General features: G+C 62.7%; 50 protein-coding genes (2 of these 50 cut by a window edge). 19 read left to right on the top strand and 31 right to left on the bottom strand.

The genetic code is table 11. From position 1 onward, the window contains the following. From KTJ89_RS09940 to KTJ89_RS09930, 3 genes are all read right to left on the bottom strand, one after another. Positions 1-1,084, bottom strand: partial view of a sodium/glutamate symporter gene (locus KTJ89_RS09940; protein WP_181272542.1) — the 5' portion only. The gene continues 269 nt to the left of window position 1, outside the view; 1,084 of the gene's 1,353 nt are visible here — the first part of the coding sequence; it begins with the start codon at positions 1,082-1,084; its stop codon lies beyond the left edge, outside the window. Positions 1,085-1,136: 52 nt separating this feature from the next. Next, positions 1,137-2,033 (bottom strand): LysR family transcriptional regulator, encoded by an 897-nt coding sequence (locus KTJ89_RS09935; protein WP_181272543.1) that lies wholly within the window; start codon positions 2,031-2,033, stop codon positions 1,137-1,139. Positions 2,034-2,218: 185 nt separating this feature from the next. Next, positions 2,219-2,980: a CueP family metal-binding protein gene (locus KTJ89_RS09930; protein WP_229664260.1), complete on the bottom strand. Its 762-nt coding sequence runs from the start codon at positions 2,978-2,980 to the stop codon at positions 2,219-2,221. An 18-nt stretch (positions 2,981-2,998) separates the two neighbouring features. Between KTJ89_RS09930 and KTJ89_RS09925 the strand changes: the two genes are divergently transcribed. Beyond that, the gene (locus KTJ89_RS09925; protein WP_259357589.1) at positions 2,999-3,643 is read left to right on the top strand and encodes a YdhK family protein; all 645 of its coding nucleotides are present in this window, start codon (positions 2,999-3,001) and stop codon (positions 3,641-3,643) included. A 9-nt stretch (positions 3,644-3,652) separates the two neighbouring features. Here the strand turns inward: KTJ89_RS09925 and KTJ89_RS09920 are convergent, their stop codons facing one another. Further along, entirely contained in the window at positions 3,653-4,537 is an 885-nt protein-coding gene (locus KTJ89_RS09920) for a DUF3626 domain-containing protein (RefSeq protein ID WP_259357588.1), read from the bottom strand. Beyond that, the gene (gene galE, locus KTJ89_RS09915; RefSeq protein ID WP_259357587.1) at positions 4,534-5,529 is read right to left on the bottom strand and encodes a UDP-glucose 4-epimerase GalE; all 996 of its coding nucleotides are present in this window, start codon (positions 5,527-5,529) and stop codon (positions 4,534-4,536) included. Before galE ends, KTJ89_RS09920 begins: the two co-directional genes overlap by 4 nt. Positions 5,530-5,682: 153 nt before the next feature. Between galE and KTJ89_RS09910 the strand changes: the two genes are divergently transcribed. Then, a complete protein-coding gene (locus KTJ89_RS09910; RefSeq protein ID WP_259357586.1) occupies positions 5,683-6,738 on the top strand; it encodes a hypothetical protein in 1,056 nt (351 codons plus the stop codon). An 88-nt stretch (positions 6,739-6,826) separates the two neighbouring features. Then, positions 6,827-7,351, top strand: a complete 525-nt coding sequence (locus tag KTJ89_RS09905; RefSeq protein ID WP_101543431.1) for a Dps family protein — start codon at positions 6,827-6,829, stop codon at positions 7,349-7,351. Positions 7,352-7,446: 95 nt separating this feature from the next. Here KTJ89_RS09905 and lhgD read toward each other — a convergent pair whose 3' ends face one another. Then, on the bottom strand, positions 7,447-8,658 hold the full coding sequence (lhgD, locus tag KTJ89_RS09900; protein WP_259357585.1) for an L-2-hydroxyglutarate dehydrogenase: 1,212 nt from the start codon (positions 8,656-8,658) through the stop codon (positions 7,447-7,449). Between the two features lie 477 nt (positions 8,659-9,135). On the opposite strand from lhgD, the gene KTJ89_RS09895 reads away from it, so the two are divergent. Continuing rightward, positions 9,136-12,786, top strand: a complete 3,651-nt coding sequence (locus KTJ89_RS09895; RefSeq protein ID WP_259357584.1) for a choice-of-anchor G family protein — start codon at positions 9,136-9,138, stop codon at positions 12,784-12,786. A gap of 181 nt (positions 12,787-12,967) precedes the next feature. On the opposite strand, the gene KTJ89_RS09890 is transcribed toward KTJ89_RS09895, so the two are convergent. After that, on the bottom strand, positions 12,968-14,497 hold the full coding sequence (locus tag KTJ89_RS09890) for a deoxyguanosinetriphosphate triphosphohydrolase family protein (RefSeq protein ID WP_259357583.1): 1,530 nt from the start codon (positions 14,495-14,497) through the stop codon (positions 12,968-12,970). 165 nt (positions 14,498-14,662) lie between these two features. On the opposite strand from KTJ89_RS09890, the gene KTJ89_RS09885 reads away from it, so the two are divergent. After that, a complete protein-coding gene (locus KTJ89_RS09885) occupies positions 14,663-14,851 on the top strand; it encodes a hypothetical protein (RefSeq protein ID WP_139468354.1) in 189 nt (62 codons plus the stop codon). Positions 14,852-14,910: 59 nt separating this feature from the next. Here KTJ89_RS09885 and KTJ89_RS09880 read toward each other — a convergent pair whose 3' ends face one another. Both KTJ89_RS09880 and KTJ89_RS09875 read right to left on the bottom strand, forming a co-directional pair. Next, a complete protein-coding gene (locus KTJ89_RS09880; protein WP_259357582.1) occupies positions 14,911-16,713 on the bottom strand; it encodes a thiamine pyrophosphate-requiring protein in 1,803 nt (600 codons plus the stop codon). A 212-nt stretch (positions 16,714-16,925) separates the two neighbouring features. Further along, complete coding sequence (locus tag KTJ89_RS09875; RefSeq protein ID WP_259357581.1) at positions 16,926-17,615, bottom strand: aminoacyl-tRNA hydrolase; 690 nt, start codon at positions 17,613-17,615, stop codon at positions 16,926-16,928. 170 nt (positions 17,616-17,785) lie between these two features. Here KTJ89_RS09875 and KTJ89_RS09870 point away from each other — a divergent pair, with 170 nt between their 5' ends. After that, complete coding sequence (locus KTJ89_RS09870; protein ID WP_259357580.1) at positions 17,786-18,859, top strand: alpha/beta hydrolase fold domain-containing protein; 1,074 nt, start codon at positions 17,786-17,788, stop codon at positions 18,857-18,859. Here KTJ89_RS09870 and KTJ89_RS09865 read toward each other — a convergent pair. Both KTJ89_RS09865 and KTJ89_RS09860 read right to left on the bottom strand, forming a co-directional pair. After that, a complete protein-coding gene (locus tag KTJ89_RS09865; protein ID WP_259357579.1) occupies positions 18,820-19,704 on the bottom strand; it encodes a YihY/virulence factor BrkB family protein in 885 nt (294 codons plus the stop codon). The genes KTJ89_RS09870 and KTJ89_RS09865 overlap by 40 nt on opposite strands. A gap of 26 nt (positions 19,705-19,730) precedes the next feature. Continuing rightward, positions 19,731-20,816 (bottom strand): AI-2E family transporter, encoded by a 1,086-nt coding sequence (locus KTJ89_RS09860; protein WP_259357578.1) that lies wholly within the window; start codon positions 20,814-20,816, stop codon positions 19,731-19,733. A 141-nt stretch (positions 20,817-20,957) separates the two neighbouring features. On the opposite strand from KTJ89_RS09860, the gene KTJ89_RS09855 reads away from it, so the two are divergent. Further along, on the top strand, positions 20,958-22,097 hold the full coding sequence (locus KTJ89_RS09855) for a phosphatase PAP2 family protein (protein WP_259357577.1): 1,140 nt from the start codon (positions 20,958-20,960) through the stop codon (positions 22,095-22,097). On the opposite strand, the gene KTJ89_RS09850 is transcribed toward KTJ89_RS09855, so the two are convergent. The 5 genes from KTJ89_RS09850 to KTJ89_RS09830 form a co-directional block, all read right to left on the bottom strand. Continuing rightward, positions 21,979-23,088, bottom strand: coding sequence for an LLM class flavin-dependent oxidoreductase (locus KTJ89_RS09850; RefSeq protein WP_259357576.1), 1,110 nt, complete (start codon positions 23,086-23,088; stop codon positions 21,979-21,981). The genes KTJ89_RS09855 and KTJ89_RS09850 overlap by 119 nt on opposite strands. A gap of 2 nt (positions 23,089-23,090) precedes the next feature. Next, positions 23,091-24,461 carry an LLM class flavin-dependent oxidoreductase gene (locus KTJ89_RS09845; RefSeq protein WP_259357575.1) on the bottom strand — a complete coding sequence of 457 codons (1,371 nt, stop codon included), beginning with the start codon at positions 24,459-24,461 and terminating at the stop codon, positions 23,091-23,093. A gap of 89 nt (positions 24,462-24,550) precedes the next feature. Next, on the bottom strand, positions 24,551-25,324 hold the full coding sequence (locus tag KTJ89_RS09840) for an ABC transporter ATP-binding protein (protein ID WP_259357574.1): 774 nt from the start codon (positions 25,322-25,324) through the stop codon (positions 24,551-24,553). Then, complete coding sequence (locus KTJ89_RS09835; RefSeq protein WP_259357573.1) at positions 25,300-26,163, bottom strand: ABC transporter permease; 864 nt, start codon at positions 26,161-26,163, stop codon at positions 25,300-25,302. Before KTJ89_RS09835 ends, KTJ89_RS09840 begins: the two co-directional genes overlap by 25 nt. After that, positions 26,160-27,287 carry an ABC transporter substrate-binding protein gene (locus KTJ89_RS09830; RefSeq protein WP_259357572.1) on the bottom strand — a complete coding sequence of 376 codons (1,128 nt, stop codon included), beginning with the start codon at positions 27,285-27,287 and terminating at the stop codon, positions 26,160-26,162. Before KTJ89_RS09830 ends, KTJ89_RS09835 begins: the two co-directional genes overlap by 4 nt. Positions 27,288-27,703: 416 nt before the next feature. Here KTJ89_RS09830 and KTJ89_RS09825 point away from each other — a divergent pair, with 416 nt between their 5' ends. The 4 genes from KTJ89_RS09825 (at position 27,704) to KTJ89_RS09810 (ending at position 32,558) form a co-directional block, all read left to right on the top strand. Next, positions 27,704-29,530 (top strand): DEAD/DEAH box helicase, encoded by a 1,827-nt coding sequence (locus tag KTJ89_RS09825; protein WP_259357571.1) that lies wholly within the window; start codon positions 27,704-27,706, stop codon positions 29,528-29,530. A 105-nt stretch (positions 29,531-29,635) separates the two neighbouring features. Then, positions 29,636-30,214 (top strand): MarR family winged helix-turn-helix transcriptional regulator, encoded by a 579-nt coding sequence (locus tag KTJ89_RS09820; protein ID WP_172170662.1) that lies wholly within the window; start codon positions 29,636-29,638, stop codon positions 30,212-30,214. Between the two features lie 44 nt (positions 30,215-30,258). Continuing rightward, a complete protein-coding gene (locus KTJ89_RS09815) occupies positions 30,259-31,695 on the top strand; it encodes a cryptochrome/photolyase family protein (RefSeq protein WP_259357570.1) in 1,437 nt (478 codons plus the stop codon). Next, positions 31,692-32,558, top strand: a complete 867-nt coding sequence (locus KTJ89_RS09810; protein ID WP_259357569.1) for a Rossmann-fold NAD(P)-binding domain-containing protein — start codon at positions 31,692-31,694, stop codon at positions 32,556-32,558. The genes KTJ89_RS09815 and KTJ89_RS09810 overlap by 4 nt, the downstream gene beginning before the upstream one ends. Positions 32,559-32,581: 23 nt before the next feature. Here the strand turns inward: KTJ89_RS09810 and KTJ89_RS09805 are convergent, their stop codons facing one another. Next, on the bottom strand, positions 32,582-34,132 hold the full coding sequence (locus KTJ89_RS09805) for an SDR family oxidoreductase (RefSeq protein ID WP_172170658.1): 1,551 nt from the start codon (positions 34,130-34,132) through the stop codon (positions 32,582-32,584). 98 nt (positions 34,133-34,230) lie between these two features. Next, complete coding sequence (locus KTJ89_RS09800; protein WP_172170656.1) at positions 34,231-35,268, bottom strand: baeRF2 domain-containing protein; 1,038 nt, start codon at positions 35,266-35,268, stop codon at positions 34,231-34,233. A gap of 281 nt (positions 35,269-35,549) precedes the next feature. Between KTJ89_RS09800 and KTJ89_RS09795 the strand changes: the two genes are divergently transcribed. From KTJ89_RS09795 to KTJ89_RS09785, 3 genes are all read left to right on the top strand, one after another. Beyond that, a complete protein-coding gene (locus KTJ89_RS09795; RefSeq protein WP_172170654.1) occupies positions 35,550-36,014 on the top strand; it encodes a DUF4383 domain-containing protein in 465 nt (154 codons plus the stop codon). Between the two features lie 412 nt (positions 36,015-36,426). Beyond that, entirely contained in the window at positions 36,427-36,774 is a 348-nt protein-coding gene (locus tag KTJ89_RS09790; protein ID WP_259357568.1) for a hypothetical protein, read from the top strand. Beyond that, positions 36,774-37,208: a DUF6098 family protein gene (locus tag KTJ89_RS09785; RefSeq protein ID WP_259357567.1), complete on the top strand. Its 435-nt coding sequence runs from the start codon at positions 36,774-36,776 to the stop codon at positions 37,206-37,208. Before KTJ89_RS09790 ends, KTJ89_RS09785 begins: the two co-directional genes overlap by 1 nt. 65 nt (positions 37,209-37,273) lie before the next feature. Here the strand turns inward: KTJ89_RS09785 and KTJ89_RS09780 are convergent, their stop codons facing one another. Beyond that, a complete protein-coding gene (locus tag KTJ89_RS09780; protein ID WP_259357566.1) occupies positions 37,274-37,585 on the bottom strand; it encodes a hypothetical protein in 312 nt (103 codons plus the stop codon). Between the two features lie 144 nt (positions 37,586-37,729). Between KTJ89_RS09780 and KTJ89_RS09775 the strand changes: the two genes are divergently transcribed. Both KTJ89_RS09775 and KTJ89_RS09770 read left to right on the top strand, forming a co-directional pair. Then, complete coding sequence (locus KTJ89_RS09775) at positions 37,730-38,476, top strand: GAF and ANTAR domain-containing protein (RefSeq protein WP_259357565.1); 747 nt, start codon at positions 37,730-37,732, stop codon at positions 38,474-38,476. A gap of 103 nt (positions 38,477-38,579) precedes the next feature. Further along, complete coding sequence (locus KTJ89_RS09770; RefSeq protein WP_259357564.1) at positions 38,580-38,810, top strand: hypothetical protein; 231 nt, start codon at positions 38,580-38,582, stop codon at positions 38,808-38,810. A 12-nt stretch (positions 38,811-38,822) separates the two neighbouring features. Here KTJ89_RS09770 and KTJ89_RS09765 read toward each other — a convergent pair whose 3' ends face one another. Then, complete coding sequence (locus KTJ89_RS09765) at positions 38,823-39,824, bottom strand: ABC transporter substrate-binding protein (RefSeq protein WP_259357563.1); 1,002 nt, start codon at positions 39,822-39,824, stop codon at positions 38,823-38,825. Between the two features lie 221 nt (positions 39,825-40,045). On the opposite strand from KTJ89_RS09765, the gene KTJ89_RS09760 reads away from it, so the two are divergent. Further along, positions 40,046-40,702 (top strand): helix-turn-helix domain-containing protein, encoded by a 657-nt coding sequence (locus KTJ89_RS09760; RefSeq protein ID WP_259357562.1) that lies wholly within the window; start codon positions 40,046-40,048, stop codon positions 40,700-40,702. A 55-nt stretch (positions 40,703-40,757) separates the two neighbouring features. On the opposite strand, the gene KTJ89_RS09755 is transcribed toward KTJ89_RS09760, so the two are convergent. From KTJ89_RS09755 to KTJ89_RS09735, 5 genes are read right to left on the bottom strand one after another with little or no spacing between them, the layout of a single operon-like run. Next, on the bottom strand, positions 40,758-42,557 hold the full coding sequence (locus KTJ89_RS09755; RefSeq protein ID WP_259357561.1) for an ABC transporter ATP-binding protein: 1,800 nt from the start codon (positions 42,555-42,557) through the stop codon (positions 40,758-40,760). Then, complete coding sequence (locus KTJ89_RS09750) at positions 42,557-43,474, bottom strand: ABC transporter permease (protein WP_219922484.1); 918 nt, start codon at positions 43,472-43,474, stop codon at positions 42,557-42,559. The genes KTJ89_RS09755 and KTJ89_RS09750 overlap by 1 nt, the downstream gene beginning before the upstream one ends. Then, positions 43,471-44,424, bottom strand: a complete 954-nt coding sequence (locus tag KTJ89_RS09745; RefSeq protein ID WP_259357560.1) for an ABC transporter permease — start codon at positions 44,422-44,424, stop codon at positions 43,471-43,473. Before KTJ89_RS09745 ends, KTJ89_RS09750 begins: the two co-directional genes overlap by 4 nt. Before the next feature lies 1 nt (position 44,425). Beyond that, positions 44,426-45,973 (bottom strand): ABC transporter substrate-binding protein, encoded by a 1,548-nt coding sequence (locus tag KTJ89_RS09740; protein WP_259357559.1) that lies wholly within the window; start codon positions 45,971-45,973, stop codon positions 44,426-44,428. A gap of 11 nt (positions 45,974-45,984) precedes the next feature. Beyond that, positions 45,985-47,028, bottom strand: coding sequence for a TetR/AcrR family transcriptional regulator (locus KTJ89_RS09735; RefSeq protein ID WP_259357558.1), 1,044 nt, complete (start codon positions 47,026-47,028; stop codon positions 45,985-45,987). A 129-nt stretch (positions 47,029-47,157) separates the two neighbouring features. Here KTJ89_RS09735 and KTJ89_RS09730 point away from each other — a divergent pair, with 129 nt between their 5' ends. Beyond that, complete coding sequence (locus KTJ89_RS09730) at positions 47,158-49,056, top strand: glycosyltransferase family 2 protein (protein WP_259357557.1); 1,899 nt, start codon at positions 47,158-47,160, stop codon at positions 49,054-49,056. Positions 49,057-49,136: 80 nt separating this feature from the next. On the opposite strand, the gene KTJ89_RS09725 is transcribed toward KTJ89_RS09730, so the two are convergent. The 5 genes from KTJ89_RS09725 to KTJ89_RS09705 form a co-directional block, all read right to left on the bottom strand. Then, a complete protein-coding gene (locus KTJ89_RS09725) occupies positions 49,137-50,495 on the bottom strand; it encodes a polysaccharide pyruvyl transferase family protein (RefSeq protein WP_259357556.1) in 1,359 nt (452 codons plus the stop codon). Positions 50,496-50,528: 33 nt separating this feature from the next. Continuing rightward, on the bottom strand, positions 50,529-51,842 hold the full coding sequence (locus tag KTJ89_RS09720) for a polysaccharide pyruvyl transferase family protein (protein WP_259357555.1): 1,314 nt from the start codon (positions 51,840-51,842) through the stop codon (positions 50,529-50,531). A gap of 195 nt (positions 51,843-52,037) precedes the next feature. After that, positions 52,038-53,150: an NAD-dependent epimerase/dehydratase family protein gene (locus KTJ89_RS09715; protein WP_259357554.1), complete on the bottom strand. Its 1,113-nt coding sequence runs from the start codon at positions 53,148-53,150 to the stop codon at positions 52,038-52,040. Next, on the bottom strand, positions 53,140-53,862 hold the full coding sequence (locus KTJ89_RS09710; RefSeq protein WP_259357553.1) for an IspD/TarI family cytidylyltransferase: 723 nt from the start codon (positions 53,860-53,862) through the stop codon (positions 53,140-53,142). Before KTJ89_RS09710 ends, KTJ89_RS09715 begins: the two co-directional genes overlap by 11 nt. Continuing rightward, positions 53,844-55,439, bottom strand: a complete 1,596-nt coding sequence (locus tag KTJ89_RS09705) for a CDP-glycerol glycerophosphotransferase family protein (RefSeq protein WP_259357552.1) — start codon at positions 55,437-55,439, stop codon at positions 53,844-53,846. The genes KTJ89_RS09710 and KTJ89_RS09705 overlap by 19 nt, the downstream gene beginning before the upstream one ends. A 429-nt stretch (positions 55,440-55,868) precedes the next feature. On the opposite strand from KTJ89_RS09705, the gene KTJ89_RS09700 reads away from it, so the two are divergent. Continuing rightward, a complete protein-coding gene (locus KTJ89_RS09700) occupies positions 55,869-57,149 on the top strand; it encodes a CDP-glycerol glycerophosphotransferase family protein (RefSeq protein WP_259357551.1) in 1,281 nt (426 codons plus the stop codon). A 76-nt stretch (positions 57,150-57,225) separates the two neighbouring features. Here KTJ89_RS09700 and KTJ89_RS09695 read toward each other — a convergent pair whose 3' ends face one another. After that, a protein-coding gene (locus KTJ89_RS09695; protein ID WP_259357550.1) for a glycosyltransferase crosses the window boundary here: on the bottom strand, positions 57,226-57,538 show its 3' portion. It continues 1,355 nt past the right edge of the window; the window shows 313 of its 1,668 coding nt (coding positions 1,356-1,668); the start codon falls outside the window, past its right edge — the gene reads right to left on this strand; its stop codon occupies positions 57,226-57,228.

Below are 57,538 nucleotides of genomic sequence, written 5' to 3'. Positions count from 1 at the left end.
AGGTGAAGAGCTGCCGTTCGAACCACCCTTCTTCCATCACTCGCGGGGCGACCCACAGGCCCAGGAACAGGCACAGGGCCAGACCGACGACGAAGAGAATGAGAAGTGAGAGCCATTGGTCGACGACGAAGCTCGGCACTACTGAGGCGATACCGCACACCATGAGGACGTCAGTCGCAGATCCGGAGATGGAACTCTGGGTGTCCTTGTCGATGAACTTCGTCGTCGACGTCGCGGACAGCAGCGCCCGGAGCACGAGGCCGACGAGGAACGCGATTGAGAACAGCGGGAATGCCACAGAAGGGATGAGTTCGCCGAGGATGACGTTGATTCCGTAGGCGCCCGCGGACACCCCGGCGACGATTCCGGCTTGGAACGTCAACGATTCGATGGCACTGCCGGAGAATTTGTGCGTACCGATCGCAGGCTGCTCGACGTTGTCGTCGAGGATTCCGGTCCGCAACTCGGCGGGCACCTTGTCAAGGCCGGAGAACTCACGCGCGTATCCCTTCACCGCACCATACTTCGCCTGGATGATACCGCCGACGACTCCGACGAGCAGACCGACTGTGGCTGCGGTGAATGCGAGGGACTGCACGGCAGGGTCGCCGGAATCGGCGAATACCGTACCGATCGCCGCCGCTGAACCGAAGCCACCGGCCCAGCCGGCGAACAGCAGCAGCCCGACATGATCAGGCGCCCCGAACAGTGGACCGAGGACAAGCAGAACCAGCCCCATGCCGATGGCCGTTTGCGCGGCGTAGATGAGGACACCATAGCTCGCGAAACCCGCGACCGATCGCCCGATCTTGAGGATGTTGAAGTCGCTGGTCATGGCCAGGCAGGCGAAGACCAGGACGATGAGCAGGGAGGTGTATTCGCCGAGCTGGTCCGAAAACGGCAGCCAGCCGAGAACATTGGGACCGAGCACCAGACCGAGCACACCGGCAATGACTCCGGCAGGAATCATCATCGTTTGGATCGCCGAAATCTTAGCTCGCAGAATCGTGCCGATGACGAGCAGGCCGCCGATGAGTCCGGCATCGACGAGCAGCGCTGAGGGGCTGAATTCCGTGGGTTCCATGAGAGCAGTCTCCTGTGAAAGCGGTTCGTGGATGAGAGGGCTGATTAAGAAGTCAGGGCGTAAGGTCGTTTTCTGCCGCCCATCTGCCGAGCACTTCGGTCAGCGGGTCCAGCAGTTTCAACGGGTCTCCAGGTGCGGTGCGAATCGTCAGCGGATAGGTGTGCCGTGCCTCGGCGAGGGAGGCGAACGCGACACCGCTCCACGATTGGACGGCAACCGATTCCGGCACGAGGCTGATGCCCGCCCCGGCGGCGACCAGCCCGAGGATAGCCTGCTCGTTCGACACATGTGCGACCGTGCGCATCGTTCGTCCGTGCTCAATGAAGATGCTGGCGACGAGGTCGAATGCGACGGGAGCAGAGGAACGGTGGAACAACACGACCGGCTCTTCGCTGATCTCGCCGACATGGACTTCGCCGCGGTCGGCCAATCGATGGCCATTTGGAAATGCCACGCACAGCTTCTCCCGGAACGCGATCTTCTCATCGGTCCGGTGACTGCTGAACTCCCTCACCAGGCAGGCATCGATGTCCCCGTTGTCGACGGCCAGCGTGAGGTCGGAGCTGCTGCCGTCGGAGACGACGATTGAGTGGTCGGCGAGGGCTGCGAGCACTCCGGCGATGATGGCTGGGAAGGCCGAGCTGACTCCACCGAGGCGGATCCGCTGGGTTTTCGTCCCGTCCCGCATATCTGCTGCAAGCTGTGGAAGCGAATCGGCACGGCGTCGCAGCTCGAGCACTTCGGGATAGAGCCCGCGAGCCGCGGCAGTGGGGATGACTTCACGCGGCCTCCTCTCGAAGAGTTTCTCGCCCAAGTGCCGCTCCAATGAGGCAACAGACTGGCTGACCGGCGACTGTGCCATGTGTAAGGACTTCGCGGCTTTCGTGAAGCTGCCTTCGGAGTACACAGCGAGGAAACAGCGCAACTGCTTGAGGCTGACTTCGCTCATCGCCGTGCTCCCGGACGACGCGTGACACAAGCAACTGTGGTTGTGTTCATGACAGCCGAGTCTATGAATTCGATCCGATCAAAACAAGATGTAAATCAGATCAATTTACGAGATAGCTAGACGACAATCATCTAGCAACTAGGCCCTCTGCGAAGATGAACTACGCCAGTTTCCCCTTCCAGTTCCTACTTCAACTTGAGGTCGGTCACGCAGGTGGGCCCATCGCTTCTCGTGGAGAAATCGGTCGTACCGGTCTTGCCCTCGGCGTTGACCTCGATGGTACCGGTGATGCCGGACGGCACCCAGAAGCCGACGAACCCGTTATCGAAGGTCGTCGTCGACTCATCCACCACTGCTTCGCCCGTCTCTGAGTCTGTGATCACCACATCGACGTCCTTCTCGCTCAACTCGCCCCGACAGGTCGTGAGGCTGTGGTAGAAGCAGTCGTGCGTCTCATCGACGAAAGGAGCGATGGAGACGTAGCTCTTCCCCTCCGGCAGTGCCATCGTCGCCTCTTGCTGTCCATCGGTGAGAACAAGTTCGTCAGGCTGCACCGAGGCCATGAGGTCGGTGGGCCTCTCGTCGACAGGCAGGCGATCGAGTTGATCGATGACTCCTGTGACGTCCTCGTCGGCCAGATCGAGGTCAGCTAGCAGCGTTTCAGCCGAACCCGACTGCACTGTTGCAGACTCTCCTGATTCTGTGGATGCTTCGCTTCCCGTTCCAGAAGCAGAACACCCGGTCAGGGCAAGAACGAAGGCCGCAGCCCCCAACACGAATTGCGTCGTCTTCATATATATCCCCATGTCACTACGGATGCAGAGCACGTATGCCGTCTTGGCAATCATACCCATAAGGGGTATAGGGTGACCGTGGCGGGTCCACGAGATGGGATGCCCTGAAAGGTTCCCATCTGCCGCCGAGCGAATCCGACGCGACCGTCTCACCGAACCAGGAGACCACTGATGAAGAAGCTCAATCCAGCCGCCCGCCTCACTGCGGTCACCGCCGCACTCGGACTGGCTCTGGCAGGCTGCTCAACTGCGAATGACGAGGGCCGCGGATCGGGCAGAGAAGACCCCCACGGCAGCCACGAGTCCGCCTCGAGCGAAACTGGCGGCTCCGAACACGACGACATGGACCACAGCGAATCCGGACACGGATCAGGTGGGCACGAAGGGCACGCCGCCGATGGCGGCGACCCGCCGAAGGGAATCACGAAGGCCGCCGACCCGAAGTTCGATGTCGGCGACACAGTTGTCCTCTCCGCCGACCACATGCCGGGAATGAAGGGCGCCGAGGCAACAGTCTCCGGCGCCTTCGACACCACGACCTACTCAATCAGCTACACGCCGACCGACGGCGGCGACCCGGTCAAGGATCACAAATGGGTCGTCCACGAAGAGCTCAAGGACCCGGGCAAGGCACCGCTGAAGAAGGGCGACAAGGCCACCGTCAACGCCGATCATATGCCCGGAATGAAGGGTGCCGAGGCGACGATCGACTCAGCGACGGACGAGACCGTCTACATGGTCGATGTCAAGACCGATGAGATGGAGATGACGAACCACAAATGGGTCGTCGAAAGCGAGATGAAACCCGCGAAGTAACGGAGTGGTTCACCAGGTCCGACCAAATCGTGCGAGGCAGTGCCAAAGCTTCTTGCTCTGCTGCCCGTCGAGGTCCCACACCCGTCTGGCACGTGCGACATGAATGGGGAGCAACTGGGTTGAGTTCGCCAGCCTCTCGACGATCCGCTGCGCGAGCTCGACCACATCCTGGCCCCGATATTCCGGGTGCGCCGCAATTTCGGCAACCTCGGCGACATAGCCGGGGTGAGTCTCGACAACGAGGCCGCAGCGGCCGGCTCTCTCCACGACCGCATGATCGGCGAAGCTTGGATCGACCACCAATGCTTCAACATCATCGGGCATCTTCACCCCTCCGTGGATATGGGCCTCGATGTAGTGATCGAGACGGTCGACGATGCCGCATCCCTGGGCAGCAGCCTGGTCGGCAGCCCGCTCGTCACGACGATAGTCGGCAATGAGCCTCATCCGGTCAGCAACCCCGAAGAGCTCCGGCTCAAAGGTGCTGTCCGGGTAAGCGAACGTCGCTCGCGCAAGGACCTCCGGACGGAGACGCAGGTAGGCCGACCCGAACCGCGGTGCCGGCCCAAAGGGGTCGCCGTCGAGGTCAAGTGCCCCATAGACCGGTCGGTGGTGCACCTCCACATTGTCATAGGCTCCACCGAAGATTCTCTGCTCCCAGAGCCACCGGTCGCCGCCGGGGAAGGCCGTCAGACCGCCATTGCTCGTGCCTGTGGCGAACTGGGAAAGATACTGTCCCAGCTCGAGAATCGACTCGAGCACCCCAGCCTCAGAGGCGTCATCACCGGGATGGAAATGCAGTGCCACCCGCGCCCCGACCGGCAGCTCGTGCCCTGGCGCGGAACGTGCTCGGACCCAGTGAAGTGCTGTTGCGGCTGGGTCCGATTGCGTCATCGTTCTTGGTTCGGCAACATCCCCGCGGCCTCGACAGCGCTGCGGACGATCTCCTCAAGACCGAACTCGGCCTTCCAGCTGAGCAGGGCGGAGATCCGGGTGACGTCGGCGACCAGCGCCGACGGGTCACCGGCGCGACGCTCGCCGATTTCGGGGACGATGTCACGGCCGGTCACCTCGGCGATGGTGTCGATGACTTCCTTCACCGAGGCGCCGGTCCCGGTGCCGACGTTGAACACGGTCTCCGTGGTGCCGCCGGCCTTCATGTAGTCGAGGGCGGCGATATGCGCCTCGGCGAGGTCCTTGACGTGAACGTAATCGCGGATGCACGTGCCGTCAGGGGTGTCGTAGTCGTCGCCGAAGATGATCGGCGCCTTACCGTCCTTCAGCCGCTCGAGCACGATCGGGATGAGGTTCATGACGGCGGTGTCGGCGAGTTCGCTCCAGCCGGCACCGGCGACGTTGAAGTAGCGCAGCTTCACGGCGTTGAATGTAGTGCCCCGCATCTGCGAGGCGGTGATCTGGTTGTCGATCATCCACTCGCCGATGAGCTTCGTCTGGCCGTACGGGTTGATGGGGCGGCAGTCGAGATCCTCAGGCACCATGTCGACATCGGGCATGCCGTAGGTCGCGGCCGAGGAGGAGAAGACGAGCGATTCGATGCCGGTCGCCTCGACGGCGGCGAGGATGTTCGTCAGTGCCCCGATGTTCTGCCGGTAGTACATGACCGGCTCCTCGACGGATTCGCCGACCTGCTTCTTCGCCGCGAAGTGGATGATCGAGTCGACGCCGTGTTCCTTGATCGCGGACACCAGGCGCTCCTCGGCATCGGCCGCAGCCAGATCGAGATCGACCACGGGCAGGCCCTCGACGCGAGCGTCGATGCCGGTGGAGAAGTCGTCGACGACGAGCACATCGTCTCCGCGTTCGGTGAGCAGCCGCACCACGTGCGAACCGATGTAACCTGCCCCTCCGGTCACCAGAACTGCCATTGACCGCGTCCTCCTTCGTCTCGTCGACACGTCGGTATCAGAATACGCGTTCAGGGGTCCGAGATCAGATTCGGCCTGAATGCGCGGTGGGGAAAGCGTCGGAATTCGCCGTCGCCCTGGCCATGCGGGAGAAGCCCCTGCCACAGTGAGAAAATGCACGTCCTCCTCATCTCCGATCCCGGCCCCCCGAGCCGCCGTGTGGCCTCGATCCAGGACGAGTTCCTCGACCACCTCCAACAGGACTTCGAGACCGAGGTCACTGTCGATGTGTGCACGAAGACGTTGCGCGTCCATGCCGACCACCAGCTGGAGCTGTCCACCTTGGACGCGATCGTCGCCCAATATCCCGATGCCGATCTCGTCATCATGCTCACCGACATTCCCCGCCACACCCAGGGCAAACCACTGATCGCCGAGGTGCTGCCCGCCCGAAAAGTCGCCGTGATCTCCTGCCCCACCCTCGGTGCGATGACGACCAAGCGCCGTCTGCTCAAGATCTATATGAGCTGTGTCAATCAGCTTCTGCCCGACGGGCATGTGCCGGCGAAGAGGAATCGGCTTCCGCGCTGGGGACAGTGGTCGAATCGAACCGAATCCGGCCGCCGCACCCTCCACGCTCACACCTTCACCGGTGGGACCCGCCTCGTGCTGGGCATGACCATGGCCAATGAGCCGCTGCGGATGGCGCGGAAACTCTCCCGTGCCATGGCTGCGGCCGCCGCGACCGGGGCGTTCGGCATCTTCTACAGCTCCATCTGGCAGATGTCGCATCACCTCTCGACTCTCCGACTCATCTCGATCGGCATCATCGCCATCGCTGTCATGGTCGGATGGTTGCTGACGATCAATCGCCTGTGGGATCGCCCGGTCAATGAACGCCTGGCTCAGGTCGTCTTCTACTACAACCTGTCCACAGTGCTCACGCTCATCGTCTGCGTGACCGGTCTCTATGCGCTGCTCGTCGTGGGCATCCTCGCCGGCAGTCTCATCGTCATCGATCCGGAGTGCATGGCCCAGACGATCCACCGGCCCGAGGCTCGACTGACGAACTACCTCGACATCGCGTGGTTGAGCGCAGCGATGGGCGTCGTCGCCGGCGCACTCGGCTCAAGCTTCGACAGCGACATCGACCTCAAGAATCTCACGCACGCCCAGCGGCTGCGTTCCCGCGTCTATATCGCTCAGGACGACGAGACCGGCACATCCTGACGGGGGGGTTACGTGCCATCTGCGGCAGCGTTATGGTGGCCACAGACTCCGGGTCAACGCGAAACCGGAGAGAATAGGAGCAAGAATCATGACACAGTCAGTGACAGTTCCCGACCCCCATGGCTCAGAGAAGACCACTCGCGAGAACGCCGAACGCGGCTTCATCGCCTCCGACGCCCTGACCAAGAACCTCCAAACGGTTCTGGTCGACTTCATCGCTCTGAGCCTGACTGCCAAGCAGGCGCATTGGAATATCGTGGGCACGAACTTCCGCGACCTCCACCTCAACCTCGACGAAGTCACGGACATCGCCCGTGCAGGCAGCGATGAGATCGCTGAACGCATGCGTGCCCTCCACGCCTCGCCGGACGGTCGCCCCGCGGTGATCGCCGAACAGACAGGGTTGCCGGAGTTCCCGAACGGCGAGATCAGCACCCACGACGCCATCGACCACATGGTCGCATCGATCGAAGCGACCGTGGCCTCGATGCGCGACTGCCACGACGAGGTCGACTCCGCGGACCCGACGACCGCCGACATCTTCCACAGCTACATCGCTCAACTCGAGCAGCAGGCCTGGTTCATCAGCGCAGAGACCCGCACACCCAAGTGAGTCGGTGCGACTGAGCAGCCACCTTGATCTTCGGGCCGCCTCCCGTCCTCACGGTCGGGTAGGCGGCCCTTCGTTGTCGACGCCCGGCACCGGCATCATCGCCCGTCGATGATGCCGACGAGGTGTTCGGCAATGGCCAGCGCCGAGGTGGCTCCCGGGGAGGGCGCGTTCCTGACGAACATCGTGGCTCCCGCCCGATCGATGACGAAGTCATCGACGAGTGTTCCGTCCCGATTCATGGCCTGCGCGCGGATTCCGCGGGTGGCGCGGTGGCCGTCAGCTCCGGTGAGGGAGGGGACGTAGCGGGCCGCCTCGGCGACGAATCTCTCGATCGAGAGCACCCCGGGCAGCTCACGGGCAGCGGTGGCCATATTGCCTGCGGCGAAGCGCCAGAATCCGGGGTCGGCGGCCACGGCGAGAGAGTCGGGGATGTTGAGTCCGAGCCCTCGGTATCCTTCGCGGGAGAACGAGAGGAAGGCATTGGGGCCGATCATCAGACCGCCATCGATGCGTCGGGTGACGTGTACCCCGAGGAAGGGATACTTCGGGTCCGGGACGGGGTAGATGAGTCCGTTGACCGTATTGCTGTGCTCCTCGTCGAGGATGAAGTACTGCCCGAAGAAGGGCACTACGGTGGGAGTGCGCTTCTGTCCGGAGCGAGCGGCGAGGCGGTCGGACTGGAGCCCGGCGCAGACGATGACATGGTCGAATTCCTGGGCGTCGACCGATGTGTGGACGATTGCGGTGTCACGGGTGGGGCCGCCTCGGTGATCGATGTTCTTGGCCGGGGTGGAGAAGCGGACGCGGCCGCCGTGGGCGCGGAAGTCGGCGACGAGGGCGTCGGTGAGGCCGGGGTAGTCGATGATCGCGGTGTAGGGTGAGTGGAGGGCGGCAACTCCCTCTGCGTTCGGTTCGACGTCACGTAGGCTGTCACGGTCGACCAGGGCGATGTCTGGGACGCCGTTGGCCAGGGCACGGTCATGGATGGCGTGAAGACGTTCGACTTCTGTGTCGTCGGTGGCGACGACGACCTTGCCGCACTCGTCGAAGGCGACGTTGTGTTCGGCGGCGAAGTCGGTCAGGAGGGAGACGCCTCGACGGCAGAGGGTGGCTTTGAGGCTGCCGGGTTCGTAGTAGAGGCCGGCATGGACGACTCCGGAGTTGTGACCGGTCTGGTGGGCGGCAGGGTGGTCTTCTTTTTCGAAGAGGGTGACGTCGGCGGAGTCGTGGCGGTTGAGGATCTCGCGGGCAACGGCGGCTCCGATGATTCCTGCGCCGATGACTGCCCATCGTGTCTTCTTCGCCATGTGTCAACTCCTTCGTTGATTGCCGTCTCTGCTGCGGTTGAGTCGACTTTAGGCGACGGCGAGGTGTCTTGCGCGTCCCGTCCACACCGCGGGAGTCGTGACCTTGCCGGTCGCCATACGGTCACAGAAAGATTTCGCAGTCGCCAGTTCGTGTCTCATTAAGTGACATAAAAGGGAGTACGCAGTGACCCAACTATGACTGTGGCAAATTTCAATTCGTCAGATTGCACTCCTCTTAGCAAGCTTTTCACCTGCAGATTCATAGAATCGCGCAGAAACGAGGCTTGCCGCCGCAGACATCCGCAGCAGCCATCCGAACCTACCTTGGCGTAACTATAACGACGAGGTAACTTTTCCTGTGATCTGCTGATTACTTTTTGATTACTCCGTAACGTTGTGAGCGTCCTGTCAGGAAACTGCCTGTTTCCGTCCAGGCGGCGCCTGGACCTGATCAGGGTCTGAACGATGTGGAGAACCATGAGAATACTGAGAGGCCGGCCCGGAGCCGGTCGGAAGATCGCGGTGGGGTCTGTCGCCGCAGCGACAGCGGTGGGACTGACCCTGCTGACGACCTCGCCCGGTGCCGCCGATGAACAGAATCCGAACGAAGACTCAGAAGCCTACGGGCAACTGATCGATGCCGACATTTTGACCGCAGACGCTGTCGACGCTCTCTCGGCGTACAGCAGTTCTCCGTCCAGCACGGACGCGGACAGCACTCCGATCAACGCTGAGGTGCTCCAAGCCATCGGAGTCGAACTCCCCGGAATCGGCATCCCGCTCATCAGCAACGAGGGCGGCGACGGCCTCCTCGAGCTCGGTGAGGGCGGAGCGCTAAATGCCTATGGGAACGCTCCTGCCTACAACGACGCCACGGCCAGTGCCGGTGCCGTCGGGACGGACGGCGGTCTCAATCTCGATGACATCAACAATGGCGAGTACGGCAACGCCAAAGTCGATCTGACTTCAGTGCTCGGCCAGCTCAACCTCGACGGGGTCACCGATCAGATCGTCGATGAACTGAGCCTCGAGCTCGGCGCGATCGCGTCGACGGCCAACAGCAACGGCGAAGCCGATGACTCAGAGTACGCCGTCGCCGATGGCATCCTCACGGTCTCGAGCCCCGCAGTGAGCGACCTCTCGGGCGCTCTCGATGAGGTCGTCGATGGTGCGGGTGGCACTCTCGAAGAGGTCATCGGTGACGAGGGGCTAGTCAGTGCCCTCACCGGTGTCGGCGTCAATGTCAACATTCCGCTACTCGCATCGGTCAACATCGGTGGCGACGATGCGGAGGTCTCTGTACAGGTGCGAGACGCACTCAACAGCGTCGTCGAGAATGTCGTCAAGGAGAAGCTCGCGGACGATGCAGGCATCGTCTCGATCGATCTCGGCAACGGCGATATCCAGATCGACCTCGCAAAGATCGTCAAGGGCGGAGACGCCTCAGACCTCAACGGTCTCGACCCGAATACCCAGGTGCTCACCTCGGACACGATCTCGAAGATCACCGATGCTGTGGCCGACGCTCTCGGCGCCCTGTCCGGCAAGGTCAATGAGACGTTGACCGATGCGCTCAACGACGTGCACCTTGTCATCGATCTGCCGGCCAGTATCAGGCTGCTTGGCGGAAGCGCGGCAAGCGGCGCGATCAACGTGGACGCCACTCTTGGACAGCTGGCAGGCACTGATGACACTGATCCGACCATCAAGGCCGACATTGACTTGCTTGGGATTCCAGTGGGCACACTGCTCAATGCCATCACAGAGCCGCTGATCAGCGAGCTGCTCGGCATCACCAAGCCACTCATCGGCGGAATCCTTGACTCAACAGCCGAGCAGGTCGCTGACAGTGTCACCGGCATCGTCAACCCACTCCTGACCTCCCTCGACCCGGTCTTCAACGCACTCAATCAGGTCGTCGATCTCACGATCAACGAGCAGCCGACTGCGAAGGATCCGGCAGAGGAGAGCCAGGTCAAGGGCAACAATGGGCCTGGCTTCACGGTCAGTGCAGTGAGTTTGGAACTGCTCCCAGCCGCGGACGCCATCGACATCAACCTTGCGTCGTCCTCGGTCCGTGCGACCGCGGACGCTCCGGAGGAGCCCGGTGACGATGATGTGAACGCAAATGCAGCGGCTTCGGCTGCCGCATCGGCAACCGCCGATGACGACGGCAACGAAGCTGCCCAGGCAGCTTCGCAGGCCGCGGCCAACGACGACGCCACGTCAACCGCTTCGGCCGCCGCCGACGAGGATGCACAAGCTGCGGCTGAGGCTGCGGCGACGGAAGACGCATCAACCACCGCTTCGACCGACGCGACGACAGACGAGAACGCGTCGTCGACAGCCGCGTCCGAGGCCGCAGCGAACGCCGACAACACCGATAACACGAATGCGGAATCCTCCGCCGCAGCGAACGCCGACCCGGCGGCAGCTGCGTCGGCGGCCTCGACGGCAGATTCGTCAGCCACCGCATCGGAGAACGCAGCGGCAGACGCCGACGCCGATCCATCGGCAGATGCCGATCCCAACGCGGATGCCGCTGATGAAGCAGATGCGAACGTGAATGCAGCGGCTTCGGCTTCGGCATCTGCCGACGCTGACGTCGACGGCGATCCCGCCGCTCAGGCTGCAGCTCAGGCTGCAGCCGACAACGATGCGAACAGCGCAGCATCGGCAGCAGCGAACGAGAACGCCGAGGCAGCAGCGGAATCCGCCGCTAACGAAGAGGCTTCCTCGGAGACCTCGGCGGATGCGACATCAGATCCGAACGCCTCGGCGCAGCAGGCAGCCAACGCCGCCGCGAACGCCGACAACTCGGATTCGACCAACGCTGATACCTCAGCAGCGGCCGATGCCAACGCGGCGGCAGCAGCCAGCACCGCAGCGACGGCGGACTCCTCTTCGGAAGCTTCGGCCTCGGCTGCAGCAGATGCGGATGACTCCACGGTCGCGGATGCCAGCAATGAGACCACCGCGAACGCGAATGCTTCGGCTTCGGCCGCTGCATCCGCTCAGGCTGACGCTGACACGGACCCTGCTGCTCAGGCAGCAGCCGAAGCCGCGGCCGATGAAGATGCCAACAACACAGCATCTGCAGCGGCGGACGAGAACGCCGAGGCAGCTGCCGAATCGGCCGCCAACGAAGAGGCGACCTCGGAGACCTCAGCCGACGCGACGACCGAGACCAACGCTGCAGCCCAGGCCGCAGCAACAGCAACGGCCGACAGCAACGATGAGGACTCTGCGAGCGCAGATACCACCGCGGAAGCCGATGCCAATGCAGCGGTAGCCGCTTCGGTGGCAGCGAACGCCGATTCCTCGGCTGCAGCTTCGGCTGAAGCCGCTGCGGATGCCGACGGAGCTGATGACGGAGCCGCGGCCACCGCTTCGGATGATTCGGACGCGAACGCCAATGTGAACGCAGCGGCCTCGGCTTCGGCGTCCGCCACGGCCACCGCCGATGCGGACGCAGATCCGGCGGCACAGGCAGCCGCTCAGGCAGCAGCTGACAACGATGCCAACAACACGGCATCGGCAGCAGCTGACGAGAACGCCGAAGCAGCAGCAGAATCCGCCGCTAACGAAGAGGCCTCCTCGGAGACCTCGGCGGATGCGACATCAGATCCGAACGCCTCGGCGCAGCAGGCAGCCAACGCCGCCGCGAACGCCGACAACTCGGATGACAGCAACGCACAGGCATCGGCTGCAGCCAACGCCAACGCCGGTGCCGCCGCTTCGGCAGCGTCGACGGCGGACTCCTCCTCGGAGGCTTCTGCTTCTGCAGCGGCAGACGGCGCTGAGGCTGACGCAGCTGCTGAAGGCGCAGAGGCGAACGCCTCGGCCGACGGCGACGAGGCCAACGCTTCGTCGGCAGACGATGCAAATGAGGCTTCGGCTGATTCGGACCAGGCCGCATCGGCCAACGCAGGTTCGGCAGCCAACGCCGGATCCGGTTCGAACACCTCGGCCGGTTCGAGCACGAACGCCTCGGGCAATGCTGGTGGCGACCTGCCGCGGACGGGTGCCGACGGCCTCCCGGCCATGGTCGGATTCGCCGCACTGCTCCTCGCCGGCGGCGCAACAGCGGTGTGGGCAACTCGCCGTTACCGTGCAGGCAAGCACTGAGGGTGACCCAGCTCAGTCATTGAGCTGAAACCGCCAACGGCGGGGTCGGAGTGAGAACTCCGGCCCCGCCGTTCGCATGCCCGTCGTTTGCGTGCCTGTCGCTTCCTAACCGCCGACAACAGGCCACGGCCTCGACCGCGGACAAGGGACCGCGGTGAGCCCCGACCCCGACGCACTAGACCTACAACCCGCGCCCGGCCTCCCACGGCTCTTCCGAGGCACCGGTGATCAGGGCGTTGACCGACATCGCCTGCGCATCGGTGAACGAGGCGATGTAGTCCACGACCGCCCGTGCTCGACCACGCCTTACGATCCCGGCCGCGCCTTCTTCCCCCAAAGCAGCAGGGTTGCGCGCATACAGATCCGAATACTCCTGCGTGGCCGCCTCGACGGAATCGACCAGACGCCTGGGAATCCGCGTCGACTCATCCGGGTCGAGCAGCCACTCATGGAATCCCTCGACCAGGGACGCGATGATCCGCGTCTGCCCACGTTGATACACAGCCAGGTCAGACCGTTCGAGCACGAAGCGCGAATGCACGAATTTCAGCACCACGACATCGTGCCAAGCCTCCTGGCTCAGCCGCACATGACCACTGCGGATATGCGGATCCGGATCAACGACGATGGACGCCTGCAACCGGTCGATCCACCGCCGGGTGAATCCGGTGACCGCCCGATCCGCCTCCAGTCCCCCGTCATAGGGAACCCCGAGCAAACCTTCGACAAGGTCCCGATTGACGCGCTCCACCGAATCCCGGAACGCCTCCTCCGACGCAATCCACGGGTCCTTCTCCCCGATGTGTCGCCGGATCGCTTCGAGCGCATGGCCAGGACGGCGCCGATCCAACTCCGCAGAATCCACGGCCGCCAACTCCCGATGATCGCGCAGCCACCGTCCGAGCTCAGCGGACACAGCTGTGTACTGCAGCACGTTCGACCGGTAGAAATCGTCCAGATCGTGCACCGCATACGCAATATCGTCGGCCACGTCCATGACCGCGCATTCGAGCGTCTGCTGATACTGCCCGATCGCCGGAAACGCCGAGAGCACGTCCGCCATCTCCTCGACCTCGGTGGCGTAGGCGGAGAACTTCATCGCTCCCTCACTGACATCATCACCGACCCCGCGCGGCATCCGCGCCGCCGACGAAGCCCGGTCGCCTGTCCATTCCCCGCGCTCCCACGGATATTTGAGCACCGCAGCCCGAATCGCGCGCGTGAGATTGAGACCGCGCGCCGTGGCCTCGCAGCTGTCGAGGGCGGTGAGGATCCGAAACGTCTGCGCATTCCCCTCGAACCCGTCCTCGAGGCGCAGCACCTGCCGCGACACCCGGTCGAGTTCCTTCTCGCCGAGGTGGCCGAACGGAGGGTGCCCCAGATCGTGGGCGGCCGCGGCCGCCTGGACGACAACCGGATCACATCCGCCGAGGCGGCTGACCGTTTCCCGGGTCGCCTCGTCAGCATTGTTCAACGTGATCGCGATCGACCGGGCCACCGCGGAGACCTTGAGCGAATGCGTCAGCCGGTTGTGGATGACGGTGCCGGATCCGGCTTGCGGAATGACCTGGGTGACCGAAGCCAGGCGGGAGAAGAACGGGGAGAACCGGATCCGTTCGATATCGACGCGGAACTCGTCCTCTCCGGGGCGGGCCTCCTCGGCGACATTGCGATCGCGACCTCCGGTGGTGTGATATCTCTGTCGTTCCATGAACTCAGACTACCGATTCCGCACCCTGAAGACCCTTTATAGCTACCTGACGGGGGCCCAGCAACCTGGCGCCAGGTTGCTGGGCCCCCGTCAGGTAGTAAGGGGATCCCTTGAGACTCAGATCACAGCATCGTATGGTGAAGATACCTATAGGAGGTGGTCACGATGACCGGAGTCAATGAAGATTTCTACCAGCCAGCGACCCAACCTGGTGACATCATCGAAGTCGAGGACGAAGAGACCGGCGAGATGGTCAAACACGTCATCTACCTCGACGAATTCGGCAACGGCACGAAGACGCGGCCGCTGTCCGAAGAAGAACTCGAAGACCTCGACGAGGCGCCCGAGACCTGATCGCGAACCAGCCGCCCACGATGGGTTCGGCAGCGTACTCGCAGCGCGCAGAGAACTCCTCAATCATCCGAGGTCAGGCCCATGCGTGCGAACAGCCGTGCGGCGGTGGCCCGTGAACTCTGCTTGACCACCTGCCCGAGCTCGGGGTCTCCGGCCAGCAGCGATTCCGCGAGGCCTTTGGCCTGCGCGAAAGCGATGTGGGCCGGCAGCGGCGGCGTGTTGCGGTCGCAGCGGACGTCGAGGACGACCGGCCGGTCGGCGGCGAAGGCCTCGTCGAGACTCCCGTCGATCTTCTCCGGATCGTCGACGCGGATGCCTTTGAGCCCGAGCAGCTCCGCGTAGCCGGCGTAGTCCATCGACTCGACCAGCTGGGCCGTGTCCCACCTCGGGTCACCGGCCTCCCGCATCTCCCAGGACACCTGGTTGAGGTCCCCGTTGTCGATGACGAGGACGACGAGGGTGGAGTTCGACCATTCTCGCCAGTGCCGTTTGACGGTGAGCAGACCGTTCATTCCCATCATCTGGAAAGCTCCGTCACCGATGGTGCACACCACCGGACGATCGGGATGCGCGAACTTGCCCGCCAGCGCATAGGGCATCGCGGCGAGCATCGAAGCCATCCGACCCGAGAGGTTGCCCATCTGGTTCGGTCCCAGTTCGATGTGGAAGCCGTACCAGTCGGCCGTGCTCCCGGCGTCGCAGGTGATGATCGCGTTCTCGGGCAGATGTTCGTTGAGGGAGACGAAGACCCGGCGAGGATTGATCGGGTCGGCTTCGGTCATGGCGACCCGAGTGTTCTCCTTCATCCACGCCCGGTTCTCATCAGCGATCTTCTCCTGCCACCCGGTCTCGTGCTGGCTCAGATGCGACTGCAGCGCGGCCAGCGTGGTCTTCGCGTCGCCCCACAGGTTGACCTCGGTGGGATAGCGGATCCCCAGGTGACGTGGCGACAGGTCGATCTGCACGGCACGTGCCTGGCCGGTCGGCGGCATGAATTCGCCGTAGGGATAGTTCGTGCCGACCATCAGCAGGGTGTCGCATTTCTGCATCATGTCGTAGCTCGGCCGCGATCCCAGCAGACCCAGCTGCTGGGTGTGGAAGTCGACATCACCGGGCACCACCTGTTTGCCCAGCAGGGTGGTGATCACACCAGCACCGAGGCGCTTCGCCACGGCGATGACCTCATCGGTCGCTCCGATCGCGCCCTGTCCGACGAGCATGGCGACCTTCTCACCGCTGTTGAGGACTTCGGCCGCGCGGGCGAGCGCGTCGTCGACGGGTCGCAGGCGGTCCTCGGCGTAGCCGGTGCCGGTGCGGGAGACGAAATGCTCGACCGCCGGCTCTTCCATGTCCATAGTCTGTACGTCGGCGGGCAGGACGACGACGGCCGGACCGCGGTAGGCCTTGGCCATGCGGACGGCTTTGTCGACGACGAGTTGCGCGTGCATCGGCGCGGCCACTGTCTGCACGAACACCGCGGCGTCGGCGAAGAGTCGTTCGAGGTTGATCTCCTGTTGGAATTCGGAACCCAACGACACTCGCGCCTGCTGCCCGACGATGGCGACGACTGGGGCGTTGTCGCCCTTGGCGTCGTAGAGGCCGTTCATGAGGTGGATGGCGCCGGGGCCCGAGGTGGAGACGCACACGCCCACCTCACCGGTGAATTTCGCGTGGGCGGTGGCCATGAACGCCGCCTCCTCCTCGTGAGTGGGGCGCACATAGGTGAAGTCCTTGCCCTCGTCCTGCGCTCGGCCCATAGCCCCGTCGAAGCCGCCGATGCCGTCGCCGGGGTATCCGTACCAGTGGTGCAGATCCCAGGCGATGAGCCGATCGATGATGAAGTCGCTGACGGAGGTCGCCATGTGCCTTCTCCTCACGAATACTCGCGTGTCGAATGTGCCCAGCCGACGTGCTGCGACGTGGCCCGGCCTGGCCCTCCAGGCTTGTCCTGGCACCGTCAGCTGTCAAGACTCCGAAGCCCCGGCGCCCGGGCCTCACCGACCATCGCCGCGGCATGTCTCCCGGCGGAGGAGATCAGCACAGAAGGGGGGTCTTGTCCTCGCGAGTTGCGGCCTCACCACGAGGCCCGCACCGTTTCCGTCGGCCCATCGACTTCCGTGAAGCCGGCGTCGACGACGCTGATCTGCTGGTCGTTCGCCGCCCATGCGTCCTTCGTCGCAGTCTGCACTCGCAGGCTGAACCCCGACTCACGCCAACGGTCCCGCACCTCGTCGGGCATCTGCTCGAACGCCAGCTGCGCGGCGTGTCCGCATTGCGCAGCGGCCTTCCCGGTCGTGAGCGTCAGCTCGGGAGAGAGTTCGATCGTCACGACCGCCTCGGCGGCGGGGATCGAGGATCCGCCCCCATCCGGGAATTCGGTGCCGCCGACCTGAAGCTTCTTCAGCTCCGGTGGCAGGGGTTCGACAGGGCCGGGTGCGAAGACGAACGCCTCGGCGGGAGCGAAATCGTCGGTGCCGCCGAAGGTCACGCTCACGCACCCGAGTGCCCGTGCGTCCTCGAGCTTCTTCCCGTCGCCACGGCGCACGACCTTGCGGATCGCTCCGTCACGCCAGTATTCGACGGCCTCGTTCCAGTCCCCGCCCGGCTGTGAGCGCGGATCGTCGAGGAAGGTCACGACAGCACGAGAGGTGGTCTCGAGGACGTCGATGTGGCGAGCGATGGCGGTCTTGGACCGGCGCACGACGATCGGCAGTGACCATGGGATTTCGTGGTCGGTTTCGTGTCGACGCATGTGTTCGGTCAAGGGTTCGCTCCTGCAGTGTCTTCGGCGGTGAAGGACTGGTGTCACAGTCCCCTTGTCATAACAGCGTCGATCGGCGGATATTCCGGATCTTCGCAGGTGAGTCCTACTGTGGCCGCCGCCGCTGGCCTCGCTAAGCTGGGAATCATTGCCGCCGACCAAGAATGAGGCTGATGATTCCCGGCGTGACCGTCGACCCCGCGCTCACCGAAGCGCTGCTGGCCACCATTCCTGCCGACATCGTGGCGTCGATGTCGCCGCAGATGCGCGAGGTCATGGCTGTCCAGGCCACTCGGGCCGACGCGTGCCGCCGGGCCGGCGAGGACTTCGCCGCTACTGCCGGTGACCTCTCCCCTGCCGCTCGATCCTTGGCCGCCAAACGCGCCGAATACCGGACCGAACGCACGCTGTGGAACGAAGGCGGCCCCACCATGAGCCGCACCGATGATCACCACATCCGCACCGCCGACGTCGACGTTCCGATCCGCATCCATCGCCCCACCACCGAGGCGGTCCTGCCCGGTCTCCTGTTCCTCCACGGCGGTGGGTTCAGCCTCGGCGACCTCGATACACATGACCGGATCATGCGCGTGCTCGCCGCTGCCGGCGGCTTCGCCGTGATCGGAGTCGAATATTCGCTGTCGCCGGAGGTGAAGTTCCCGCAGGCGCTGCACGAGTGTGCCGGGGTCGTCGACCACCTCGCCGGCCACGGTGAGGATTTCGGCATCGACGGCACACGTCTGGCCATCTCCGGAGATTCGGCTGGGGCGGTTCTCACCCTCGGCGCAGGTCTGCTTCTGCGCGATGAACCGGAGACCATCGGGGCGAGTCCTGCGAGCTTCTCGGCTCTGCGCGCCCTCCTGCCCATCTACGGCAGCCACGGTCTCATCGACTCGGCCAGTCGCAGGCTCTACGGCGGCGACTGGGACGGCATGGGCATCCACGACCTCAGCAACCTCCTCGACGACTACCTGCCGACCCCGGAGGACGAACATTCACCGTTCGTCGCGCACCTCACCGCCGATCTGTCCGGTCTGCCGCCGGTGTTCGTCGCGGCCGCCGGGCTCGATCCGCTGCGCGACGACAGCCGGGCATTGGCCAGAACCCTGCAGCGGGCAGGCAACGACGTCCGCTTCGAGGAGTATCCGCATGTGCTCCATTCGTTCCTCCATTTCGGTCGGGTGCTCGACGACACGAACACCGTGCTTCACAATGCCGCCGAGTTCGCCGCACGTCGTCTGAACTGATTCCTGCGGTCTGCGGCACCATCGGGCTGCCGTTGCCGCTCGCGTTCGATCTCAGCGTCGAACTCGGCGCCGAGGAGCAGCGAGAGGTTGACCATCCACACCCAGGCGAGCCCGACGATCACTCCCCCGATCGACCCATAGGTGACGTTGTAGCTGCTGAAGTTATTGATGTAGAGAACGAAGCAGGCCGACACGGCAAGCAGCACGAGCAGCGCGACGAACGCACCGAGGCTGACCCACCGGAACTTCGGCTGCCTGACGTTCGGGGTCACGTAGTAGAGCAGGGCGATGAGCAGCATGACGAAGAAGACGAAGACCGGCCATCTGACCACGTTCCAGATCAGCAGGGCGAACGCGCCCATTCCGATGAGCTCGCCGAGCGTTTCGGCGATGGGCCCGGACAGCACGAGCAGCAGCCCCAGAGAGGCCAGGACGATGAGCGTGACCACGGTCATCAGGAGCATGAGCGGCTTGAACTTCCAGTACGGCCGAGTCTCCTCGACCCGGTAGACAGCGTTCAGGGCACGGCCGAATGCGCCGATGTATTTCGACGACGACCAGATCGCCAGCAGCAGGCTGCCGATGAGGGTGGCTCCGGCCGAAGACGACTCGGTGAGTTCGACGATGAACGGGCGGATCGCCGTGGCCGCCTCGGCCGAGACTCCGTGGACCAGGGAGAGCACCGCCTTCGTGGTCGACTCGGCTTCCCCGACCACGCCGAGCAGCGACACCATGGCGAGGATCGCCGGGGCAGCGGAGAGCAGAGCGTAGAAGCTCAGCCCGGCTGCTCTGTCGAGGCACTCATCGTCGAGCAGACGCCGAAGAGCGCCCCTGACGATCCGCACTCGATCCAACCGTGGCCCGGCCCGCCTCAACGCTGTCCCACTCTGTAGTCCTTGGCCGCGTGGATCATCGCATTGAGAGTCGCGATGACCGGCACGGAGAAGAAGGCCCCGGCGATGCCCGCCACCGCTGCTCCCGCTGTCACCCCGAGGATCACCGCCAAGGGGTGGATCTTCACTGTGGGTCCTGTCAGCCACGGCTGCAGGACGTGGCTCTCGAGCTGCTGGACGACGATGACGATCCCGAGCATGATCAGGCCGTGCACCCAGCCGTTGAAGAGCAGCGCCAAGCCCACCGCGACCGCTCCGCCCACGATCGCTCCGACGAACGGCACGAAGGCACCGAGGAAGACCACCATGGCGATCGGCACCGCCAAGGGGACGCCGAGGATCAGTGCACCCACTCCGATTCCGAGAGCATCGCTGGCCGCGACGACCAGCTGGATCCGAATGAAGTTCGTCAGCGTCTTCCAACCGGCCTCACCGGCCGCGGAGATCCGCGCATGCGCCTTCTTCGGCCAGATGTTGACGACCCAGGTCCAGATGCCGCGTCCGTCGATGAGCGCGAAGAGGGTGACGAACAGGATGATGATGACGCCTTCGATGACATGCGCCGCCGTCGTGCCCACCTCGGCGGCACCGGAGCCGAGACCGGCGGCGTTGTCCTGCAGCCACTTCCCCGAGGAATCGACGAGGTCGTTGAGTTTGGCTTCGGTGATTCCGAACGGCTGCGTGGCCAAGAGCTGCTTCGCCGCGTCCAGGGTCGTCGCCACCTGCTTCCGGATCTCAGGTATCTCACTTCTGATCTGAAAGGTGATGAGGAGGACGAGTCCGGCCAGCAGGCCGAGGACGACGACCCAGACTGTGACCACCGCCAACCACTTAGGCCACCGATGCCTCTGCAGGAACGTCGACATGGGCACCAGGAGGGCAGAGAGGACGAGCCCGGCCAGGAATGGAACGACGATCTGTGCGACCTGCAGTGCCACGAAGATCGCGACTGTGATTCCCGCGATGATCACCAGCAGGTATCCGGTGAAGCGGGCACCGAGTCTGAGTCCCTCGGGTATCGGGTCATCGCGATTCGGGGGCGCGTTCAATGGACCTTCTGTCATGAACCAACACTAATGCCGCGGGCCGCACAGTGGGTGGACCATTCTGTTCTGCCCCGCCGGCGCGGGCGAGACGGGGCTCCGGTCAGCCGCCTCCGAGGGAAATCCGAAGATGTACTAAAAGTGAATCACTACGGTGTTCCGATGACCAGATTGCGACGTTGGCCCTACACCTTTGCCATGGCGCTGTCCCTCCTCGTCGGAGCGGCCGCCGTGTTCTCCTCCCTCTTCCTCGATCTCCCGTTGCGGGACCCCGACGGATTCCTCGGCCCCTCATACATCCGTCTGCCTCTGCTGGTTCTCGGATTCATCGGCGCCGGGCTGATCGTGGAAACGGTGAGGCGAAACGGGTGGCGAAATCTGCCGATGTCTGTCGTCGACATCGCCAAGAAGGAGTGGAACACCCACCGTCTGCTGTGCATCGGTGCCGGGCTGCTGAGTTTCTACGTCTGCTACGTCGCTTACCGCAATCTCAAGAGCGTGCTGCCGGTGTTCCGCGAGGGCACCCTCTTCGATCAGCAGCTGTTCCGCCTCGACCATTGGCTCATGGGCGGAAACACTCCGGCGGTGCTCCTGCACGAACTCCTGGGCACCGGCATCGCGGCGAACCTGCTGTCGATCGCCTACCTCGCCTACCTGCCGCTCATTCCGATCAGCCTCGGCGCAGTCCTCGTGCTCAATCGCAGACTCGCCGTCGGCGCTTGGTATACAACGATGTTGAGTCTCAATTGGGTGCTCGGCACTGTCAGCTACTATCTCCTGCCGTCGGTCGGCCCGGTATTCAGCCACCCAGAGGTCTTCCGGGCGCTGCCCGACACCGGAGTCAGTGAGCTCCAGCAATCCCTCATCGACACTCGCCTCGACTACCTGAGCAACCCGATCGGCAGCGACTCCATCCAGGGTGTCGCCGCGTTCGCATCTCTGCACGTCTCCGTCACCTTCGCCGCCGCTCTATTCATGACGCTGACGAAACAGCATCGCGCCGTCCAGGTGTTCACCTGGATCTTCTTCGGTGTGACGGTCGTGGCCACGCTCTACTTCGGATGGCATTACATCCTCGACGACATCGCGGGCATCGGCATCGGCTGGGCTTCGGTGATGCTCGCCGCTCGGGTGACCGGACATCGCCGAGTTCGAACCCCTTCCCGAACAGCACTGAGAGACACTATCCGAGTACCGTCCCAGCAGGCTCGACAGCAACCGAATCCTCCCGCTGAAGCAGCGGGAGGAGATTCTGCCCGACCCGTTCAACCTCTGCCAGATACGGTGCGTCCGACAGGATGAAGTGGCTGACCCCGAGTGACCGGTAGCGGTTCAGCGCATCCGCGACTTCCTGGAACGAACCCACCAACCAGGTGGTGCCGGCACCCTGCCCACCGAGGCGGCCGGGAGCGGTGTAGAGGACATCGTCGAGGACGTCGCCCTCATCGGCAAGAGCGACGAGGCGGTCCTGTCCCACCGACTGCCGGTGGTTCTCCCGCCAGACCTTCGCCTGGCTCTCATGATGCATACCGGCCACACGGTTCCTGGCCACACTCCACGCCTCTTCGCTCGTCTCCCGGACGACGACGGTCACCCGCAACCCGAATTCCAACGGCGCATGCACTCGCCCGACTTCCTCGGACAGCGCCTGGAGTCGCGCAATCCGCTCGGCCACGGCAGCATAAGTCTCGCCCCAGAACAGCTGCACGTCCGCCTCGGCGGCAGCGACCTTCTCCGCTTCGACCGAGGCCCCGCCGAAGTAGAGCGTCGGCTGCGACCGCTCACCCACAGTGAACGGTCGTGCACCGAGAGCGGCGTCGTTGAGGGTGTAGAACCGCCCGTCATAGGTCACCGATTCCTCCGACCACAGTCGCCTGACCAGGTGGATGAACTCCAGAGTGCGCGCATACCGGTCGCCCCGATCGGTCACAGTGTCCCCATAGGCCGACGCCGAATCGGCGCCCGAGACGATGTTGATCAGTACACGCCCCCGACTGAGGTGATCGAGAGTGGCTGCGGCCGCCGCGAAGTTCGCCGGGTGCCAATACCCGGGCCTGGCCGCGATGAGCGGTTGGAAGGAATCGGTGAGTGCGGCCAACGCGGTGCCGACGGTGAAGGTGTCCGGCCGCGTCCATCCGGTGCCCAACAGCGCCCCTTCCCATCCATTGGCCTCGACCGCCCGGGCATGCTCGGTCAGTGTGTGCAACGAGTTGTGATCGGCTCGCACTTCGTCGCCGCGGTGTCCGGGTTCAGTTTGGTTGGGAATGTACCAGAGGTACTTCGGCTCAGTCATGGTCATGCCACCTCGCTGCTCGTCGTATCAGTGAGTTCATCGCCGCGGTCCCGTTGACCGGGGGTCGGCAGGCCGTAGTGCCCGCGCAGGGTCGTCGTCTCGTAGTCGTGCCTGAACAGGCCGCGTCGCGTAAGGATCGGCACCACGGTGTCGACGAAATCGTCAAGGCCGCCGGGCAGCGACGGGGGCATGATGTTGAACCCGTCGGCGGCTCCTGCACGGAACCATTCTTCGATCGCGTCGGCGATCTGTTCGGGTGTGCCGGCAACGGTCCGATGACCGCGACCCCCGCCGAGGCGGCCGATGAGTTCTCGTGCCGTGAGACCTTCCCGTCGGGCGAGGTCGACGATGAGCGTGTACCGTGACTTCGCTCCCTCGATCTCGTCCTCGGCGGGAAGATCGGCAGGCAGCTGCCGGTCGAGGGAGAGTTCGTCCGGGGACACCCGCAGTGTTTGGGCGAGTTGGGCGAGCGCGAACTCGGGCCGGATGAGGCGGTCGAGTTCCTCGTCCTTCGCTTGAGCCTCGGCCTCGGTGGCTCCGATCACCGGGACGATCCCGGGCAGGATCTTCACATGCTCCGGGTTGCGGCCGTGCTTGAGCGCACGGTTCTTCACGTCGGCGGCGAAGGCGATCGCATCGTCGAGCCACTGGTGGGCGGTGAAGACCGCCTCGGCGAACTTGGCGGCGAGCTCCTTGCCGGATTCCGAGGATCCGGCCTGCACGATCAGCGGGTAGACCTGCGGCGAGCGGGGTATGTTGAGCGGTCCGGCGACCTTGAAGAAGTTGCCCTCATGGTTGATGGCGTTGACCTTCTCCGCATCACCCCAGACGCCGGACTCCTTGTCTCCGAGGACGGCGTCATCGTCCCAGCTCTGCCATAGTCCTTGGACGACCTCGAGGAATTCCTCGGCGCGTTCGTACCTGGTCCGGTGGGCGGGAAGCTCATCGAGGCCGAAGTTCCTCGCCGCGTCCGCGCCGGCGGTGGTCACGACGTTCCAGCCGACCCTCCCCCGGCTGATGTGGTCGATCGAGGAGAGCCGGCGGGCAAGATTGTAGGGAGAGTTATAGCTCGTCGAGGCGGTGGCGATGAGCCCGATGCGCTGTGTCGCCACTGCGAGTGCGCTGAGCAGGGTGAGCGGTTCGAGGTTGCCGGCAGGTCGCCTGCCCACCTCTGCGCGGAGGCTCGGTCCGTCGGCGAAGAAGATCGAATCGAAGCCTCCCCGCTCGACGGTCTGTGCCAGTCTGATGTAGTGGTCGATGTCCGTGCCGGCCTCGGGATCGCTTTCGGGCAGCCGCCACGAGGCTTCGTGATGACCGGTGGTCATGAGGAATGCGTTGAGGTGAAGAGTCTTCTCCGGTGGTGTTGTCGTCATAGCGTTGCCTTCCGAATCATGGAATGGGAGTCGCGGGATGGGCAGGTGGGGCCGTCGGGTGGACGGGGCGTCTTCGGCCGGGCGGGAGCTCAGACCGCGACGTCGACTCCGAGAGCCTCGAGCAGCGAGGTTCGCAGCTCGGAGAGCTCTGCGGAGGTGACGGTGCGCGGGTGCGCTGCGTCGATGCGGATGTCCGTGGAGATCCGGCCGTCGTCGAGGACGATGATCCGATCGGCGAGAAGCAGCGCCTCGTCGATGTCGTGGGTGACGAGGAGGACTGCCGGCTGATGTTTCGTCAGCAGGGTGTGGAGCAGTCCGTGCATCTTCGACTTCGTCAGCGCGTCGAGGGCGCCGAAGGGTTCGTCGGCGAGCAGAAGTGCCGGTTCGCGGACCAGGGCTCGGGCCAAGGAGACCCGCTGCTGTTCGCCTCCGGAGAGTTCCTTGGGCCAGGACTTCTCACGTCCGGCCAGCCCCACCTCGGCGAGTGCCTCTCGGGCCCGTTGCGCAGGATCCTCCCCGCGCAGTCCGAGGGTGACGTTGTCGAGCACCTTCTGCCACGGCAGCAGCCGGGAGTCCTGAAAGGCGACCGATCGTTCGGTGGGCACGTCGATCTGCCCCTCGATGTCGGGGTCGAGCCCGGCGAGTGCCCGCAGCAGGGTGGATTTCCCCGAGCCGCTGCGGCCCAGCAGTGCCACGAACTCACCTGCGGCGATGTCGATGTCGACGGAGTCGAGCACGGTGCGGGAAGCGAACCGGCGGGTGAGTCCGCGCACGTGCACAAGGGGCGGAGCCGCCTCGGCGGGGGTGGTGGAGTTCTGGGTCGTGGTGTCCGAGTCGGTCACCGTGAGAGTGTCTGGCGCCATGTCAGCGCCCTCCTTTCTGCGATGCGGACGAGCAGGTCGCTGCCCACGCCGAGGATGGCGTAGACGACGAGGCCGACCACGATGATGTCGATCTGTCCATAGAGGCGGGCCTGGTTCATGAGGAACCCGATGCCCGAGGTCGCGTTGATCTGCTCGACGACGACCAATGACGTCCAGGCGCTGGTCACGGCCAGCCGGAGTCCGGTGAAGAACCCGGGAAGCGCTCCGGGCAGTGCGACCTTCGTGACGAATTCGCGTCTGCTCAGCCGCAGCGTGGCAGCGAGTTCCTGGTACCGGCCGTCGAGTCCGCGCAGTGCGGCGTGGGTGTTGATGTAGATGGGCACCATGACCGAGAAGACGATGAGGGTGACTTTCATGCCTTCGCCGATGCCCAGCCACACGATCGCCAGTGGGATGAAGGCCAGGGTGGGCACAGCGCGTTTGATATTCATCGGACCGTCGATGAGGCTCTCGCCGAGGCGGGTCAGTCCCGCTGCGAGGGCGAGCAGGATCGCGGCGATCACGCCGATGCCCAGGCCGAGTGCCGCTCGCTGGAGGGAGGTGAGGAGGTTCTCGGGCAGGCGACCGTTCTCCGTCAGGGAGATTCCCGTCGAGACCGCCGTCCACGGTGCGGGCAGGACGCGCGGGTCGATGAGACCGGTGGCCGAACCGCTCACCCAGATGGCCAGAAGGATGACGATGCCGAGAGAGATGCGTGTCGGTGAGAAGCGCTGCCACCATGGGGCGCGCGGCTCCGGTGCCGGTGAGATGTCGGAGCTGACGCTGTGTTGACCGGGTTCGAGTCTCGTGGTCTCCGGAGGCTGGACTGTCACACTCATTCGTCGAGTTCCTTTCGGTCCTGGTGGGCGCCGACCTCGTCGACGGTGTCCTCGATGACGTCGTTGAAGCGCCGATCGAACATGTCGTTGGCGTCTACGTCGACCGGCAGTTCTCCGGAGTCGTAGCTGAGGTCGATGGTGGACTGTTCGGTGGCGATGACGTCGTCGAGCTTCGGGAAGACCGTTGTGCCCTCCTGCTCGCGGATGAAGCGGCCCTCCTCTTCGGTCAGCCCTTGGTTCTTCACGAAGTAGTCCTCGACCCAGTCGTCGGTGTTCTCATTGATCCACTGATTGGCCCGGATCGAATGGGCGACGAATTCTCTCAGCGCGGCCGACTTCGCGGGATCTTCGAGCACTTCCTTGCGGGCATAGATGAAGTTCAGCCCGGTGCCCAGCCCCGCGGTCTCCTTGTCGGGCAGGTAACCGGCTCCCTCCTTCTCATAGCCCTGGAGATAGCGGGCCAGCCTGGCTCCGGTGAGCGGGGCGATGTCGATCTCGTCGGATTGCAGGGCTTCGCTGAATTCGCCGAGTTCCAGGCGGACGAGTTCGACGTCGTCGGTCGACAGTCCCGCTTTGTCGAGCAGTCGCAGCACCAGAGATCCCTGGGCGGTGCCCTCTGCATAGCCGATCTTCGCGCCCTTGATCTTGCTGATCGAGTCGACGTCCGTGCTCGGGGAGGTGGCCAGACGGATGACGTCGGGTGAGGATTGGAGGGCGAGGATGATCGGAACGACTTCCCCGGAGGCGAAGGCCTGGATGGGCGGGGTATCGCCGACGCGGGCGACGTCGACGGCGCCGGCCCGGAAGGCTTCGAGGATCTCCGGTCCGCCGACGAAGTTCGAGAACTCGTATTCGAAGCTGAAGTCGTCGAGCTCACCGGAGGACTTCAACGCCACCTGCTGCTGTTCCTGCTGGTCGGCGATATTGAGCACGGTTCCCGCGGGGACCTCGTCTGCTAGAGCCTGATCCTTGAGGTCGTCGACCGAGCCCTGCCCCGAGGCTGCTCCCCCGCAGGCGGACAATGTCAGGGCGGCTGCTGCGAGGAATCCGACGAATCCGAGAGTTCGGCGTCCGTGGCGCGGCGGAGATGTCCGCCGGTCGGTGGAGGGACGAGAGAGTGCCATGGGTCTGGTGTCCTATCGTTCGATGACTGGCCCTCGAATCCCAGCTGAGTGGATCCGAGATGACCTCACGCTATGGTCAGCGCTCGAATCCGAATCGTGATCGCGCCATGTCGAGTCCGCTGAGTTCACGGGCCGACGAGTGACGTCCGGCGACTTCATACACCGAATGACGACGTCCGCCGGCGTCACAGTCCGACAGAGGGCTTCTGCTAACGTCACAGACCGATGAAGTCAGGCCGGCACCGGGGGCAATGTGATTCGTGAGCCGACGCCCTGTAGACTGGTGCCACTTGCGAACCCGTTTTCGGGTTCCCTGCGTCGTCAGGACGCCTCGCCTCTGCAGCTGGGTGAAAGCACCCGCGCATTTCCGAAGCCGTTTTCTCTCGGCGATCGAGAGCGCCGACAGCGCTCATTCCATGACCGGAAGCGGCTGCCTGCCACCTATTCACGGCACCGGCACGCCCTCCGGCACGTCGAAGGGCCACCCCATCACTACGTCACAGACTCACACCAATCCCCGCAGCACTCGCACCCGCGGAGGCAGCAACAGCAACACCACCACAAGCACCACGGGCAATCGCACGAAGAAGGCCTCCCCAGCCCCCACCTCGTTCGCCGAACTCGGTGTTCCCGCCAAGCTTGTCGACACGCTGAGCAAGGAAGGCAAGACTCAGGCCTTCCCGATCCAGCAGGACACTCTGCCCGACACGCTGACCGGCCGCGATGTGCTCGGCCGCGGAAAGACCGGGTCCGGCAAGACCCTGGCGTTCTCCATTCCGCTCGTCGCCCGACTGGCCGAATCCGGCAAAGGTTCGCAGAAGTTCCGCCATCCGCGCGGACTCGTGCTCGCTCCCACCCGTGAGCTCGCCACGCAGATCACCGAGGTCATCGACCCGTTGGCCAAAGCCGTGGGCTTGCGGACGACGACGATCTTCGGCGGCGTCAAGCAGCGTCGACAGGAGGTCGCACTCAAGGCCGGAGTCGACATCGTCGTGGCCTGCCCCGGCCGCCTCGAGGACCTGCTCCAGCAGGACATCCTCACGCTCGAGAACATCGAGGTCACCATCCTCGACGAGGCCGACCACATGGCTGACCTCGGGTTCCTGCCCGGAGTCACCCGAATCCTCAACCAGACCCCTGCTGAGGGACAGCGGATGTTCTTCTCCGCCACCTTGGACAACGACGTCAACAAGCTCGTCCGTCGTTTCCTCCACAACGAGGTCCTCCACTCCGTCGACGAGGCGACCTCCCACGTATCGGCCATGACCCACCACGTGTTCGAGGTGTCGGTCGACGACAAGAACGAACTCGTGCACAAGCTCGCCTCCGGCACGGGCCGCCGCATCCTCTTCACTCGCACGAAGCACCGGGCCAAACGCTTCGCCCGCCAGCTCACGGCAGCGGGCATTCCCGCCGTCGACCTGCACGGCAACCTGTCGCAGGGCGCTCGCGATCGCAACCTCGCCGCGTTCACCGATGGTGAGGCGAAGGTGCTCGTGGCCACAGACATCGCTGCCCGCGGCGTCCACGTCGATTCCGTCGAGCTCGTCGTCCACGTCGATCCCCCGACCGAACACAAGGCGTACCTGCACCGTTCCGGTCGCACCGCGCGTGCCGGCAGCGCCGGTGACGTCGTCACGGTGATGACCGCCGAAGAGCGCAAGGACACCCAGATCCTCCTGCGCAAGGCCGCCATCAAGGCGACCCCGCAGAAGGTCACCGCAGAGTCCCCCGAGGTGACCGAGCTCGTCGGTGAGATCGCCGAATACGTCGCCCCGCAGCCGAAGGAACCCGTCCAGCCGCGTAAGAAGACCGAACCAGCGAAGTCCGGTGGTCGCTCGCCCCGTCGCCGAGGCGGCCGTGGCGGACGCGGTGGAAGTGCGGGCCGCGATGGCGCCGCCGACGAGTCGGGTCGCAGCCGCGAGAAGTCCCGCGGCAACGGCGGAGAGCGCAACGGCAACGCCTCCCGACAGAACAACCGCGGCACCGGTTCCGGCCAAGGCGGTCGTGGCAATGGTTTCGGTCGCAGCGGCGGATCCGGCCAGGGCGGTCGCGGCGGCGAGGGCAGCCGCCGTCGCGAGTCGGCTCGCGGCAGCCGTTCCGGTGGTCAGGGTTCGGCGTCGCGTTCCGGTCAGCCGGCCAACCGCCGTTCATCCGATTCGCGCGGCACGAGCCCGGAGACCCGCCGCCGCAATCGCGTGCGCACCGGAGGCTCCGAGCAGGTCTACTCGACCAGCAGCTGACATACTCACGATGTAATAACCCTCCGCATATACTATGCTTCGGTGTACTATATTAGGAGGGTTATTCTTCTACGCTCAAGGGGCAGGAATCAGTAGGATTGCGGCATGGAGTCATCAGAGGCCGCGGGCGCTCACGACCCGATCACAGAGAACATGTACACCGGATCGCAAAACCGTTTTCCCGGCGACCTCATCGACTCCTCCGACCTGTCGAATGTCGACCGCGAGCAGATCGCTCGACTCATGAACTCACTCGCCCGACTGCGCGAGGCCGAGCGCAGACTCTCCGCGGCTTCACGCAGATTCATGAAGCTCAGCGAACAGGACATGCACGCCCTGCACTATCTCCTCGCTGCGGAGCGGCAGGATTCGGTGGTGACGCCGAAGATGCTGTCTGCTCACATGTCCATGTCGGCGGCCTCGGTGACGAAGCTGATCAATCGCCTGGAGCGTGAAGGGCATGTCGTCAGAAGGCTGCATCCCAGTGATCGCCGAGCTTACGCCATCGAGATCACCGCGGAGACGGCGCGCTCGGCACGAGAGACCGTGGGGCGTTCCCAAGCCAGACGCGTCTACGCCGCCGCCCGCCTCAGTCACCGTGAACGCGATGCCGTCATCCGTTTCCTCGACGGAATGGCCGATGAGCTGTCCCTGAGCAACGCTGACTGGGCGAACCAGCTGTGATCGCGGCTTCCCCAGCGAGTACAGACTCTAATCATCTCACCCTGGTGTGGTTCCGCGACGATCTGCGCGTCGAGGACCACGAGGCCCTGACAGCGGCCTGCGGCGACGGGCAGGTGATCGGCCTCTGGATCAGGGAGTGCCGCGGCGACGACGGCCTGGGCCCACGCCCGCTGGGAGGAGCCACTCGCTGGTGGGCGAACGAATCGCTGCGCGTCCTGGAGACCGAACTCGCACAGCTCGGTATCCCGCTGCTCTTCGCAGCAGGCTCCGCCGCCGACATCGTCCCGCAGGCGGCTGCGGACCTGGAAGTCGATGCTGTGCGATGGTCGCGCCGTTATGCGCCGGCTGCACGTCGCCTCGACGCACAGATCAAGACGGACCTGGCTGATGCCGGTCGTGCCGTGCACTCCCATACCGGCGCGCTGCTCGTCGAACCCTGGACGGTCAGCCCGCAGAGCGGTGATTTCTACAAGGTCTTCACGCCGTTCTTCAACGCTGTGCGCGATCGCGAGGTCGGAGAGGTCCTGCCGCCGCCCGACGAACAGAGCCCCCTGGCTGAGGCAGACCGGAAGAATCTGGACAATCACTCCTGGGGACGCAGTCTCGACGATCTTGGCCTCCTCGACGGAACCGACACGGGCTCGGGCAGCTTCGCCTCGGCGAGGACTCCGCAGTGGTGGCGGACGACCGTGGCCGAGCACTGGAACCCCGGATGCCGGGAAGCGGCCCGTGAGCTCGCGTGCTTGAGCGACGGGATCGACGGTTACGCCGATTCGCATGATGTCCCCGCCGACCCTAACAGCACGTCCGGCCTGTCGCCGCGACTGCGCTTCGGCGAACTATCCCCGCGGCAGCTGCTGGCTGCGGCCCTGGACATACCGGAGATGAGCGACGATGACCGGCATGCATGGATCCGGCAGCTCTACTGGCGGGAGTTCTCCTGGCACCTGACCTATCACCTGCCGGCCGTCGAGTCCGAGCCGATGCGGCCGGAATTCGCATCCTTCCCCTATGAGGACGACCCCGAGGCACTCGACCATTGGCGCAGCGGTACGACCGGGATCGACCTCGTCGACGCCGGCATGGCCCAACTGTGGCAGACCGGATGGATGCACAATCGGGTGCGGATGGCCACGGCGAGCCTTCTCACGAAGAATCTGCTTATCCACTGGTGGCACGGCGAGCAGTGGTTCTGGGACACGCTCGTCGATGCCGATGAAGCCAACAACCCCGTCTCGTGGCAATGGGTGGCCGGGTGCGGCGCGGATGCGGCCCCGTATTTTCGGATCTTCAATCCCGAACGCCAACGTGAGCGTTTCGATCCCAACAACGAGTACGTGGGCAGGTGGTTGGGCCGCGGTCCGGGCGGTCTCACCCGGGCGGAACGCTCGCACGGTGATCGCGAGCCGATCGTCGATCTCAAGGCATCGCGCCAGGCGGCTTTGGCCGCCTATGACCGGATGAAGAGTGAGGCGGAATGAGCACGACGAACGGACGCAGGATTCTCATGGCCGGGTGCGGAGACCTGGGCACTCGGTTGGGCCTGCGACTGGTCGACCAGGGGCACCAGGTGATCGGGCTGCGCCGACGCGTCGCCGAACTGCCCGATGCCTTCGAGGCGATCAGCATGGACCTCTCCCGCTTCGGAGCTCCCGACCGCGATAGGGCAGATGTCCCGGTCCGCAGCGTTTCGCGACTGGGTGCACTCGACGCGGTCGTCATCACTCTCACTTCGGACGAACCGACTCGGACCGGATATGAACGGTCCTACCTCCACGGGCTGAGAGGTCTCGCACGCGTGCTTAAGTCACAGCCGGGCCGAGTCGTCCTGGTCTCCTCCACGCGTGTCCTTGCTGAGGATCCGACGCGTGTGATCACCGAAGACGCTCCGCTCGCTCCAGGGTCCGGGCCGGGTGAGGTCCTCGCTGCGGCCGAGTCCGAGGCGGCCGAGCTCTTCGACCATCTCACGATCGTCCGCCCGGCTGGTATCTACGGGCCTGGCCGCACCCGTCTCATCGACTCCGTGCGACGCGGACAGCAGTTCAACCATCAGCGGTGGACGAACCGCATCCACCGAGACGACCTGGTCTACGGCCTCGAGCGCTTGGCACTTGACTCGAAACCGCCGGACCTGGTCCACGCTGTCGATTCCCTGCCTGCTCAGATGGGCGACGTCGCCGCCTTCATCGCTGACCGCCTCGGCGTGCACGTCCCCGGCCATGTCGAGGACGAGAAGCCGGGCGGTAAACGGATCGATGGAACTCGCTTCGGCTCGCTCATGGGCGAACTCGGCTACCCCACCTACCGGGACGGCTTCGCTTCGATGCTGCCGGCAGCGCCCTGATCACGAACAAGACCGGGGAACATTCACGCTCTCACCCTGCGGCGTGCCTCGGCGGCGATGTTCTTCGCCATCGCGGGAAAGATGAACCGATGGAACGGGGCGACGAGGGCCCAGTAGAGGTGACCGCGTGCCCCGGTGGGGATGAAGGTCGCTGTCTGGTGATACTCGCAGCCATCGTCGGAGTCTGCCAGTGTGAATTCGAGCCACGCGTGACCGGAGACTTTCATTTCGGCGCGCAGCAACAGGCGAGAGTTCCGCTCCAGCCGTTCGACTCTCCACCAGTCGACCGGGTCGCCGATCCGCAGGGCGTCCGGCAGCCGTCGACCTCGGTTGAGGCCAGCGCCCCCGACGGCTTTGTCCCAGACTCCACGAGCCTTCCACGCCAGCGGCCAGGAGTACCAGCCATTGGATCCGCCGACGCCCTCGACCACGGGCCACACATCGGCGGCTGAGAGACCGGGGATCGCCGCCGACCGTTCATCGGTGAAGATGCGGCGGCCCGCCCACTGCGGGTCGTTCGGCAGCGGCTGGGCCGCCTCGTCGAGTCCTCCGGCATCGGCGTCCCAGTTCGTATCTACGGCGCCTTCGACTTCACGACGTAATGCGAGTCGGACGGCGTCGCCGAATTCGATGAGACCGGATTCGGGCGGCCGGATGACCTCGTCGACATCGTGTGACGAGGCCACCGCATCCTCCTGCAGAGACTGGACGAGCGGCAGTGTGAGAGCGAACGGCAGCGGAGTGACCAGTCCGACCCAGATACCTGACAGGGTCGGGGCGGGAAGCGGCAGGGCGATGACGTGACGGGGCTTGAGACCGGCGACAGCGGCAAAGGTGCGCATCACCTCGGCGTAGGTGAGGATCTGCCGCGAACCGATATCAAACGAGCGGTTGACCGTTCCTTCCACATCCGCGGCGGAAAGAAGGTAGTAGAGAGCGTCGCGGACCGACAGCGGCTCGACGCGGTTGGCCACCCAGTCCGGTGCCGGCATCCACCTCAGCGTCAGGGCGAGATGGCGGATCATCTCGAACGAGGCAGAGCCGGAGCCGATGATGATGCCGGCGTTGAACACGATCGCGTCAACCTCGGAGTCGAGCAGGATGCGCCCGACGGTCGCCCGCGAGCGCATGTGCTTCGACAACTTGCGCCCTTCGGGATGCAGCCCTCCGAGGTAGACGATGCGACCCACGCCGGCAGACGCGGCAACGCCGACGAAACGCTTGGCAGCTTCGGCCTCGGCAGCCTCGAAGTCCCCACCGGACCCCATGGAATGCACTAGGTAATAGGCCGTATCGATGCCGCTGAGGCTGTCCTCGAGACCGCGACCGGTGTCGAGGTCGATGGTCCTCACGTCGACATCGGCTGCCCATGGAACCTGCTTGAGCTTCTCCGGTCGCCGCACTCCGACTCGGACCTGGTGACCGGCCTGCAGCAGTCGCGGTACGAGGCGTCCCCCGATATAGCCGGTCGCCCCGAGCACGAGGACACGGCGCGAGACCCGGGCCTGCCGAATGACTTCGTCGCCAGGTGGCTTCGAGTTGTTCGGGGTCGGACTATTCGTCGGTCGATTCATCAGAGGGTCCTTCCGGCCTGCCGAGATCGGCTGTCATGGACCAACCCTACACGTTGTATTAACTCATTGGTTAATATCTACCGATAGATACTTACTCCTCAGTCCGCCAGCGCAGCGCCGACGTCGTAGCGGAGGATCGCAGCGATGCCTTCAGGCATCGGCTCATGACTGAGCTCGATCTCTGCTGAAGACAGAACAGCTTGGGCAATGATGTCTGCTTCGCCCTCTGCTGCCTCAGCATCGTCGAGCAGCAGGGTCGCCACCGCACCGCGCTCGACTGCCTTCGCGACTTCGGCATGGCCCTCGACCGCACGGTCGTGGGCCTTACTCTCGGCCAGTCTTTCGGAGTTCTCGGCCTCGCGTTCGCCGGCGAGTCTCGTCACGAGCGTTCGCACCGCCACATCGATTGCCTCTTCGGCACCGTCATCGTCGTTGCCGCCTTCTGAGATCTCGTGAAGCAGCTCTTCGGCCCTCACTGACAGTTCGGCCTTGACGACCGTTCTGCCCTGCACTTCACCTGCCAGAACCACCGCATCAGGCGCGTTCTCCGTGATGAGCCGATCGACGAAGTCGGACACGCTGCGGGCGTTCGCTTTGATGATCTCGTCGACGCGGCGGCGGATCTGGTTGTGCGAATATGCTCCTCGCCGCGGCTTGTTGATGTCTTCGTCGTTGTCGCCGGTCACGTGGACCGACTCGTTCTCGGTGCGTTCGCGATCCGGAGTCACGCTCAGTTCGCGGACGGCCGCACCATCCTGCCCGGCGATGACGAGAACGACATCGAACTGTCTGCACTCCTGGCGGAGGTAGGCTCCGAGTTCGGGGACGTCTCCGAAGTACGCCGCGTCGCCATCTCCCAGCGCCGCGTCCCAGTGTTCGTCCAGCAGAACTCCCCCCGAGTTCGCAACGATGGTCCGACCGTCTGTGTGCACTTCGGTGGGTTCGTCGACGAGGATGATCGCATCGATGGACTCGAGGAGAGACTCCCCTGCCCCGCTTTCGGACAGCTGGTCTCGCAGCTCCGACCAGCGCAGGCGCAGCTGCGTCTCGGCATCGGCTGATGGAGTTCGTCCCTCAAGGTAGACGGTGGCATATGAACCGCCGCTCTCGTAGACCGTGCGCAAGTGATTGTTCATCCCTTGTTCCTCCTCAGCATCTGTGTTCACCTGTCGGAATCCCGCTGGATTCCGCCGCGCTCTGCGCGGTCCTCTCAGCCTGGCATTGTGCGACGACCCCTGTAAACAGTCTTGACAATCCGCGCCAGCCGCTTTACCTGTCCCGGCCTTCTACTCGTGCACACGTCTGTTGTCTGTGAGTCACCTGCAGCTGTTGAGGGGTGCGGGGCCTCAATCTAACGTGGACCTCAATCTGACCAGTTCGTCAGCAATCTGATCAGTTCGTCAGTCGAGGAGGCATTATGACCGCCGAAAAGCTAGGGCCAGACGTTCCCCATGAGCGTGGTCGCCCGATCCAGTGGGCGGCTCTCATCGTCACCATACTCTTCCTGGCAGCCGGCGTCCTCGGGTTCATCCCGGGAGCGACGTCGAACTATATGTCGATGCGATTCGCCGGCCACCATTCGACCGCGCTGCTTTTGGGCCTGTTCCAGGTCTCGATCCTGCACAATATCGTCCACTTGCTTTTCGGCATCGTCGGGGCCCTCGTCCGCCGCTCCCCTACCGGGTCGTTCCATTACCTGCTGTGGGGCGGAATCGTCTACGCCGTCCTGTGGATTTACGGGCTCGTCATCGGTTCAGAATCCGCGGCGAATTTCGTTCCCCTCAACACTCCGGACAACTGGCTGCATTTCGGGCTGGCGATCGTGATGATCGGCAGCGCACTCGTTCTCAACCGCCGACGCTTCAAGACCAAGGACCCCTGATCAACTCGCTCACCGAGGTTGCAGAAGGCATCCATCGCGTCGACGATTCGATCGTCACTTAGTACATCATCGAAGGCGCAGAGGGACGTCTCGTGCTGGCGAAACCTCAGGACTCGCGGCCGGTGAGCTTATCGCGCAGTTTCGGGAACTGCTCGTCTTCTTCGTCCTGAGCATGATGATCGAGCAGCTGCTCGAGCTCGATGACCTTTTCGAGGAAAGCGCTCTCGGTGACGTCGAGGTCTATGGTCCCTCGTCCATAGACCGCATCGCGAAAGGCCCATCGTCCGGTGCATCAGATTCTCGTTCGCGAGCGCACGGCAGGTGAGGCATTAGTCCTATTGCCGTGTCAGCGCACTGTACGTATAGTTCGAGCAGGTCAAGAAGTCGGCCCTCTCCTTTGTGAGGTACGGGTATGTCCAAGAGTCTTGGCAGTAGAAGCGAAACGCCGGTCGACCCTCTTCGAGTCGCCGAACTTCCGACGGGAATGGACGAAGCGGACTCCTACTCCGTCATCGATGATCGAGAAGCAGCCGCTTTTGAGCTTCGTCGCGCCGGTGACGTGGTTGCGGCGCTGTACTACACACTCGATGAAGAGAATCAGCAGGCCGTCTTCGTCTGCTGCGAGATCGAGGAGACGCTGGCCGCCGCACAACACTGCAGGATGCTCTTGACAACGGCAACCGAAGCCGTGGAAAGCCGAGGAATGTCGGTGTCAGTGACCTGGCCAGTGGCCCTCAAGGTGAGAGAGGTTTCACACTGATGCCGGAGAGACTCAGGCTTGACAGTCTGGACACGATCGAAGAGCTCGCAACGTCCGGGCGACCGCTCTATGTCCGCTATTCGGAAGGCTACGAGAGTGACACCCAGGGCGGGAGCATCGACTTCGAGTCGGGTCTCGAGCTGCCCGGCCTGGCCGTCAATCCTCTAACCCCTGAAGACTGGTGGACCCGCCCACTGGGCGATTGGCTGGCTCGCCAGCTCTGCCAGTACAAGCATCTCCAGGAGAAGAACCCCGACCGCTTCGCCTGGATACTCACCGGACGGCAGGTGGGCCGCGGCCCCGACTGCGAACCGCTGCTCGTCGAGGTCGAACCGATCGCCCGTCTTTCGCAGAGGTTGCTCAGTGAGGCACAACAGCGCTACCGGGAGAACTTCGACGCAGAGAAAGGCCCCGAGGACTCGGAATCCGCATAGGAGGATTCCTCAGCGGTGAGGGCCCGACACCTGGTCATCAGGTCTCGGGCCCTCACTTTCACCTCTCAGTAGTGTGCTGGCGGATCGCTTGCAGGGAAGGATTCTTCCTCCCACTCATCCACCAATTCATCCTCGCGCTGTTTCGACGCGGAATCCGTGCCAGGCTTTTCCGCAACATCGTCTTTGGCCTCCTCGGGGACCTTTGTCGGTTCCTTCTCATCTTCGCTGTGAACACTCATCACGATCTTCCTTCCTCCATCGCGTGTATGAACCCATGCTGACACTGTTTCAGGCGGCTCGGTAGGGGTGTTGCCCGGTATGCCGATCGTGTAATCGTGTCCCAGCCTGAAAAATTGCCCGGAACCGATTTTGGGCATATCACCAGCCTTGAGTAAGATATTGCAAGGTCAAGCAGGCGGCCTCCAGATGTGAGGACCCCTGATTGTGTATCGCCTTCCCCTTCACCCGCAGATTCTCGCGCGGATCATCCATGCCAGCGGCTCAGAACTGAACCGCAGACGTTGAAGGACACCGTTGCTGCGTCCGACCCCCACCGCGAATCGGTCGCAGAACTCCTCATCAGACTCCTTGCTTCAGAAGACGAGCTCGGCAGCTTCGTGGATGAGCTCGCATTCATGGCCGCCGTCGAAATCGGTCAGGACTCTCAGGTCTCGTGCGGGATCATGTTGGTCCGCAACAGACGCAGCACCATTGTCTGCGGCAGCGACGACGCAGCGAGACGATTCGAAGACATCCACACCTACCTCGGAGCGGGACCGCGTGTGGAGGCGAAGAAGACCGGTGCGACCATCTGCGTCGAGGACGCCGAGGAAGAGAAGCGCTGGCGAGACTTCATGGAGATCGCTGTGCTTCACGATCTGCGAAGCTTGGTGGCGGTCCCGCTCGACATCGACGACACTGCGCAAGCGGTCATGACCTTCTACGCCATGCAGCCCCACAACTTCGGGGAGCCGACGCTGTCGGCCGTGCAGAGATTCGTGGAACCGGTGAAGAGGTCGTTGCGAGTGGCGGTCCGAACCGCCCACTTCGCCGAGGCAGCCGAACACCGACAGCGGGCGATGGAATCGCGCACCGTCATCGACGTGGCCATCGGAATCACGATGGCCCAGGCGGCCTGCAGCCAGGATGAAGCTGTCGCCATTCTCAAGAGGGCCTCATCGCATCGCAATATCAAACTGCGCACGTTAGCCGGAGAACTCGTCGACTCACTCGGTCAGCCCGAGCCGATCACGCCGTTCACCGAGTGAGTGACCGGCCTTCCAGCGGATTGTCGAAATGTTCGGTCGACGCACTCGAGACCACCCCGTAGACTGATTCTTCATCCGCGCACTCCAGCGAAAGGTGATCCGAATGTCAACCGACGACAACACCACCGACGGCAGCACCGCCGACAGCATGCGCAAGGCAACGGAGAATCTCGACCACGAAGCCGGAGGCGCGCCGTCGTCCGAGTATCTCGACAAGGTCGACCCCGACGACTTCGGCCGGAAGGACGAGACCGGCGAGGATGAGAATCGCGAGGACGAGGAGAACGCCGACGAGGAGGACGAGCCGGCTGATACGCCGCCGACAGATCGCTGATCGCCTTCGTCGTCACTGCGTCGCGGGGAACATCTCCTCAACGATGTCGAGCAGAGCCATCGCCTCGTCATAGTCGCCGCGCATCGACCAGTATGGGAGATCGTGGACCTGACCGGATTCGAAAGCCGGGACGCGATTATACGGCGTTTCGTCCTTGAGGTCGTCGACGCTGATGCTCGCATTGTTGAAGCCGACCACGAAGACCGTCTCGGAGCGAAGAACATCAGGCAGCACCTCGAGCGAGGGCCCGAACATGTCTCCGCCCGCAGTGTAGGGTTCGATGTCGTTCTCTTCGAACAGCGGAGCAGTCGTGAAGCCGAGCGGTTCCAGCTCCGCCGACAGGCTCTTGTCCTCGATGAGGATATAGGGAGTGTCCTTGCTGTCGAGCGTGAGGATGGAGATCTCTCCCTCGGGGATCGAGATGGTGTCCTTCACCTCGGCGACTCGATCCTCATAGGCGGACTCGAACTCCTCGTAGTCCGCCTCTCGGCCCAACACGTCGGAGGCGATGAAGGAGAACTGGTCCTGCCAGGTCTGCTTGTCTCCTGATACGAGTACCGTGGGCGCCACTTCCTGCAGTCTGTCGTAGGAGTCGGTCGCATGCTTGAGTGGGAATCCGATCCCTCCGGCGATGATGAGGTCGGGCTCGGCCTCGATGATGGCTTCGAGGTCGAATCCATCGTTGCTCCACGGCAAGAACTCGGTTCTCTGGGCCTCAGCCTTCTCAGCCCAGAACGGCGAGAACTCCCCGTCGGTTTCCGTGACCTCGGGAGTCGTGCCCACGACCGGCACATCGAGGTCGAAGAGATAACCGGCGAGAGCGTAGTTGAGCACAACCACCCGCTGCGGATCGGCCGGAACCTCGACCTTGCCCTGTTCGGTCGCGATCGTACGGGTCTCGGCTCCATTCCCCGAGGGACCATTCTCGGACGTATTCGTGGGACCTGCACAAGCGGTGATGAGCAGAAGACATGCCCCCATGAAGAGCGCACTGATTCGACGGAGCACGGACATTGACTACCTCGCTTGACGGGCACGGACTAGACTCGAAGAACATAGCTCAGCCTAACCAAACTTCTCGGCCCACTTACGACAAAGGCGACATCATCACCCGACCAACACGACACGCTCGCCTGCGACGAGAGGACAGCGAGACGGAACGACCAGTGCTCCTCACCGGGCATGATTGGCACAGCCATTCATACCCACTGCTCGTTCATGTCATCTGCGGCTCCGTGGACGTCCACCTGCGCGGGCGCGGGTTCGAATTGACGCATCTCAGCCTCGCCTCCGAGTCCAGCCTGTGGCTGGGGTCAGGCATCGACCACTCGGTCACGACGAAATCGGACTCCATCATGCTCGGCCCGCGACTGTCACCGCAGACGGAACCGCCCGAAGGGTTCCTCCATATCCGCCGATCAACCGCCATCCGCGAAACCGCCCTGCTCATCCTTGCCTCTTCTCCGAACTGCGAGACCGATCGCCGGCCACTCAGGGCAGCCCTCGACGCAGAGTTGAGCACCTACACCGTCGACGACTTCCCCTTACCGGTTCCGCAGCACCGTTCGGCGAGAGCGATCATGGAAGACCCCATGAGCCTGATAGTGCCGTTGACCGCCGTCGCCGAGCGACATTCGATGAGCAAACGACACGTCGAACGGATCATCAAAAACGATCTCGGCATGTCTTTCGTGCAGTGGAGGACGCGGAGACGACTCAACCTGGCCCTGCGAAGAATCCGCGCGGGATCGACAGTTGCCTCCGCTGCCCGATCCGTCGGCTACCGCGGATCCGATGGGCTCATCAGGGCGATCAGTCGCCTCACCCACCTCACCCGCGAAGAGCTCTCCAGCGACCTGGCGGGTGCGGTCGCGGACTCCCGCACAAGGTGACCGATACTCCGGCTATCGCCGCTCGTGGTGACCGCCGATCTACCGGACAGCCTCCTCAGAATTTCGGCACGTCGGCGATCAGCGCCCGCGTGTACTCGTGCGACGGATCCTCGAGCACCTGCGCGGTCGGTCCGTAGTCGACGATCTTGCCCTTGTTGAGCACCGCAAGATTGTCAGCGATGTGCCGCGACAGCGCAATATTGTGCGTGACGAAGAGCATCGCCAGCTGACGTTCCTCCCGCAGGGTGCGCAGCAGCGCCACGATCGATGCCTGCACGCTGACGTCGAGTGCCGAGGTGATTTCGTCACAGACCATCACCGACGGCGCGTTGACCAGCGCACGCGCGATCGCTGCCCTCTGCCGCTCACCGCCGGAGAGGTCACCGGGGCGTCGGTGATAGAACGACCGTCCCAGCCGCACGGAATCGAGTGCTTCCTCGACGGCGGCCTTCCTGCTCGCGGCCGTACCGTTACCGCTCATCTCCAACGGCACCGTCAACGACTGCCCGATCGACCGGCGCGGGTTGAGCGAGGAGAACGGCGACTGGAACACGTATTGGATGCCCACGCGCTGTTCGTTCGTGCGTTTGCGCGTCGACCGTGCCAGCTCTGTGCCGCGCAGTCGAACAGATCCCTCGTAGTCGTCGTTGAGCCCTGCCACGCACTGTGACAGTGTCGTCTTTCCTGATCCCGATTCGCCGAGCAGCATCGTGCACTCCCCCGGTTCCAGGATCATATTGATCCCGTCGAGGATCTGCGCCTTCCCGTAGGCGAGCGCCACATCCTTGACCTCGAGCAGAGGCGCGGTCGCCGAGGCAGACTTGCCTTTCCCCTCCACATCGGAGACATCAGGTTCAACCGCCGAGGCGGACGCCCCGTCAGCATCGGACCGATCCGATCCCGAGTCGCCGGGCTTCTCCCCCGTCGACACGAGAATATGTGTCTTCTCATCAGCCTCGGCGACAGCTTTCGCTTCCGCAGCGCCATCGCCGATGGTCTTGCGTCCGGCAAGATCGGGCACAGCTGCCATAAGCATCTTCGTGTACTCGTGTTGCGGACGTTCGAGCACTGCCGACACGGGCCCCTCTTCGACGAGGTCGCCGCGCAGCATCACTGCCACCCGGTCGGAGATGTCCTTGATCACCGCCAGATCGTGAGTGATGTAGAGACCGGCGACATTGTTCGCCACCGTCATCTGCCGGATCGTGTCGAGCACGACCGACTGCGTGGACACGTCCAGCCCGGTCGTCGGTTCGTCGAGAATGAGCACGTCGGGATACATCGCGAAGGCCATGGCGATGCCGATGCGCTGCTGCTGACCGCCGGACAGCTGATGCGGCCACCTCTTCTGATAGGCACGATCCCCGGGGAGTCCGACGTCGACGAGCACCTCGGCGACGCGATCAGCTCGCTCACGATCCGAGGCTCCGAAGTCGTGGATGTCGAGGACTTCGCGGATCTGCTCGCCCACACGCATGGCCGGGTTGAGCGAGAGTGCCGGATCCTGAGGGATGTACGCAATGCGGGATCCGCGCAGATCTCGCAGGGCCACCTCGTCGAGGTCGCCGACCTCAAGGTGGGTGGCGTCACCGCGCGGCCAGATGCTCACGGACCCGGACCCGAACTTCAGGCCCTCCCGGAAGTGCCCCATACAGGCCAGACCGGCCGTGGTCTTACCGGAACCGGACTCGCCGACAAGCCCGAGGATCTCGCCTCGGGACAGGGCGAAGTCGACGCCGTGGAGGATCTCGTCCCCGGCGTTCGTGAGCACGCGCAGGTCGCTGACGCGCAGCACGATCTTCTCGTTCGGTTCGTTCGCATCATCGTGGCGAACGGTCTCTGTCTTCGGGCTCATCATGCCTCCACGGATGTCGATGCGGTGGCTCGGGCGAAGGAGTCCGCGAGCAGGTTGGTGCCGATCGTCAGCAGTGCGATCGCGATGACCGGCAGCAGGACACCCCAGGGTTGGATGGACAGGGCGATGCGGTTCTCGTTGATCATCAGACCCCAGTCGGCCGCGGGCGGCTGCAGACCGAGTCCGAGGAACGACAGCGACGCGATGTAGCCGATCGAGTAGGTCAGACGCAGGCCCGCCTCTACGCTCAACGGACCGGTGATATTGGGCAGCAGCTCACGGATGAGCACCTTCCACCGGGGCATCGCGTACATTTCAGCGGCCTTGATGTAGTCCTCGGTGATGACGCCCAGGGTCGCGGACCTCGCGACACGGGCGATGCGTGGTGCGTGGGTGAGGCCGATGACCGTCACGAGCACCCATCCTTGCGGCCCGAGCACGGTGATCGCCAGGAGGGCGAACACGAGCTGCGGGATAGCGAGGATGACGTCGTTGAGCCGCATGATCACGGCGTCGAAGGTTCCTCCGACATAGGCGGCGAGCATGCCGATGATCGCACCGACGACCATGCCGAGCGCGGTTGCGAGCACACCGTAGACGATGAGTGTCACACCGCCGGCGAGGAACCGGGAGAACACATCGCGGCCGAGGTTGTCCGAACCGAACAGACCGTAGGGACTGAACGGCTTCGTGACGAACTCGGTGGCGGTGTTGCCGGTCGCCCAGGGCAGCAGCAGCGGACCGCACAGGGCGAGCGCGACGACGACCACGGTGATGATCAGACCGATCTTGCCCTGTTTCTGAGCGAGCACCCGCTTGTAGAAGGGAACGTAGGTGGTGGCGGATTCCTTGGGCACCTCTGCGGCATCGGTGGCCGCGGACTTGAGGTCATCAAGACTGTTGGCGTCGGTGCTCATGCTGCGCTCCTGAGTTTCGGGTTGGTGAGGATGCCGACGACATCGGCCGCCAGGTTCACCACGACGTAGACGGCGGCGACGAGCATGGAGATCGCTTGGACGACCTGCACGTCACGGTAGGTGACCGCATCGATGAGTGCTTGGCCGAGTCCCGGGTAGCGGAACAGGAACTCGACGACGACCACACCGCCGGCCAGCCACGCCAGCTGGATCGCGACGACCTGAGCGACCGGTCCGAGTGCGTGGGGCACGGCATGGCGCATGATCACGCGCTTCTCCGGGACACCTTTGAGCCTGGCCATCTCGACGAAACCGGAGTCGAGGACTTCGATCATCGTCGCTCGCATCATTCGCACGATATAGGGGGTGACGACGAGGATGAGTGTCAGGGTCGGCAGGATGAGCTGCTCCGGCCGGTTCCACACGGGTTCTCCCGGCGGGGCCAGGGTGACGGCCGGCAGGATCTGGAATACCGAGGTGGCGAAGATGGCAATGAGGCCGATGCCGATGACGAACTCGGGCATGGCCGCCAGCACGAGGCTGACTCCGGTCATCGCCTGGTCGCGGCGCTTCCCGCGGTGCAGAGCCTGATAGGCGCCGAGGCCGATGCCCAAGGGCACGGAGATGATCGCGGCCAGTCCCATGAGGATGAAGGAGGCCCCGATCCGATCGCCGAGGAGTGCCCCGACGGATCCTCCCGTCGCCGAGGAGGTTCCGAAGTCGCCGACGAACAGTCCTCCCAGCCAGGTGAAGTACCGCTGCCAGGCGGGTTGGTCGAGTCCCAGCTGTTCGTTCAGGGCTGCGATGCGCTCCGGTGTGGCCTGTTGGCCGAGGATCGCCCTAGCGGCGTCGCCGGGCAGCAGCAGGGTGGCGCCGAAGACGAGCAGGGAGACTGCGATGAGGATGAACGCGGAGAAGAGCAGCCGCTTACCGATGACTTTTCCGAACATGTCAGACCTCTCCGATCCATACGCGGTCGAATCTCCAACCGCTCAGGGGTCGTCCTGTTGAGTTGGGGACGAGCCCGCCGACGTACTTCTGGAAGGCGTCGACCTGGTTGGCGAAGCCCCACACGATGTAGCCGCCTTCGTCGTAGAGCATCTTCTGCAGCTCGTGCTCAAGGTCTCGCCGCTCCCCGGCGTCGGGAATGGCTCGAGCTTTGTCGAAGACCTTGTTGAACTGCGGTTCGTCCCAGTGGGTTTCGTTGAAGGGTGATTCGGACAGTGCGCAGGAGATAACCTGCGGCATGAAGTCACGTGTGTACCAGAAGTCCTGTGCGAAGTCCCATTGGAGGTATCCGTCGCCGAAGAACGTGGTGGCGTCGACCTTGCGGATCTTGACCCGGATTCCGGCGTCGGCGGCCTGCTGGGCGAAGACCTGGGCGGCCTCGACTGCTCCGGATTGGATGGGGGCGGTGACGAGTTCGACGTCGAGTCCGTCAGGGTAGCCCGCCTCGGCGAGGAGCTTCTTCGCTTTGTCCAGGTCCTGTTTGCGCTGCGGGAATTTCGGGTAGTTTTCGCTCAGCGGACCGAACATGTCGTTGCCCAGGGTGCCGTAGCCGGAGAGCACCTGTTCGATCATCTGCTCCCGGTCGACGACGAGCCGGAAGGCCTGCCGGACCTTGACGTCGTCGAAGGGCTTCTTGTCCACGCGCATGGTGAAGGGCAGCCACATGCCGGTCTTCGAGTTGAGGATGGACATGCGCTCATCGGCGGCGATGACTTCCACGAGGGCGAGTGGGATGCCGGCGATCGCGTCCACCTGGGTCGACAGGAGGGCGTTGATGAGGGCATCGTCGTCGTTGAAGTTGAGCACCTCCACCTCGTCGAGGTACATCTTGTCGAAATCGAAATAGTGCTCATTGGGCACGAGCACCGTCGACTGAGCAGCCGTGAAGGATTTGAGTTTGAACGGTCCCGAGCACACCGGGTTCTCCGGGTCGTAGCCGACGGGGACGATGGCGGCGGTGTATTCGGCGACGGCGTCCTTGAACAGGCCGTTGGGTTCGCTGAGTCGGAATTCGACGGTGCGCTCATCTTTGGCGACGACTTTCTCCAGCATGGAGAAGTTCGCGGCCGCAGTCTTCGGATCGTCGGGGTCGTTGATCCGCTCGAAGGTGAACACGACGTCTTCGGAGGTGATCGGCTTGCCGTCGGAGAACTTGATGCCCTCCTTCAGCGTGCACGTCCACACGGTGGAGTCGGAGTTGGCTTTGATCGATTCGGCCAGCAGCGGCACGACCTGGGAGTCGTCGTCCCAGCCGTAGAGGGCGTTGTAGAGGTTGACGGCTCGGCAGACGTCGCCGTTGTTGACGGGGATGTGGGCGTCGACGGTGTCCGCGGAGTTGCCGCCGGTGACTCCGACGCGCAGGGTTCCGCCTTTGACGGGCTTGCCTGCGTCGGCGGCACCGACTTCCCTGCCGCCGCAGGCGCTCAGCCCGGCGACTCCGGCCACGGCTAGGCCTGCGCCCAGCGCTTGTCTTCGGTTCGGTGTGTTCATGTGCCTTCTTCCTAGGACGTCGGGTCGAGTCGGCCGGCAGTGGCGACCCGGTCTGACTTCGGGTGTCGGGAATCGTCGGTGGACGCGTCGTTGTTGAGGATGTGAGCAGCGAGGTAGTTCTCGAGCATGGTCAGTGCTTCGTCATCGGTGATGGGCATGTGCTCGGTGGTGCGGGCAACGCCAAGGCCGTCGATGAAGATCGAGAGGGATTTCACCATCAGTGCGGTGTTGCCTTTCCGAATCGTTCCCGTGCGCTGGCCGCCGTCGATGACAGTGGTGATCATGTCCATCCACTCGCCGTAGACGGCGGTGAGGTTCGCACGGGCGCTTTCGTCAGTGGCTGCACGGGCCCAGCATTGGAGCCAGATCGACCACACTCTCCGGATCTTAGGGTCGACTCCGGCATGGATGCGTGCGAAGTGGCGGAGCACGCCGATGGGGTCGGCGGAATCGTTGAGGTGGCGGGTCTCGGCGATGACATCGAGGGAGTGGCGCAGGGCCGCCTGCAGCAGCTGGTCTTTCGTCCGGAAGTGGTAATTCACCGCCGAGGCGCTCACCCCGGCGGCGTCCGCGACGTCTTCGGTTCGGACCTTGTCGATGCCGAGATCGGCATAGAGTCGCCAGGCGGCCGCGATGATCTTCAGCCGATTGCGGGTGCCCCTCGACATCCAGTCCTGCTCGGAGGTCGGCCCGAGGGCCGGTCCCCCACCGACCAGCTGCATGCGCGCATCATCCGCGAGATCATCTGCGAAATCGTCGGCAGGTGATTCACTGAGAGCAGGAAGAACGTCGGCGACCATTGTTCGCCGAGGCGGCCGTGCCGTTCGCCCGGTCGTCAGCCAATCCGTGGTGACCCCGGTGAGTTCGGCGATGTGAGAGATCTCCTCGACTCGGAATCTTCGTGTTCCGGCGAGGGATTTCGACAGTTTGCTCGCGTCGAGTCCGATCTGTCGGGCGACTTCGCTGTGGTTGATTCCCGCGTCTCTGATGGCGATGCGGACACGACTGACCAGAGACGTCTCTGTGCTTTCAGCACCATTGCCTGTCGTGACCACCACTACAGTCTGCACACAAGTTGCGATTTTGGCAATACTTACTGGGATTCGGGGTAGCCCGCTGCCGTCAGATCACTCTTCCAAACACCGAGATCTTCTGCCACTTGCCGACCATACGCCGCGCCTCCTATGGCTGAAGCAACTTCAGATGTAGCCTGTTTAGTTAGCAAGAGAACTTCTGAGATCCGGCCGGAGCCGCACTTGATTCCCGATACGTCCTCAACAACGTCCACAGACGACGAGCCCCAAGTCGACGTCAGCGTGGTGATACCTGTTTTCAATTGCGAGCGATACCTCGAGGAAACTGTCGGCTCAGTGCGCGCACAGGATATCGGCGAAGGACGCTACGAGATCATCGCCGTTGATGACGGCTCAACCGATGGCTCGCTCGAGACTCTTCATCGCCTTGCAAACGGCGAATCGGATTTGCGAGTGTTTTCGATCCCGAACAGCGGATCCGCGGCAGCGCCCCGAAATCAAGGTGTGGACAAAGCACATGGGCGGTACATATTCTTCCTGGACGCCGACGACAAATTGGCTCCCGATACTTTGCGCAAAACCGTTACTACGGCAGACGAAACCGGCTCTGGGGTAGTCCTGTGCAAGATGGGAGAGTTCGGTGCCGGGAAACGAGCGGGCAATGTCCCCTCGGCTGCGTTCGGCGCGACCAAGTTCGCGGTCGATTTCGTCGAGTCACGAGCTTCGTCCACGCTGGGCGCATTGAAGCTCTTTCGGTCTTCAATCATCAAAGAGCACAACGTGCGTTTTCCTCTGGGGTTTGTCGTTGGGGAGGACCAGGCCTTCACGATGCAGGCATACCTCCACAGCCCTCACGTGTCAATTCTCGCCGACAAGGTCTACTACTGGGCTCGCGGCCGAGGTGACGGAACCAATGTCACCAGCACTGGTCAGCCACCCCGCAAACACTTGAAACGAATACTGACGCTCATCAGGACGATCGTCGACAACACTGAACCCGGCGAACTGCGCGACAGGTTGCTGCGACGACCGATCATCGGATCATCGGGAGTTACCTCGGTGTTCGGAAAGAAGATGCTGCCCGCCCACGACCGCCTCGAACGTGAAGCGATGCTCAAAGAGTTTCGCGATCTCGTCACACCACTGTGGAATCCACCTATCCGCGACCATGGCTTACCCGTGTCTCAAATACTTGTAGACCTGGCGATTCGCAACGATCTCGACGAAATCGAAGCCGTCAGTCAGCTTCTGCTTGAAAAGAAGCCATTGCCGCTGACTTTCGACAGCGATCGCAATCAATTTGTCTACGTCCCGGATAATGGTGATTCAATCGGCGACCTGAGGATCAAACCTGAGGCGACTCTTGAAACAATCTCCTCAGTAGGTCGCTCGCTCAAAATCAGAGGAGAGATTGGCATACCCGGTGTAGAGGTTGCGTCGGACAGCGCTCAACTGATTTTTCGCCATCGGAAGCTCGGGACCAAGGTCGTCTTCAAGCTCGACGTCTCCCGAACCTACAGCCGCAGCTTTGGCGTTCGTGCACGGTTTACCTCAATAGTCGACTTGTCGAAGTTCAACGACTCCGGTGTTTGGGAAGCAATCATCAAGGCCAGCTGGTCTTCAGTCGTGCTCCGTCAACCTTTCGGTGAATTGCGGTCGAACGCATTAGAGACCTCCCCAATGCTCGTAGGTGATCCTACGGAAGCGATTGCCTTCTTCACACGAAACGAGACACTCGCCGTTGACATCGGACCGACGGAAAAACACCTCGATCCTGTCACGAGCAGCGAAATTCAGATCATCGACAATTTCCAAGTCGGACGGTCCGCAGTCCTAGTTCTCAATGGACCTTGCCAGCACTTGGACTCCGCTTCCATACGCGCGAATAGCACAGCAAAAGAGAAGCCTGCCAAACTTTTCATTCATTCGACAACTCACGCGTCAATTGTGGCTTCTCGGTCACTGACGAAACGACAGGGTTGGGCGTTACGACTGACTGACAAGGAGGGAAACGTCGTCACCCTACCTTCGATTGGCGTCAGCCGTTAATCAGAACATCGGTCGGTTGTGCAGCGGATGCTCTTGGACACTATTGACACCGCTCAATCAGAACGGACCCGCAGGTGACCTTATCGATTCAGTGCACGTTTGAGGCCAGACTTCAGGCGCCGGAGCCCGGAACGACTGTTGTCACTCGCAGCCCCAATTTTCTCTGTCTTCGCAACATCCATGCTGATCCGCTGTTGGTAATACTCGTAGGAGCGTCGCAGCTTTCGTCGCATCTTCTCTTGGTACTGCTTCCGAGACGTTCCGTCGTAGGTCGGCATTTTCTCTCTCAATTCAGAAAGTGAATAGGCATCAGCCTCGGAATCCGGGGCAATGATTCCTTTCATGCCAGTGAACAGTGTCCTGTAGACGGACATCAGTGTATCCGGCTCTTTCGCAACACCTTCACTCATAGCAACGTCCAGAGTTCGCAGTACCTTTGCGGAATTCCAATCTGAATTCTCGAGCGCCCGTTCGGGGTAGCCCATAGACCGATAGAAGTCTGGCACTTTGAAATTCCAGTTCAGACCTACCGAAGGAATTCCAAGTGCAAATGATGTGATACTGGCATGCAGACGGTAAGCGATAACACCGTCGCACTTCTGCAGTTCCGCGATCAGCTCCTCAGGAGCGTTGAGCGTGACAGCTGCCTTCTTGTTCGGTACACCGTGATAACGAACGAGTGAGTCGAGAAACATCTCGTCGGAGAAGTGGCCCGTGGTGAAGATCCTGTAGTCATCTCCGCGAGACTCCAGCTGACTGATGATGTCGAGCCAGAATCGACGCTGATCGGCTTCACTGAAATCGATGCCGTTGTCTTTGAAGATTCCAGCGCGGGTCACCACCAGGCCTATGCACCTGCCAGAGTCAGTCTGAGAATCTTCAACGGGCCGAGAATCGACGCCGAAAACCGAGTCCGCCAGAACCGCAGGGTCGGAAACGAGCGCAGTGGGAGTCTGGGTCCCCTCCACATATTTCTTCGCTGACTCCAGGTCATCCCGGGTCGTCAGCTGCCGTACTACGGGCAGACGGAGAGCCTGCTTCAGCTGCTGTGATCGTTCGTTGGTCTCCGAATACGGCTCCACACCGATGCTTGAGAAGAGCACCGGAACATCATATTCTGCCGCAAGCTCCAGGGTTCGAATCGTCCGTAGATAGAAGCTCTGATAGCGATAGTTGAATAGAGGAGCACCGCCGAACACGATCACGTCTGCGCGAGAAATGGCTCGTCTCGCGGGTTCCAGGAGCGACTCATCTCGAGTGCTCATGTACTTGCGGCTGATGATGCTCGCGGCTCGGCTCCGAATCGTCAGCGACTTCGGGTCGATACCCAGGTTGCTCCCGACCGTTTTCAGCAAGCTGATCACGGATGCTTCGATGATCTGATCACCGATATTGTCTGAATCGCGATTGGTCAGCAGCAGCACTTCAGTGTTGGGCATTGGAACGGACCTTTTCTCTTGGAGCGACAGGGCTCAGGAGTTCTGGGCTTTGAGCGCGAGTTTCTGATAATTCTCGTAGGTGCGACGGAACTTGCGATTGACGCGCTCCCGGTAGCCCTTCGGACCGATTGCGACCTGCCGAGGAAGACCTTCCCAGAGGGCGTCGAACGCGAATGGCTCGATAGCAGATTCCGGAGCAACGACACTGCCTATTCCGTTGAAGAGTGTGTCATAGACCGATTTGAGGAACTCGTAGTCCTTGTGAACCCCCTCGGCCATTGCGGTTTCGAGCACAGGTACAACCTCATCGGCGGTCCAGCGTTCTGGTTCCATCGCTCTCTCGGGATAGTCGACGGACTCGTAGAAGTACGGAACCTTGAAGTTCCACGACAGACCGACCGATGGAATGCCCAACGCGAAGGAAGTAATGCTGGCGTGCAGCCTATACGCGATGACTCCATCACAAGCTCTCAGTTCCCGCAGCAACTCGTCGGGGGAGTTCACGGTTACCGCAGCGTGTGCGGCCGGAATGCCTTTGTCTTTGACGAGCGAGTCGAGGAAGACCTCGTCAGAGAAGTGTCCGGTGGTGAAGAGCTTATAGTCGTAACCGCGCTCCTCGAGCATCGCCATGGTGTCCAACCAGAACCGGCGTTGATCCGATTCCGAGAACTCGATCCCGTTGTCGGCAAAGATACCGGCGCGAGTGACCACGAGCCCGATCCGCTTCGGTTTCGTCTCCGCGACCGTGGACTCCGTCGGTTTCGAGCTGCTCAGGACTGGGGCAGATTCGGCTGCCGACGGCTTTGCAGATGCGGCCACACGACGGAGGATCCTCTTGAGTTTGCGTTTTGCTCGCACTGGTATCGACGGCACCGGTTTCGGCGCAGGAACTGGCTCCTGCTTCTTCCGATACACGATATCGGCCAAGACTGCCGGGTCGGCCACATGTGCGACCGGGATATCAGTGCCTTCCACGTACTTTCGCAATGACTCGACGTCGTCTCGAGTGGTGATCTGCCGAACGACAGGGAGCGCCAAAGCTTCTTTGAGTGCGATGCACTTCTTGTTCGTCGGATCGAACGCCTCGACGCCAATACTCGAGAAGATGACGGGCACACCGTACTCCTGCGCTAGCTCAAGAGTCCTGATAGTGCGCAGATAGAAATTCTGATACTTGTAGTTGAACAGCGGAGCGCCGCCGAAGATGATCAGATCGGCAGCAGAGATGGCATCTCGCGCCGGTTTGAGCAGTTCCTCATCTCTGGTCTTCATATATCTCTTCGAGATGATGCCGGCAGCGCGACTGGAGATCACAAAATCGTCAGCGGTGAATCCAAGATTCTTCATCACCCCTTTGACAATCGAAATCACCGTGGCTTCGATGATCTGATCTCCGACATTGTCGGAATCACGATTCGTCAACAACAGGATTCGAGTTGGGCTCATTGTGGTTCAGGTCTCCTCATCACCGCGGCGAACTTCGCCATAATCGAGATTGTGGCATGAAATGCCATCCAAAGTTCGGACCGTGCGTCCGCATACTCATCTGCGGACGAGGGGACCATCCTCGAACGATCTGATTGTCCGGGAGACACCTTCGGATAATGACGTCTTTGCGTCCCATCCGAGCTTCTTGAGCCGACGCGAGTCCAAACCAAGAGAAGCCACTGGAGAGAAGGCACGGCCGTCCTCTGGATTGGCAAAGTCCAGTTCGAGTTTCATTTCAGGTCGGGCCCCGGCAAAGGTCTCGGCCAGTTCACGGATGCTGATGTTCCCAGCGGGATCGGCGACGTTGTAGACCTGTTCGTCACTCCGCAGATGGGCGAAGAACAGTCCCTCCACGGCGTCCGCAACGTACGTGTACGTCCGGGTCGCGGCACCGGCACTCATCATCCGCACATTGCGACCTCGAACTACGTCGGCGAGGAAATCCGCCTGTACTCGACCGTCGTCGAGAGCCATTCCCGGGCCATAGATATGCCCGAAACGCAGGCTGAGTCCCCTGATACCGAACTCATCTGCATAGGCAGCCAGGGCGGTCTCGGCGATGCGTTTGCCTTCTGAATAACTGGCGCGTGGCGCAAAATGCTGCAACGTCCCCTCGTCGTCTTCGCTGATAAGGCCACTGCCTTTCACCGCACCGTAAACCTCTGACGAGGACAGGAGGACAAAGGACTTCCCGCCCGCGTCGACAAGCGCGTCAAGAAGGTTGATCGTCCCGAGAGTATTCGCCTTAAGAGTCGTGACGGGGGACGACTTATGCAAGCTCGGTCGAGCCGGCGAGGCACCGTGGAAGATCGTCGAGAATTTGCGTTCGAAAGTCTTCGTGTCGATGACGTCGCCAGCCAGCAAGGTGAAATCTGAGCGCTCGAGCGCGGAGCCGAATCGCTTTACTGCCTTGTCCTGGTTGCGCACCATTCCCGTGACATGGAGTCCGAGGTCGTAAGCATCGTTCGCGGCCAGCAGTGAACCGACAATATACATCGGGATCATGCCGGAGGCACCGGTAACGAGAATCTTCGCATTCCGATACTGTTCCCATGGCAGCCGAGCCGAGGCGATGCGTGCGACGTCCTCGGAGAATACCGGCGTGTCGAAGAGAACGACGTCCGTTGCTTCCGAAACAGATGCGACCGCTCCGTCCTCATTCGCCACCGAAGGCCTCCCTGTCTTCGATGAGAGTGAGGAATGTCCGGCAAACATAGTAGTCCGAGGCAGTGGTGATTTTGATGTTCGTCCGCGGACCTTCGACTCGGTGCACGTTATATCCGAAGCCGTTCATGAGCGTGCATGTGTCGATGGAATCGTTCTCGCCTTCAGCGACAGCACGGTCGTATCCGGCAAGGACGTCCTTGAGAGGGAATGTCTGCGGGGCCTGGGCTGTCCACAACGGGTCCCGAGGAATGACCTCTTTGATGCCGGCGCCTTCTTCGACGACGACTGTCTCTGTCATCTTCGTACAGGTGACTGCCGAACCGAATTCACGAGCACTCTCGATGTTCCGCGAGACGAGGTCGGCATCGATTAGGGGACGGACACCGTCGTGGATGAGCACGATGCTGTCCGGGTCGTTGTGTTCAGAGACGACCTTGAGCGCATTGTGTCGCGATTCCTGGCCGGTCGACCCGCCGTCGACGATCCATTGCACCTTGTCCAGCTCGTAACGTTTGACCAGGCGTTCCAGGTGCTCGCGATATTGCGGAAGGATGGCGACTGCGATCGAGTCGATCTCCGGATGCTGCTGGAAGATGTCGAGCGTGTGCACGATCACCGGTCGGCCGTGGATCTCCAAGAACTGCTTCGGACGTGAGCTGTGCGCCATACGAGCGCCGACGCCTCCTGCGAAGACTACTGCGATGTTTGCCATTGGTTCTCCTCGTCCTCTTCTTCGGTCTTATAGCTGCCGTCGGAATCGTTGTCCGTCGGGTCGTTGAGCTGGTCTTCTTGCCCGGGTGCGCCGGGATCTTCCTCACCGACACGTTCGGACATACGGTGATCTTCGTCTTCGGAAGGCACCTGTGGTTCCGTGGCAGGCTCGCTGAGGATGAGCGTGTCGATCACTCGGTCGGAGTTGTTCGTGTCCACGTAATCGAAGTTCTCTTTGACGAACTCCTTCGTCGCTTCGTTGCTCAACTGGGGACGGCGGAGCAGTTCGACGAGCTCGTCGAAGGTCTTAGCGATGTTTCCCGGGGCGGCTTCCCGGTAGTCTTTGTGCATTCCTCGCGTCGCAGAATAGGTATCGAGATCGTAGGCGAAGAAGATCATCGGGCGCTCGAGCAGCGAATACTCGTAGATGACCGAGGAGTAGTCAGTGATGAGCACGTCCGAGATGAGCATCAGATCGTTGGTGTCCGGGCAAGACGCGACGTCGATGAGTCGGTCGCTGAATTCCTGTGGAATCGGAGCCGGATCAGGCACGAAATGATGCTGTCGGAACAGCACGACGGAATCGTCGCCGCACGACTCGTACAGCTCCCGGAAATCGATCTGGTCGTAGTCGTAGTGGGCGTCTCCGGAGCCGCGACCGCGGAAAGTAGGCGCAAAGAGAATCTTCCTCTTGCCTTTCGCCGTCGGGAACTGCTTTTCGAAGTCGACAAGGACCTCTTCTGCACGTCCTTCTCTAAGGAAACCGTCGATACGGGGCAGACCGGTCGCGAGGACTGCTTCTCTCTCGATGCCGAAAGCTTCGCTGTAGACATCCCGCAGGTGCTGGGAACCGGAGATGGCATACGAATAGAGGCGATGGGCGTTTCGCAGATTCGGTGAACCGTACTGCCCGAACCGGCTGTAACCCACTGACTTGAATCCGCTGCCGGCATGCCACAGCTGGATGATCTTCTGTTCGTCTCGGTTGCCCAGGTCCTTGAGGATGGCGAAGTAGTCATCGATGAGGATGGTGTTCGCTTTGCCCATCTCCCAGGCCAGAGCGAACGCACTCTGACGGCTGCTGGTGCGGCCGGTACGGAACGAATAACCGAAGTTGAACTGCGAATCGAGACCGCGTTCGAGCATGCGGTCATGTACGGCCTTGAGGTTGCCCTGCATGTTCGGACGGGCCTCGGAGGCGAACAAGATGTTGCTTCCGTCAGACGGCCGTTTGTAAGCAGAGATGGCGAATACGGTGCGCAGAGCCTTCCGCTTGGTCTTCGTCCACTTCTTGCGAGCCTTCGACTTCAGGCGTGCCACGGTGGACGAGGGCTTGCCTCCGGAACGTCCGAAGGAATACGCGCGCATGAGGAAATATGGAGCCGCCTCGTCGTCGGAGATGCCGAACGTCACGGTGTATGCGGAGAAGTTCTTGTTGTAGACGAATGCTCGTGAAGCATCCCCGAGCTCTTCAGCTCTCGCCAAGGGGTAGGCGGCAGGAAGGTTCTCTTCCCCGCGTCGAGCCACGAGGTAGTACGTCCCATTGGGAACCTGAGCACGACGATTGAACTGGGTCACGTTGATCGTAAGCTCGAAACGCCCCTCCCCCAGAGGTTCCGCACGAACCGGGAGTTCGACCTCATAAGGTCGCGAGTTCGGGGTCAGGAAAAACGAGTCAGGGGCATCGCCGGAAACCCTGACGACAAATGTCAGAATCACACGTTCCCACGAGATTCTTTCAATTGTCAGCTCATCTACCACAGGTTCCCCTCACCAGCATGATTTTGAAATGCTGACGCAACTCGTTCACTCTCAATTAACGTTGATAGCCTAGCAGTTTGCCTGTGGCAGTCGGTAACTTAACGACACGCCCGCGGACCGCATCCGAGCCGATGGCTTCGTGTTCTCATGGGCAGTCATGAAACGATATTCTGGCCGAGTCGTCGGTTGCATCTAAGGCATTGAGCCGTTGCGAATCCGAATTCACAACTGCAAGGAGTTCGAACAGTGGCTAACCCGGTCCGATGGGTCGCACGCACCGCGGTGCGTTCTAGCGCGTGGAAACGCACCAGCAAATGGATCAGGGGCGCTGAGAAGTGGAACCGCCTCGAAGACGAATATGACGGCAGCTATGTCAAAGCCGAAGTCGTCGTCTACTTCGGCGACCGCAGCTCGAAGTTCTACCAACTCGAACAGTGGATCCCGGTCCTCGAGCAGCTCCATAAGGAGCACAGGGTCGTCATCGTCGTACGAAAAGGTTCAGCCTTGACCAGCGTGCTGGAAACCACTCACCTCCCCGTGGTGTTCAAACGAAAGTTCGATCCCTTACAGACCTTCTACCACGCCAATGACTTCAAGCTCGCTCTGTACGTCAACAACGGAATGACGAATTTTCAGTCGCTCAGCTTCGCTCCGATGGTCCATGTCCATGTCAATCATGGCGAGTCCGACAAGCTGAGCATGGTGTCCAATCAGGCTAAGGCCTATGACAAAGTCTTCGTTGCCGGCGAGGCCGCTGTGGAACGACACCGCAGGGCACTCATCGACTTCGACGAATCCCAGCTTGTGCGAGTCGGCCGGCCCCAGTTGGACATCAAAAGGCCGCTCGAGCTCGAACCTTCGTCGGCTAGGACGATCATGTATGCGCCCACGTGGGAGGGCGAGAATGATGCGAACAACTACACCTCGGTCGATCGCTTCGGTCCGGAGATCGTCGAAGCAGTCCTCCGGATTCCCGGTGCGCGTCTGATCTACAAACCCCATCCGCGGGTCGAAACGTCCAAAGACCCGGACATGGTAGAAGCGAATGCTCGGATCCTCGACCTCATCGAGGCGGCAAATGTGTCGATCACCGACGAGACTCAGCAGCACCAGGTGCTCATGCAGGGAGACATCCTCGGCATGTTCGACACGGTCGACCTGCTCATCACCGATATCTCCAGCGTCGGCCTCGACTTCCTCTATCTCCACCCGAATAAGCCGCTCGTGCTCACCGACCGTCGCAATGACGCCGAATCACTCAATGCCGAGGCGCCGATCAGCCGCGCCGCGCCCCTCATCAACGATGAATCGATCGGAAGTGTCGAATCTCTACTCAAAGAGATGCTTGAGCGCGATTCTTCTGCAGAAATCAGGCATGAACTCCGCCGCCACTATTTCGGCGACGGCGAACCCGGATCATCGACCGTCCTATTCACCGATGCGGTGTCCACTCTAATCGCCGACCGTGCGGTTGAATTGGAGAGCTTCCACACCGAGAGCGTCAACGCCGAGTCCGACGACGAATAGTCGCGACCGGACTCGGCCAGCGGGTCATCGCCGCAGTCAGCGCGTCATCGGAACGTGCGGACGCCAGAAGCTCGAATTACTTCCGAGCTCTCACCGAGAGGTTCCCGTGCTTCGTCGCATACCATTCGCTGGCTGTCGCAGTCGTGACGCGGAATCGCTTCGGAGTGCTGATTCTCCGTTTCGATGACCACAGATCATGGGGTCGGCGAAGATAGACGTCGAATGTCTCACCAGCGGACTCGGAAAAGCTCTCATCGTCCACGTCGAACGTAAGCACCGTTCGGTGCCCGAACCGGCGGAATGAGATCTCGGACTGGTCGCAGAGGAAGAACGTACTGAGCTCTCTGCCTGCGACGACCAACTGAAGTGTCTCTGCAACCGACTTGTGG

Source organism: Brevibacterium sediminis (assembly GCF_024895295.1).
Lineage (GTDB): Bacteria > Actinomycetota > Actinomycetes > Actinomycetales > Brevibacteriaceae > Brevibacterium > Brevibacterium sediminis.
Note: the sequence above shows the minus strand (reverse complement) of the source record. Positions and strands in the feature narration are given on the sequence as shown.

Coding starts and splice junctions, on each gene's coding strand:
- KTJ89_RS09895 (WP_259357584.1), top strand. CDS start 9,136: ATGAGAATACTGAGAGGCCGGCCCGGAGCCGGTCGGAAGATCGCGGTG.
- galE (WP_259357587.1), bottom strand. CDS start 5,529: ATGGCAGTTCTGGTGACCGGAGGGGCAGGTTACATCGGTTCGCACGTG.
- KTJ89_RS09860 (WP_259357578.1), bottom strand. CDS start 20,816: ATGACAGAAGGTCCATTGAACGCGCCCCCGAATCGCGATGACCCGATA.
- KTJ89_RS09805 (WP_172170658.1), bottom strand. CDS start 34,132: ATGAATCGACCGACGAATAGTCCGACCCCGAACAACTCGAAGCCACCT.
- KTJ89_RS09810 (WP_259357569.1), top strand. CDS start 31,692: ATGAGCACGACGAACGGACGCAGGATTCTCATGGCCGGGTGCGGAGAC.
- KTJ89_RS09880 (WP_259357582.1), bottom strand. CDS start 16,713: ATGGCGACCTCCGTCAGCGACTTCATCATCGATCGGCTCATCGCCTGG.
- KTJ89_RS09790 (WP_259357568.1), top strand. CDS start 36,427: ATGTCCAAGAGTCTTGGCAGTAGAAGCGAAACGCCGGTCGACCCTCTT.
- KTJ89_RS09745 (WP_259357560.1), bottom strand. CDS start 44,424: ATGTTCGGAAAAGTCATCGGTAAGCGGCTGCTCTTCTCCGCGTTCATC.
- KTJ89_RS09710 (WP_259357553.1), bottom strand. CDS start 53,862: ATGGCAAACATCGCAGTAGTCTTCGCAGGAGGCGTCGGCGCTCGTATG.
- KTJ89_RS09910 (WP_259357586.1), top strand. CDS start 5,683: ATGCACGTCCTCCTCATCTCCGATCCCGGCCCCCCGAGCCGCCGTGTG.
- KTJ89_RS09740 (WP_259357559.1), bottom strand. CDS start 45,973: ATGAACACACCGAACCGAAGACAAGCGCTGGGCGCAGGCCTAGCCGTG.
- KTJ89_RS09820 (WP_172170662.1), top strand. CDS start 29,636: ATGGAGTCATCAGAGGCCGCGGGCGCTCACGACCCGATCACAGAGAAC.
- KTJ89_RS09750 (WP_219922484.1), bottom strand. CDS start 43,474: ATGAGCACCGACGCCAACAGTCTTGATGACCTCAAGTCCGCGGCCACC.
- KTJ89_RS09840 (WP_259357574.1), bottom strand. CDS start 25,324: ATGGCGCCAGACACTCTCACGGTGACCGACTCGGACACCACGACCCAG.
- KTJ89_RS09920 (WP_259357588.1), bottom strand. CDS start 4,537: ATGACGCAATCGGACCCAGCCGCAACAGCACTTCACTGGGTCCGAGCA.
- KTJ89_RS09785 (WP_259357567.1), top strand. CDS start 36,774: ATGCCGGAGAGACTCAGGCTTGACAGTCTGGACACGATCGAAGAGCTC.
- KTJ89_RS09755 (WP_259357561.1), bottom strand. CDS start 42,557: ATGAGCCCGAAGACAGAGACCGTTCGCCACGATGATGCGAACGAACCG.
- KTJ89_RS09825 (WP_259357571.1), top strand. CDS start 27,704: ATGACCGGAAGCGGCTGCCTGCCACCTATTCACGGCACCGGCACGCCC.
- KTJ89_RS09795 (WP_172170654.1), top strand. CDS start 35,550: ATGACCGCCGAAAAGCTAGGGCCAGACGTTCCCCATGAGCGTGGTCGC.
- KTJ89_RS09835 (WP_259357573.1), bottom strand. CDS start 26,163: ATGAGTGTGACAGTCCAGCCTCCGGAGACCACGAGACTCGAACCCGGT.
- KTJ89_RS09730 (WP_259357557.1), top strand. CDS start 47,158: ATGGCTGAAGCAACTTCAGATGTAGCCTGTTTAGTTAGCAAGAGAACT.
- KTJ89_RS09925 (WP_259357589.1), top strand. CDS start 2,999: ATGAAGAAGCTCAATCCAGCCGCCCGCCTCACTGCGGTCACCGCCGCA.
- KTJ89_RS09845 (WP_259357575.1), bottom strand. CDS start 24,461: ATGACGACAACACCACCGGAGAAGACTCTTCACCTCAACGCATTCCTC.
- KTJ89_RS09855 (WP_259357577.1), top strand. CDS start 20,958: ATGACCAGATTGCGACGTTGGCCCTACACCTTTGCCATGGCGCTGTCC.
- KTJ89_RS09770 (WP_259357564.1), top strand. CDS start 38,580: ATGTCAACCGACGACAACACCACCGACGGCAGCACCGCCGACAGCATG.
- KTJ89_RS09890 (WP_259357583.1), bottom strand. CDS start 14,497: ATGGAACGACAGAGATATCACACCACCGGAGGTCGCGATCGCAATGTC.
- lhgD (WP_259357585.1), bottom strand. CDS start 8,658: ATGGCGAAGAAGACACGATGGGCAGTCATCGGCGCAGGAATCATCGGA.
- KTJ89_RS09800 (WP_172170656.1), bottom strand. CDS start 35,268: ATGAACAATCACTTGCGCACGGTCTACGAGAGCGGCGGTTCATATGCC.
- KTJ89_RS09850 (WP_259357576.1), bottom strand. CDS start 23,088: ATGACTGAGCCGAAGTACCTCTGGTACATTCCCAACCAAACTGAACCC.
- KTJ89_RS09725 (WP_259357556.1), bottom strand. CDS start 50,495: ATGCCCAACACTGAAGTGCTGCTGCTGACCAATCGCGATTCAGACAAT.
- KTJ89_RS09870 (WP_259357580.1), top strand. CDS start 17,786: ATGATTCCCGGCGTGACCGTCGACCCCGCGCTCACCGAAGCGCTGCTG.
- KTJ89_RS09780 (WP_259357566.1), bottom strand. CDS start 37,585: ATGCCCAAAATCGGTTCCGGGCAATTTTTCAGGCTGGGACACGATTAC.
- KTJ89_RS09830 (WP_259357572.1), bottom strand. CDS start 27,287: ATGGCACTCTCTCGTCCCTCCACCGACCGGCGGACATCTCCGCCGCGC.
- KTJ89_RS09885 (WP_139468354.1), top strand. CDS start 14,663: ATGACCGGAGTCAATGAAGATTTCTACCAGCCAGCGACCCAACCTGGT.
- KTJ89_RS09905 (WP_101543431.1), top strand. CDS start 6,827: ATGACACAGTCAGTGACAGTTCCCGACCCCCATGGCTCAGAGAAGACC.
- KTJ89_RS09935 (WP_181272543.1), bottom strand. CDS start 2,033: ATGAGCGAAGTCAGCCTCAAGCAGTTGCGCTGTTTCCTCGCTGTGTAC.
- KTJ89_RS09765 (WP_259357563.1), bottom strand. CDS start 39,824: ATGTCCGTGCTCCGTCGAATCAGTGCGCTCTTCATGGGGGCATGTCTT.
- KTJ89_RS09720 (WP_259357555.1), bottom strand. CDS start 51,842: ATGAAGAATCTTGGATTCACCGCTGACGATTTTGTGATCTCCAGTCGC.